The 56,514-nt window shown below is 61.0% G+C and carries 60 protein-coding genes, 1 tRNA gene and 1 other RNA gene (1 of these 62 only partly in view); 27 read left to right on the forward strand and 35 right to left on the reverse strand.

The features are described 5' to 3' along the window. Positions 1–13: 13 nt before the first annotated feature. Positions 14–904, reverse strand: coding sequence for a TauD/TfdA dioxygenase family protein (locus RG2_RS23700; RefSeq protein WP_033235036.1), 891 nt, complete (start codon positions 902–904; stop codon positions 14–16). A gap of 26 nt (positions 905–930) precedes the next feature. Continuing rightward, complete coding sequence (locus tag RG2_RS23705; protein WP_033235209.1) at positions 931–1,905, reverse strand: quinone oxidoreductase family protein; 975 nt, start codon at positions 1,903–1,905, stop codon at positions 931–933. A gap of 199 nt (positions 1,906–2,104) precedes the next feature. On the opposite strand from RG2_RS23705, the gene RG2_RS23710 reads away from it, so the two are divergent. Further along, positions 2,105–3,133 carry an AraC family transcriptional regulator gene (locus tag RG2_RS23710; protein WP_033235037.1) on the forward strand — a complete coding sequence of 343 codons (1,029 nt, stop codon included), beginning with the start codon at positions 2,105–2,107 and terminating at the stop codon, positions 3,131–3,133. 6 nt (positions 3,134–3,139) lie between these two features. On the opposite strand, the gene RG2_RS23715 is transcribed toward RG2_RS23710, so the two are convergent. After that, complete coding sequence (locus RG2_RS23715) at positions 3,140–4,192, reverse strand: YeiH family protein (RefSeq protein ID WP_033235038.1); 1,053 nt, start codon at positions 4,190–4,192, stop codon at positions 3,140–3,142. Positions 4,193–4,293: 101 nt separating this feature from the next. On the opposite strand from RG2_RS23715, the gene RG2_RS23720 reads away from it, so the two are divergent. After that, positions 4,294–5,202 (forward strand): LysR family transcriptional regulator, encoded by a 909-nt coding sequence (locus tag RG2_RS23720; RefSeq protein WP_033235039.1) that lies wholly within the window; start codon positions 4,294–4,296, stop codon positions 5,200–5,202. Here RG2_RS23720 and RG2_RS23725 read toward each other — a convergent pair whose 3' ends face one another. From RG2_RS23725 to ffs, 4 genes are all read right to left on the reverse strand, one after another. Continuing rightward, on the reverse strand, positions 5,203–5,778 hold the full coding sequence (locus RG2_RS23725; protein WP_033235040.1) for an HhH-GPD-type base excision DNA repair protein: 576 nt from the start codon (positions 5,776–5,778) through the stop codon (positions 5,203–5,205). Between the two features lie 18 nt (positions 5,779–5,796). Next, a complete protein-coding gene (locus RG2_RS23730) occupies positions 5,797–7,098 on the reverse strand; it encodes a glycosyltransferase 87 family protein (protein ID WP_116538814.1) in 1,302 nt (433 codons plus the stop codon). Positions 7,099–7,238: 140 nt separating this feature from the next. Further along, on the reverse strand, positions 7,239–8,531 hold the full coding sequence (locus RG2_RS23735) for an aspartate aminotransferase type Ic (protein ID WP_033235042.1): 1,293 nt from the start codon (positions 8,529–8,531) through the stop codon (positions 7,239–7,241). Positions 8,532–8,574: 43 nt separating this feature from the next. Next, positions 8,575–8,674, reverse strand: an RNA gene (gene ffs, locus RG2_RS23740) — signal recognition particle sRNA small type. Between the two features lie 135 nt (positions 8,675–8,809). Here ffs and RG2_RS23745 point away from each other — a divergent pair. Next, a tRNA-Ser gene (locus RG2_RS23745) sits at positions 8,810–8,897 on the forward strand. An 88-nt stretch (positions 8,898–8,985) separates the two neighbouring features. Here the strand turns inward: RG2_RS23745 and RG2_RS23750 are convergent. From RG2_RS23750 to RG2_RS23760, 3 genes are read right to left on the reverse strand one after another with little or no spacing between them, the layout of a single operon-like run. Beyond that, positions 8,986–9,618, reverse strand: coding sequence for a DUF8453 domain-containing protein (locus RG2_RS23750; protein ID WP_133637977.1), 633 nt, complete (start codon positions 9,616–9,618; stop codon positions 8,986–8,988). 1 nt (position 9,619) lies between these two features. Beyond that, positions 9,620–10,843 carry a tyrosine-type recombinase/integrase gene (locus tag RG2_RS23755; RefSeq protein ID WP_033235044.1) on the reverse strand — a complete coding sequence of 408 codons (1,224 nt, stop codon included), beginning with the start codon at positions 10,841–10,843 and terminating at the stop codon, positions 9,620–9,622. Beyond that, positions 10,830–11,405, reverse strand: coding sequence for a helix-turn-helix domain-containing protein (locus tag RG2_RS23760; protein ID WP_051730575.1), 576 nt, complete (start codon positions 11,403–11,405; stop codon positions 10,830–10,832). Before RG2_RS23760 ends, RG2_RS23755 begins: the two co-directional genes overlap by 14 nt. 132 nt (positions 11,406–11,537) lie before the next feature. Between RG2_RS23760 and RG2_RS23765 the strand changes: the two genes are divergently transcribed. The 10 genes from RG2_RS23765 to RG2_RS23810 all read left to right on the forward strand — a co-directional run bounded on the left by RG2_RS23765 (position 11,538) and on the right by RG2_RS23810 (position 17,679). Then, on the forward strand, positions 11,538–11,738 hold the full coding sequence (locus RG2_RS23765) for a MerR family transcriptional regulator (protein ID WP_051730576.1): 201 nt from the start codon (positions 11,538–11,540) through the stop codon (positions 11,736–11,738). A gap of 79 nt (positions 11,739–11,817) precedes the next feature. Further along, positions 11,818–12,108: a hypothetical protein gene (locus tag RG2_RS23770; RefSeq protein ID WP_033235046.1), complete on the forward strand. Its 291-nt coding sequence runs from the start codon at positions 11,818–11,820 to the stop codon at positions 12,106–12,108. Next, positions 12,105–12,284 (forward strand): hypothetical protein, encoded by a 180-nt coding sequence (locus tag RG2_RS23775; RefSeq protein ID WP_033235047.1) that lies wholly within the window; start codon positions 12,105–12,107, stop codon positions 12,282–12,284. Before RG2_RS23770 ends, RG2_RS23775 begins: the two co-directional genes overlap by 4 nt. A 364-nt stretch (positions 12,285–12,648) precedes the next feature. Then, positions 12,649–13,716: an AAA family ATPase gene (locus tag RG2_RS23780; protein WP_051730591.1), complete on the forward strand. Its 1,068-nt coding sequence runs from the start codon at positions 12,649–12,651 to the stop codon at positions 13,714–13,716. Then, positions 13,713–13,898 carry a hypothetical protein gene (locus RG2_RS23785; protein WP_033235048.1) on the forward strand — a complete coding sequence of 62 codons (186 nt, stop codon included), beginning with the start codon at positions 13,713–13,715 and terminating at the stop codon, positions 13,896–13,898. The genes RG2_RS23780 and RG2_RS23785 overlap by 4 nt, the downstream gene beginning before the upstream one ends. Then, on the forward strand, positions 13,895–14,083 hold the full coding sequence (locus RG2_RS23790; protein WP_033235049.1) for a hypothetical protein: 189 nt from the start codon (positions 13,895–13,897) through the stop codon (positions 14,081–14,083). Before RG2_RS23785 ends, RG2_RS23790 begins: the two co-directional genes overlap by 4 nt. After that, entirely contained in the window at positions 14,076–14,537 is a 462-nt protein-coding gene (locus RG2_RS23795; RefSeq protein WP_033235050.1) for a hypothetical protein, read from the forward strand. Before RG2_RS23790 ends, RG2_RS23795 begins: the two co-directional genes overlap by 8 nt. 282 nt (positions 14,538–14,819) lie before the next feature. Further along, positions 14,820–15,701, forward strand: coding sequence for a phage major capsid protein (locus tag RG2_RS23800; protein ID WP_033235051.1), 882 nt, complete (start codon positions 14,820–14,822; stop codon positions 15,699–15,701). 3 nt (positions 15,702–15,704) lie between these two features. Continuing rightward, positions 15,705–16,205: a P27 family phage terminase small subunit gene (locus RG2_RS23805; protein ID WP_230590188.1), complete on the forward strand. Its 501-nt coding sequence runs from the start codon at positions 15,705–15,707 to the stop codon at positions 16,203–16,205. Next, positions 16,192–17,679, forward strand: a complete 1,488-nt coding sequence (locus tag RG2_RS23810; RefSeq protein ID WP_072782698.1) for a terminase large subunit domain-containing protein — start codon at positions 16,192–16,194, stop codon at positions 17,677–17,679. Before RG2_RS23805 ends, RG2_RS23810 begins: the two co-directional genes overlap by 14 nt. 402 nt (positions 17,680–18,081) lie before the next feature. Here RG2_RS23810 and RG2_RS23815 read toward each other — a convergent pair whose 3' ends face one another. Genes RG2_RS23815 through RG2_RS23830 form a run of 4 tightly spaced genes read right to left on the reverse strand, consistent with a single transcriptional unit; the run spans position 18,082 to position 21,115 of the window. Then, on the reverse strand, positions 18,082–18,495 hold the full coding sequence (locus RG2_RS23815) for a YbaB/EbfC family nucleoid-associated protein (protein WP_033235052.1): 414 nt from the start codon (positions 18,493–18,495) through the stop codon (positions 18,082–18,084). Then, positions 18,492–19,061, reverse strand: coding sequence for a hypothetical protein (locus RG2_RS23820; protein WP_033235053.1), 570 nt, complete (start codon positions 19,059–19,061; stop codon positions 18,492–18,494). The genes RG2_RS23815 and RG2_RS23820 overlap by 4 nt, the downstream gene beginning before the upstream one ends. Further along, entirely contained in the window at positions 19,058–20,806 is a 1,749-nt protein-coding gene (locus RG2_RS23825; protein WP_051730577.1) for an alpha/beta hydrolase, read from the reverse strand. Before RG2_RS23825 ends, RG2_RS23820 begins: the two co-directional genes overlap by 4 nt. Then, the gene (locus RG2_RS23830) at positions 20,807–21,115 is read right to left on the reverse strand and encodes a hypothetical protein (protein WP_033235054.1); all 309 of its coding nucleotides are present in this window, start codon (positions 21,113–21,115) and stop codon (positions 20,807–20,809) included. 188 nt (positions 21,116–21,303) lie between these two features. On the opposite strand from RG2_RS23830, the gene RG2_RS23835 reads away from it, so the two are divergent. The 5 genes from RG2_RS23835 (at position 21,304) to RG2_RS23855 (ending at position 25,285) form a co-directional block, all read left to right on the forward strand. Then, a complete protein-coding gene (locus tag RG2_RS23835; protein WP_033235055.1) occupies positions 21,304–21,978 on the forward strand; it encodes a response regulator transcription factor in 675 nt (224 codons plus the stop codon). Positions 21,979–22,164: 186 nt separating this feature from the next. Continuing rightward, positions 22,165–22,725, forward strand: a complete 561-nt coding sequence (locus RG2_RS23840; protein ID WP_033235056.1) for a TIGR03086 family metal-binding protein — start codon at positions 22,165–22,167, stop codon at positions 22,723–22,725. A gap of 52 nt (positions 22,726–22,777) precedes the next feature. Continuing rightward, the gene (locus tag RG2_RS23845) at positions 22,778–23,383 is read left to right on the forward strand and encodes a TetR/AcrR family transcriptional regulator (RefSeq protein WP_033235057.1); all 606 of its coding nucleotides are present in this window, start codon (positions 22,778–22,780) and stop codon (positions 23,381–23,383) included. Between the two features lies 1 nt (position 23,384). After that, complete coding sequence (gluQRS, locus tag RG2_RS23850) at positions 23,385–24,308, forward strand: tRNA glutamyl-Q(34) synthetase GluQRS (protein WP_051730579.1); 924 nt, start codon at positions 23,385–23,387, stop codon at positions 24,306–24,308. Positions 24,309–24,493: 185 nt separating this feature from the next. After that, on the forward strand, positions 24,494–25,285 hold the full coding sequence (locus RG2_RS23855) for an EAL domain-containing protein (protein ID WP_045066463.1): 792 nt from the start codon (positions 24,494–24,496) through the stop codon (positions 25,283–25,285). Here the strand turns inward: RG2_RS23855 and RG2_RS23860 are convergent. Continuing rightward, complete coding sequence (locus tag RG2_RS23860; RefSeq protein ID WP_033235059.1) at positions 25,282–25,857, reverse strand: DUF4190 domain-containing protein; 576 nt, start codon at positions 25,855–25,857, stop codon at positions 25,282–25,284. The genes RG2_RS23855 and RG2_RS23860 overlap by 4 nt on opposite strands. A 156-nt stretch (positions 25,858–26,013) precedes the next feature. Between RG2_RS23860 and RG2_RS32640 the strand changes: the two genes are divergently transcribed. Then, positions 26,014–26,763, forward strand: a complete 750-nt coding sequence (locus RG2_RS32640; RefSeq protein ID WP_033235060.1) for an RDD family protein — start codon at positions 26,014–26,016, stop codon at positions 26,761–26,763. 122 nt (positions 26,764–26,885) lie between these two features. Continuing rightward, the gene (locus RG2_RS23870; protein ID WP_033235061.1) at positions 26,886–27,611 is read left to right on the forward strand and encodes a queuosine precursor transporter; all 726 of its coding nucleotides are present in this window, start codon (positions 26,886–26,888) and stop codon (positions 27,609–27,611) included. Here the strand turns inward: RG2_RS23870 and tgt are convergent. Next, positions 27,602–28,891 (reverse strand): tRNA guanosine(34) transglycosylase Tgt, encoded by a 1,290-nt coding sequence (gene tgt, locus RG2_RS23875; RefSeq protein WP_033235062.1) that lies wholly within the window; start codon positions 28,889–28,891, stop codon positions 27,602–27,604. The two genes, RG2_RS23870 and tgt, sit on opposite strands and share 10 nt — an antisense overlap. Before the next feature lie 197 nt (positions 28,892–29,088). Between tgt and RG2_RS23880 the strand changes: the two genes are divergently transcribed. From RG2_RS23880 to RG2_RS23900, 5 genes are all read left to right on the forward strand, one after another. Further along, the gene (locus tag RG2_RS23880; RefSeq protein WP_033235063.1) at positions 29,089–29,880 is read left to right on the forward strand and encodes an enoyl-CoA hydratase/isomerase family protein; all 792 of its coding nucleotides are present in this window, start codon (positions 29,089–29,091) and stop codon (positions 29,878–29,880) included. 27 nt (positions 29,881–29,907) lie between these two features. After that, positions 29,908–30,879: an ABC transporter substrate-binding protein gene (locus RG2_RS23885; protein ID WP_033235064.1), complete on the forward strand. Its 972-nt coding sequence runs from the start codon at positions 29,908–29,910 to the stop codon at positions 30,877–30,879. Positions 30,880–30,995: 116 nt separating this feature from the next. After that, a complete protein-coding gene (locus RG2_RS23890) occupies positions 30,996–33,335 on the forward strand; it encodes a CaiB/BaiF CoA-transferase family protein (protein WP_033235065.1) in 2,340 nt (779 codons plus the stop codon). A gap of 49 nt (positions 33,336–33,384) precedes the next feature. Next, entirely contained in the window at positions 33,385–34,332 is a 948-nt protein-coding gene (locus RG2_RS23895) for a quinone oxidoreductase family protein (RefSeq protein WP_033235066.1), read from the forward strand. Positions 34,333–34,379: 47 nt separating this feature from the next. After that, entirely contained in the window at positions 34,380–35,903 is a 1,524-nt protein-coding gene (locus RG2_RS23900) for a crotonobetainyl-CoA--carnitine CoA-transferase (RefSeq protein WP_033235067.1), read from the forward strand. Between the two features lie 3 nt (positions 35,904–35,906). On the opposite strand, the gene RG2_RS23905 is transcribed toward RG2_RS23900, so the two are convergent. The 15 genes from RG2_RS23905 to RG2_RS23975 all read right to left on the reverse strand — a co-directional run bounded on the left by RG2_RS23905 (position 35,907) and on the right by RG2_RS23975 (position 49,542). Further along, positions 35,907–36,809: an IclR family transcriptional regulator gene (locus tag RG2_RS23905; RefSeq protein ID WP_033235068.1), complete on the reverse strand. Its 903-nt coding sequence runs from the start codon at positions 36,807–36,809 to the stop codon at positions 35,907–35,909. 166 nt (positions 36,810–36,975) lie between these two features. Continuing rightward, positions 36,976–37,800, reverse strand: coding sequence for an alpha/beta fold hydrolase (locus RG2_RS23910; RefSeq protein WP_033235069.1), 825 nt, complete (start codon positions 37,798–37,800; stop codon positions 36,976–36,978). Then, entirely contained in the window at positions 37,800–38,120 is a 321-nt protein-coding gene (locus tag RG2_RS23915; RefSeq protein WP_033235070.1) for a DUF362 domain-containing protein, read from the reverse strand. Before RG2_RS23915 ends, RG2_RS23910 begins: the two co-directional genes overlap by 1 nt. 3 nt (positions 38,121–38,123) lie before the next feature. Then, a complete protein-coding gene (locus tag RG2_RS23920; RefSeq protein WP_033235071.1) occupies positions 38,124–39,134 on the reverse strand; it encodes an NAD(P)/FAD-dependent oxidoreductase in 1,011 nt (336 codons plus the stop codon). Positions 39,135–39,266: 132 nt separating this feature from the next. Further along, entirely contained in the window at positions 39,267–40,163 is an 897-nt protein-coding gene (locus RG2_RS23925) for a class II aldolase/adducin family protein (protein WP_255285238.1), read from the reverse strand. Beyond that, complete coding sequence (locus RG2_RS23930; RefSeq protein ID WP_230590189.1) at positions 40,066–40,854, reverse strand: ABC transporter permease; 789 nt, start codon at positions 40,852–40,854, stop codon at positions 40,066–40,068. Before RG2_RS23930 ends, RG2_RS23925 begins: the two co-directional genes overlap by 98 nt. A 44-nt stretch (positions 40,855–40,898) precedes the next feature. Beyond that, the gene (locus RG2_RS23935) at positions 40,899–41,738 is read right to left on the reverse strand and encodes an ABC transporter ATP-binding protein (RefSeq protein WP_051730580.1); all 840 of its coding nucleotides are present in this window, start codon (positions 41,736–41,738) and stop codon (positions 40,899–40,901) included. After that, a complete protein-coding gene (locus tag RG2_RS23940) occupies positions 41,735–42,718 on the reverse strand; it encodes an ABC transporter substrate-binding protein (RefSeq protein ID WP_033235074.1) in 984 nt (327 codons plus the stop codon). Before RG2_RS23940 ends, RG2_RS23935 begins: the two co-directional genes overlap by 4 nt. Before the next feature lie 187 nt (positions 42,719–42,905). After that, the gene (locus tag RG2_RS23945) at positions 42,906–43,862 is read right to left on the reverse strand and encodes an NAD(P)-dependent oxidoreductase (protein ID WP_033235075.1); all 957 of its coding nucleotides are present in this window, start codon (positions 43,860–43,862) and stop codon (positions 42,906–42,908) included. 102 nt (positions 43,863–43,964) lie between these two features. Next, on the reverse strand, positions 43,965–44,837 hold the full coding sequence (locus RG2_RS23950; RefSeq protein ID WP_033235076.1) for an alpha/beta fold hydrolase: 873 nt from the start codon (positions 44,835–44,837) through the stop codon (positions 43,965–43,967). Positions 44,838–44,868: 31 nt separating this feature from the next. Beyond that, the gene (locus tag RG2_RS23955; protein WP_033235077.1) at positions 44,869–45,825 is read right to left on the reverse strand and encodes a DODA-type extradiol aromatic ring-opening family dioxygenase; all 957 of its coding nucleotides are present in this window, start codon (positions 45,823–45,825) and stop codon (positions 44,869–44,871) included. Beyond that, on the reverse strand, positions 45,825–47,168 hold the full coding sequence (locus RG2_RS23960) for a M20 family metallopeptidase (RefSeq protein WP_033235078.1): 1,344 nt from the start codon (positions 47,166–47,168) through the stop codon (positions 45,825–45,827). The genes RG2_RS23955 and RG2_RS23960 overlap by 1 nt, the downstream gene beginning before the upstream one ends. A gap of 122 nt (positions 47,169–47,290) precedes the next feature. Then, positions 47,291–48,580: an aromatic ring-hydroxylating oxygenase subunit alpha gene (locus RG2_RS23965; RefSeq protein WP_033235079.1), complete on the reverse strand. Its 1,290-nt coding sequence runs from the start codon at positions 48,578–48,580 to the stop codon at positions 47,291–47,293. Positions 48,581–48,661: 81 nt separating this feature from the next. Continuing rightward, complete coding sequence (locus RG2_RS23970) at positions 48,662–49,060, reverse strand: hotdog family protein (protein ID WP_033235080.1); 399 nt, start codon at positions 49,058–49,060, stop codon at positions 48,662–48,664. Beyond that, the gene (locus tag RG2_RS23975; protein WP_033235081.1) at positions 49,057–49,542 is read right to left on the reverse strand and encodes an FAS1-like dehydratase domain-containing protein; all 486 of its coding nucleotides are present in this window, start codon (positions 49,540–49,542) and stop codon (positions 49,057–49,059) included. Before RG2_RS23975 ends, RG2_RS23970 begins: the two co-directional genes overlap by 4 nt. 101 nt (positions 49,543–49,643) lie before the next feature. Here RG2_RS23975 and RG2_RS23980 point away from each other — a divergent pair, with 101 nt between their 5' ends. Together RG2_RS23980 and RG2_RS23985 are read left to right on the forward strand one after the other, a co-directional pair. Next, positions 49,644–50,495 (forward strand): alpha/beta fold hydrolase, encoded by an 852-nt coding sequence (locus RG2_RS23980; RefSeq protein WP_051730581.1) that lies wholly within the window; start codon positions 49,644–49,646, stop codon positions 50,493–50,495. Next, positions 50,476–51,684, forward strand: a complete 1,209-nt coding sequence (locus tag RG2_RS23985; RefSeq protein WP_051730592.1) for a multidrug effflux MFS transporter — start codon at positions 50,476–50,478, stop codon at positions 51,682–51,684. The genes RG2_RS23980 and RG2_RS23985 overlap by 20 nt, the downstream gene beginning before the upstream one ends. Positions 51,685–51,690: 6 nt before the next feature. Here the strand turns inward: RG2_RS23985 and RG2_RS23990 are convergent, their stop codons facing one another. The 4 genes from RG2_RS23990 to RG2_RS24005 form a co-directional block, all read right to left on the reverse strand. Beyond that, positions 51,691–52,434 (reverse strand): IclR family transcriptional regulator, encoded by a 744-nt coding sequence (locus RG2_RS23990; protein ID WP_033235083.1) that lies wholly within the window; start codon positions 52,432–52,434, stop codon positions 51,691–51,693. Positions 52,435–52,504: 70 nt separating this feature from the next. Continuing rightward, complete coding sequence (locus RG2_RS23995; protein ID WP_033235084.1) at positions 52,505–54,436, reverse strand: ABC transporter ATP-binding protein; 1,932 nt, start codon at positions 54,434–54,436, stop codon at positions 52,505–52,507. Beyond that, positions 54,433–56,166, reverse strand: coding sequence for an ABC transporter ATP-binding protein (locus RG2_RS24000; protein WP_033235085.1), 1,734 nt, complete (start codon positions 56,164–56,166; stop codon positions 54,433–54,435). The genes RG2_RS23995 and RG2_RS24000 overlap by 4 nt, the downstream gene beginning before the upstream one ends. Before the next feature lie 135 nt (positions 56,167–56,301). Then, positions 56,302–56,514, reverse strand: partial view of an MMPL family transporter gene (locus tag RG2_RS24005; RefSeq protein WP_033235086.1) — the 3' end only. The gene runs 2,136 nt beyond the window's last position; 213 of the gene's 2,349 nt are visible here — the last part of the coding sequence; its start codon lies off the right edge, out of view — the gene reads right to left on this strand; it ends in the stop codon at positions 56,302–56,304.

The following is a 56,514-nucleotide window of genomic DNA, read 5'->3' on the forward strand; positions in this document are numbered from 1 at the left end:
GAAGGGGGGACGATCAGAACGGTGCGTCGCCGACTATTCCGGCGCGTTCCATCTTTCGAACTGCAGGCCAATAGTCCTGCACTGCATAGTGTTGCGTTGAACGGTTGTCCCAGATTGCGACGCTGTTCTCGGTCCAGCGCCACCGAACCTGGTACTCGGGAATCTGGGCCTGGCTTGCGAGGTAGTTGAGCAAGTTACTCGAGCCAGGAGCGAAGTCGATGCCGTATCGAATGTTCTCCGGTGTGTGGTAATTGACGAGGTGCGTCGCAAACGAATTGACAAAAAGAATCTTCTCGCCGGTCTCGGGATGCGTTCGCACAACGGGATGTTCGGCGTCCGGAAAGCGCTCCTTGAGCTGATGGCGCTGTTCGATCGGCATCCTGGCACCGAAGCTCGACTCGATACTGTGCCGAGCTTTGAGGTCCTTGATCTGGCCCTTGATGCCGGCAGGCAGATTGTCGTATGCCAGTGCCATGTTCACCCAGATGGTGTCACCTCCGACGGGTGGTGTTTCCACACAACGGAGTACGCATCCCATCGGTGGATTCACGCGCCACGTCGCGTCGCAGTGATAGGCATTCTCGAAATGCTCCGGCGGACTGTCGAGGTCTTTGTAGATGCGGACCAGCCCGGGATGGTCGGGATCGCTACCCAGCGCGGGATGATCCTCGAGGTCGCCGAAGCGTTGTGCCAGTTCTACGTGCTGCGCCCGGCTGAAGTCCTGGTCACGGAAGAACAGAACCTTGTGCTCGAGCAGGAGCGATTTGATTTCGGCGAACAAAGCGTCGTCGCGAGCGACAACGCCGAGGTCCACTCCGGACAGTTCGGCACCGATGGAGCAGGTCAGCTTCTCGACGGTGATCGACCTGGTGGCCGTATCAATCAGCGTTGCAGTGTTATTCATGACGATTCCCCTTTCGACGGATGGCGTCAGACGGTAAAGACGGAGGAACCGATACTGCGGCCGGATTCCAGATCGTGATGCGCACGCACCGCATCTTCGAGTGCGTACCGCTGATTGATTCCGATCTTGATCCGACCCTCTTCGACGTGTGAGAAGAGCTCGGCGGCCAATTCGGCGCGCTCCGCCGGATCGGCGATGTAGTCGGCCAAGGCCGGTCGAGTGACGAAAAGAGATCCCTTGACCGCCAACTGCATTGCGTTGATCGGCGGCGTCGGCCCTGACGCGGTTCCGAAGCACACCATCAGCCCTCGGCGTGCCAAGGAGTCGAGTGAGACCTCGAACGTGGACTGCCCGATGCTGTCGTAGACAACCGGCACACCGACACCACCGGTGATCTCCCTGACCCGCGCAACAACATCCTCGCGGGTGTAGATGATGACCTCGTCGCACCCGTGCGCCAGGGCAACAGCTGCCTTCTCGTCTGTGGAAACAGTCCCGATCACCTTGATGCCCAGCAGCTTTGCCCACTGAGTGAAGATCAAACCAACTCCACCTGCAGCAGCGTGCAGCAGAACGGTATCCCCTGCCTTCAGCGGGTAGATGCGGCGCAGAAGGTAAGCCGCCGTGAGGCCGCGCATGGTCATCGCTGCTGCCGTCTCGAAATCGATACCGTCGGGCAACGCGATCAGGTCGGCAGCCGGCATGATGCGCTCGGTGCTGTACGCCCCGAGCGGACTGCCGGTGTAGGTCACCCGATCCCCCACACTGAAATCGGCAACACCCGCACCGACCGCCTCGATAGTTCCGGCACCCTCGACGCCCATACCGGCAGGCAATTGCGCAGGGTAGAGGCCGCTTCTGAAGTACGTGTCGGCGAAGTTGAGTCCGACGGCGCCGTGGCGAATCCGGACCTCGCCAGCACCTGGCTGACCTACCTCGACCTCTTCCCAACGCATGACAGACGGGGTACCGATCTCGTGGAATCGAATGGCGTGTGCCACGATGCTCTCCAATTCTGTGGGCATACTCGACAAATTCGGTCGAGCTATGTTCGTACGCAACAACTTCCAGAAGCTACTTTCGACTCCGGGGTCGCGATCTGATGTGAACAACACTAGGTGAGATCCGGCTCACATGCTTAACTGTACGAGACACGCAGCACAACATTTCGGGACATTAAGTCAAGAACTAAGGAACCTCGTGAAGCCACTCGCCCGCTATGCGTCGCTCAACCGCTACGTCGACCTGTGTCGCTCGGTCCACATCGATGCCGTCGACCTGATGAGGAGCGTCGGCCTCGCTCCGACAAGCCTGGCCAACCCCGATCAGTGGGTGCCAGCAGCCTCGATTGCCGCGCTCCTCGAACTGTCCGCAACGGAATCCGGGCGCGAAGATTTCGGCCTCCTCCTCGCCGAACTCCGCAGGCTGTCCAATCTCGGGCCGCTCAGCCTGGTCATCAGGGAAGAACCCGACGTCAGGAGCGCACTGGACGTCCTGATCCGGTACGAGCACACCTACAACGAGGCGCTTCGCATCCGCCTGACCGAGGTCAGCGGCTTGGCAACCCTGCGGATCGGCCTGGAGGTCGGCGATCCTGCCACTACGCGGCCTTCCGCAGACTCGGTCGACACCAGGCAGACCGTCGAACTCGCCGTCGGCGCAACCGTGCAGATCCTGCGGAGCTTTCTCGGGCCTGCCTGGCATCCGGTGAGCGTCGGATTCACACACAGTGCTCCGCAGGACACCAGTACACATCGACGAATTCTCGGCAACGCGGTGGACTTCGATCACGAGTTCACCGGAATCGTGTTTTATGCGAGCGATCTAGATGCCCGCAACGAACTGGCCGATGAGTTACTTCGCCCATATGCACGAGCATTCCTCGACTCGCTTCCCGCCGCGGATTCATCCGATACCCTCAGCCGTACAAGGGAATTGATCGAAGTGCTGCTCCCCACCGGACGATGCTCCGTCGAACATGTGGCTCGGAGCCTCGGCTTCGATCGGCGAACCCTGCACCGCCATCTAGCAGAATCGGGTGATACCTTCACGGCTGTTCTCAATTCGGTACGCAGTAGCCTCGCGCAACGCTTGGTGTCGAACCCACGCTATTCGTTGACCGACGTTGCCGTGCACCTCGGATTTTCTACTCAAGGCAGTTTCTCGCGGTGGTTTCGCACGCAGTTTTCGATGAGCCCCAGCGAATGGAAAGCCCAGCGCCAAGGGTGAGAACGATCAGCTGACCAGCACAACACCGACCAAGGCGATCAGGGCCACCCAGACCGTCGACAATGCAGCCAAAACGAATGGGCGCACTCCGACGCCGCGGATCACACTCAGTCGCACACCGAGCCCGAGGGCAAACATCGCAGCCGCCAACAATGCGGTTTGCACCGTCTTCGCCACGCCGAGAACCTCTTCCGGGAGAAGCCCCGTTGAGCGCAGCCCCATGAATGCGATGAAGGCCAACGTGAACAGGGGCACCAGCGGTGGCCGCTTCACCTGGAGATTCGAATTGTCGGACATGGCACGTTGACGGATACTCAGGAACGCCATGACGGGCGCCAGCATCAGCACACGCGCAAGTTTCACAATGGTGGCAACACCCAATGCGGTAGCACCGAGAGCACTGCCGGCGGCAACAACCTGCGCAACCTCGTGAATCGACCCACCGGCCCACATGCCCGCGCTGACGTCATCGAGTCCGAAACTCCTCGCCAACAACGGAATTGTCGGAATCATCAACGTTCCGAAGATCACCACCAGCGCTACCGCAGTAAGTAACTCTTCTTCTTTTGCATTCACCACGCCATCCGCGGCGGCCACAGCCGCGGCGCCGCAGATCGAGAAGCCGCACGCAATCAGAATTCGCTGTGTCCACGACAGACCCAAAAGCTTTCCGGCATACATTGTTCCGGCGATGCCAAGAACAACGATCGCCACGACGACGGCGATCACACCCCAGCCGAGACCGACGATGTCGCTGAACATCAACTGCAGACCGAGCAATGCGATTCCGATTCGCAGCAGTCGTTTAGACGAAAATGTCAGTCCCGGCTGGAATTTCGCAGGCAGGGTGACAGTATTCGCCACGATCGCGCCGGCGAGGATGGCAATCAGCAGCGGACTGACAGCGGAAAAGAGCCGCCCGACCCCCAGCGCGATTGCCGCACCGACGGCGCACAGGGCCACTCCGGGCACGAGCGCAGTGATACTCGCCCACCGCCGCACAGGCGCCGGCGAGGCAACGGCCGGTTTGTCGACTACGGACTTCACATCGCTGTTCACTCGTCCAGAGTCCGTCAGAAATCATTGGTGCGGTAGCTCGATTTCTGCTATCACGGCATATCAATACGATATGTCCGGGTAATTGGGTATAGCCTGAACGCATGACCCGACGCTGGCCGGACCTCACCACATTCGAGCTACTGGTCGGCGTCGATGATCACGGAAGCCTCAGCGCTGCAAGCCGTCTCGCGCATATCGCGCAACCCAACGCCAGCCGTGCGATCAAAGCGCTGGAACGCCAACTCGGTATGCCTCTGATCCACCGAAAATCAACCGGGGCGACGCTAACGCCGCAAGGCACCGTCATCGTCCATTGGGCCCGGCGTGTCCTGGCCAATTCGACACAGCTACTCGACGTGGCCGAAGGAATGCGGACCGAGCGATCGGCAGAGTTGACGGTCTGCGCCAGCATGACTGTTGCCGAACATCTGATTCCGGCGTGGCTGGGCACTTTTCGTGGGTTACACCCCGACGTCACAGTGCATCTGCAGGTCTACAACTCGACGCGTGTCATCGAAGCGATCGACGTAGGAATGTGCGATCTCGGATTTGTCGAATCCCCGACTGTGCCGAGGCACCTACACAGCATCACCGTCGCCCGCGATTCACTCGTGGTCGTTGTCGATCCCGATCACGCGTGGGCGCGTCGGCGTAAACCTCTCACCATCGGCGAACTGGCCATGACGCCGTTGCTGGTCCGCGAGCCAGGATCTGGTACTCGGACCACTCTCGATGTTGCGCTTTCGGAGTACGAGCGCGCGACGCCCCTGCTCGAGCTCGGTAGCTCGGCCGCCATCCGCACCAGCGTCCTCGGCGGTGTCGGACCGGCAGTGCTGAGCACTCTTGCAGTCAGTGAACAGGTGAAATCGGGTGACCTTCGGGTTGTCCAGGTGGACGGCCTCGACCTCGCACGCACCTTGCGAGCCGTCTGGCGGCCGCCGCGACAACTCGAAGGGCCGGCAGGCGACTTGGTGAAGCTGGTGCGGGCGAGTAGTACGCAGTTCGGCTGACTATTTTGCCTTTGCTGCAGCCTTGGCGGCTTTCTTGAACTCGCGGACCTCGAGGAGCGTCTGCTCGTCGACCACGTCGGCTATGGACCGCCGTGACCCGTCGAGTCCGTAATCCCCAGCTGCTTCGCGCCAACCGTCAGGCTGGACCCCGATTTGTTTGCCCAGCAGCGCCAAGAAGATTCGGGCCTTCTGATCGCCGTAGCCGGGCAGCGCCTTGAGTCGTTTGAGCACTTCCTTGCCGTTCGGATCACCCGACGTCCAGATCGCAGCGGTGTCACCGTCGTACTTTTCGACGATGAACTGGCACACGGATTGGATGCGTTCGCCCATCGACTTCGGGAAACGATGGACTGCCGGCGTCTGCGCGCAAATCTCGATGAACGCGTCCGTGTCCATCTCCGCGATGCGACGGACGTCGAGACCGTCCATGCGATCCGCGAGCTTCTTCGGCCCCAGAAATGCCGTCTCCATCGGAACCTGCTGGTCGAGCAACATTCCGAGCAACAAGGCCAACGGGTCCTCGGAGAGGAGAGCATCCGCTTCGGGATCACCGACGAGATTCAGATGAAGTGCCATACATCCGATCCTGCCATGTCAGGCCGGTGTGTCCGCAGCTTCCAGATTCGGCACTGTCCATTTCTTCCAACCGAACACGATCAGCGTCATGGCAGCGGCCACGACAAACACCCACAGATAGACAGCCACCATGGCGATTCGCAGGTAGTCGGGCGAGGGCAACATAAACATTCCCATGCCGATAAAGCGGTCGGTGCCCTGCATATCCGCCGCGGGTATCGGCCACGTGTGCGACCAGTTCAGGACGGGTAGGAGGAACACGATCGGCACGACCCAAGCCCAGATATTCTTCGACGCCATCGCGTAGTGAGAAGCCAGGATCACCAGCGGAACAAACCACACCCAGTGGTGACCCCACGAGAAGGGGGACACGGTTGTGGCGGTGAGCCCGGTCATGGTCAGCCCGAGCAACTTCTGCCCCCTGCGGTGAGCCATCCACGCAGCTCCCAGTCCGAGACACACAGCCACCACGCTGCACCCGAGAACGAGCACCTTCGACGGCGTCGGCGTATGCGTCAACTGAGCGATCAAACCCGACACCGACTGATTACTCGGTGAGTCGGTACGTCCCACCCGATCGCTGTCGAAGAGCGTGCCGGTCCAGTAGGTCAACGCGTCGTTGTACATCACGATGAAACCCAAAGCCACCGTCGCGGCGAACGTGATCACCGCAGTCACCAAGGCGCGCCACTGCTTCGTGATGAACAGGTACGCCCAGAAGAACGCCGGAGTCAGTTTGACCCCCGCCGCGATCCCGGCGCCGATACCCCGAAGGCGACTTTTTTCGTCCCGGCCCAAATCCCACACGATCAACAGCAGCAGGAAAATGTTGATCTGCCCGAGCCACAGCGTCGTGCGTACCGGTTCCATGAACAGGAAAATGACCGTGGCCAACGCGCTCACTGCATACGTCTTGACGCCGAGGCGGTACCCGAGATATTTCCAGCACAGCACGACCACCGCAAAAAGCGCGACAACATTGAGAACCGTCCACACGACGATCGCCTGTTGAAACGTGAGCACCGCCCACACCGTGAACAGAATCCCCGCGAACGGGGTGTACGTGAACATCATTCCCTGGAGAACCGGACCGTCGTACAACGGCAGTCCCTGCACCACAAAACTGCCGCCGTGGCGGTAGACGTCAAGATCGAGGAAATTGTGGAAAATGCCCCAATAGATCACATCCATCGGAACACCGAACAGAACCATCAGGACTGAAGCAACAGCAAGCACCACGAGAACGACAAAGCCGATCACACCGACCCGCATTATTCGCTGCGGAGTCGCCTGTCGTAATTCAGATGCCCCTGAACTCATCTCCACCACAGCACTTTCCGAAGCATTGACTGCACCCGCCACGTACAACCTCCGGATATGCGCCAATGTCAGGAACTGGTGCACCGAACGCTACAAGAGATGACCGACGCTCACGACTTGGGCGCGCCGTCACAGGCGACTCAGCTTTCGGTGAGACGCGATTCTGTTGCCGCCAACAGGACACACGTCGCGACACCGTCCATGGCTACCTCGAGATCCCCGAGTGAAGGGAAACTCGGGGCCAGACGAATGTTCCGATCATCCGGATCCGTGCTGTACGGGAAGGCAGAACCGGCTGCAGTGAGCGCAATACCGGCATTCTTCGCGAGTTCGATGACGCGCTTTGCCGTGCCGTCGACAACGTCGAGGCTGATGAAGTAGCCGCCCTTCGGCTCGGTCCACGACGCGACCTTCGACGCACCCAACCGATCCTCGAGGATCTTCAGAACCAACTCGAACTTGGGCGCGAGCAATTCGCGATGCTTCTCCATATGTGCGCGAACGCCATCCGCATCACCGAAGAATCGCAAGTGGCGGAGCTGGTTGATCTTGTCCGGGCCGATACTCTTCTTACCGAGGTACTTCTGGTACCACGCAAGGTTCTCGGCAGAGGCACCGAAGAAACTGACGCCGGCACCGGCAAAGGTGATCTTGGACGTCGACGCGAACACCAGCGGACGGTTGGGATGTCCGGCTTCTGCAGCCATCGTCAGAACGTCGTAGGACGGTGCGATCTCACCGAACAGTGGGTGAACCGCGTACGCGTTGTCCCAGTACAAACGGAAATCAGGCGCCGCGGCCGGCATCGACGCCAGCTCGGAGACGATTTCTTTCGAATACACCGCACCGGTCGGGTTGGCGTACACCGGGACAACCCACATCCCCTTGATCTGCGGATCCGCGGCAACCAGTTCCGCGATCTTCGCGACGTCAGGACCGTCGTGGTTCATCGGGATCGCGATCATCTCGATGCCCAACGACTCGGTGATCGCAAAGTGGCGGTCGTAACCCGGAGCCGGGCAGAGGAACTTGATCTTCTCTTCGCGCGCCCACGGCTGCGCCGAGTCAGGAGTGCCGTGAAGAAGTGAGAACACCACGTTGTCGTGCATGATCTCGAGGCTCGCGTTGTTGCCGGCAAGAAGGTTGGCAACAGGAATGCCCAGCAGTTCACCGAAGATCGCACGCAGTTCCGGCAGCCCCGTCAGGCCACCGTAGTTGCGGCAGTCGGTGCCACTGCCGTCACGGAAATCACCGTCGCCCGGCAGCGCAAGCAACGCTGCGGAAAGGTCGAGTTGCTCAGGCGAAGGCTTACCGCGAGTCAGATCGAGGACGAGCTTCTGGGCCTGTAGCTGCGAGTACTTCGCGCTCTGACTCTCATGCTCGGAGGTGAGTTCTTCATGGCTCATCAACCCGATCTGGGTTTGGATAGGCATCCGGAGCGGCCTTTCACCGACGAGGCGGGGTCGGGATATGTGAAAAAAATAGAGGACCCCGCGCACCCGGCAGAGCCCGTTGACCCTTGCTGCCTTCCGGCCCTGGGGGAGTTCACAGGATGCGCGCCGCGCGGGATCCAATGAACAGTGTAGACGGCCTTCCGGAACCTTGGGACACCACCCGCCGCGTTTCGGCCGGGCGCCGAATTGCCGCCACATAGCCGCAGGTCAGATACCCGTTTAACGCTTCAGTCGTTCTCTTGGGTATGCTTCTCCACGGAGGATTCGCCTAGTGGCCTATGGCGCTCGCCTGGAACGCGGGTTGGGTTAACGCCCTCAGGGGTTCAAATCCCCTATCCTCCGCCAAAGGGAAACCCCCTGTGAACTGCTGAGAAGCAGTTCACAGGGGGTTCTTTTTTGCCCTCATGCAACAGGATATGCAATAGCGCTCAGATCATCCGTCGACTCGACCCTTCGCACTGTCCCGGGCATCGGTCCACGCGTTCCCTCGCTTCACCGTTCGGATTGGCCGTGCTGCTCCGTTGAACTCTCGCTCGTCAAGCGGGAACACATCGGTGTATGTGGTGCCCTCGTCATCGCTGTAGGTGATCGTCACTTCGACCAGGCGAGGTATCCCGTCGACACTGCGAGGGGAATCATCCGGGCTAGTGTCGTCGCGAAGCCAGTAGTAGTTCTCCATTTCTCGCCCTGGCACCCACACCGGTATCGGGAGCGCATACCGCCTGTTGATCAGCCAGCCGAAGTTGCCTTGTCCGTCGGAGGATTTTCTGTCGTTGGGCAGTGGTGGGTCAAACGCCACGAGCACATTTCTCGCGATACTGACTCCACTGTTCTTGACGATCAGATTGAGAGTGTCGTCATCGGCGATCTTCAGTTCGGCGCTCATCATCGGGCGCGACCTCGCTCGACTGTCCTTGCGGGTCTGGGCTAATGACCTGATCGCCGTTCGGGCCGAGAAGTAGCCGGCTGTCGCGGCCACGACTGCCACTGTGGCTGTCACGCGAGCCGTTGTCCACCAGGGGATGTTCACGAGCTGATACATCCAATTGCCTATGTCAGATAGCATTTCAGCTCCCTCCCATTAGTCCCGCGATACGGTCTACCGCGTCGCGTTGCATCGTGGGTGTTACATGGCTGTACACGTTCATCGTCGTCGCGATTGTCGAATGCCCTAGGCGTTCCTGCACCACCTTGGGGTGTACGCCGGCCTCCAGGAGCAGGGTGGCATGGGTGTGACGCAAGCCCTTCAGTGTCATAGCCGGCATGGCGTCCTCCCCTAACGCTGCCTGAGCCTTCACCACCCGCAACCGGAAGCGCCGCGAGATCTCGTTGGGGCTACGAGTGCCACCGTCGAGGTTCCCGAACATGAAACTGCGTGCACCTGTGAGTTGGAGGGACACGGCACCCCGCTGCACCCGCCAGGCTTTGAGCGCTGCGATCGTTTCGCCGTCCAGGTCGATTACCCGGGCACCGCCCGTTTTGGTGAGCTTCACGGCGTCTCGTGCGGTGGTGTCCAGTGCGCGCCGGATGCTGAGCCGGGAGTTCGCGAGGTCGAGGTCTGCCCACTGCAACGCGAGTGCTTCGGATCGTCGGACCCCGGTCATTGCCACTGTCTGCCACAGGGGGAACAGTTCGTCGTCGAGGATGCCCTTGTTCCATTTCAGGAATGCTGTCAGTTGCTCGGCTGTCCAGGTGGACTGTTCCGGGGCTTGAGCTTTGATCTGGCGGCCTGTGGGGGCTTTGACTACGCCTCGTTTGCGTGCTGGGTTGACTGCTATGTATCCGTCGTCTTTGGCGGCGTCGAGCATGGCTCCGAGGCAGACGTGCACTTTGTTGACGGAGTTGGCGGAGAGCGGCTTTCCTTTGTTCTTGCCGTCCTTGCGTCCGTTGTGAAGTAGGTGCTTGTAGTGGGCTGCGAGTCGGGTGGCGGTGAGCTTGTCGAGTGGCAGTTTCCCGAGTTCAGGTTTGATGTGGTTGTTGGCGATGCGTTTGTATCCGGCGATGGTGGATGCTTCGAGCTGTAGGCCGGTGATCCATTGGTCGATGAAAGTTGCGACTGTGGGTGCGGTGCGAACGAATTTGATTTGGTTTTTGAGCTGATTTTTGGCGTCGGTGAGTGCGTTGTCGGCGTCTTCGGCTGTTGCGAATCCTGCTTTGCCGGTTTGTCGTTCGCCGTCGTCGGGGCGTTCGGGGTCGATGGGTACCCATATTTGGTAGCGCCATCGGACGCCGGCGTTGGTTTTGTAGCTGGTGATGCTGCCTTTACCTGCTCGCCTGCTACGCCTCGCCATCGGAACCAACCTTTCCTGTGCTGTAGCCGAGCCCTTCGAGGGACTCCCTGGTCAACTGTGCAACTCGTTCGAGTTCAGCGATGCGCGATTCGCTTTGAGCTCGTTGAGCCTTCGGAATGGCGCCCACGGAGAGCGCAGCTCGTAGCTCCTCTAGCTCGCTCTCTCCTGCCGCCAACATGCGCATGAGCGTTAAATCTCGGTTGCGTGGTCCCGCCGCCAGAAGATCCAACGGTTTCGAGGTCTCCCCCGTAAAACGTTGGAGCGCTCGCCACGAAGTCTCAGTCTTGCCTGGCAGGTACTCACATTCGCCATTGACCAACTTAGGAAAGAGAAGCTGAACAGGCGGAATGTCCAATGCTTCGGCCAGTATGACGAGTTCGGCTACATCGAACTTCGCTCCTCGGTGACCGTTCTCTAGCTTCCCGATCGCTACGCGATGGATCGAATGCCCAAGTTTTTCGGTCTCTTCGGAGAGTCGCGCTGCGGTCCATCCGCGTGCAGTTCGATTCGACTTAACCGCCTGACCTATTCGGTCTGCCAGCGCCTTATCCCATTCCGCCATGCTTTCACCTTTCGATTCTTCCGATTCTCGACACAGCTTACACATGTAGTCGCAAATCAGATCATCGTGCTACGCTTCCGAACAACGACATACCAACTGAGGTTTGTTTCGTTTTAGAAGATTGGAGCAGGCGTGAGCGTCACTCTTAAGGAAATCCGGGAGTCGGATTCGCCGACTATCCCGGTCCAGACTGGTGCTGACTTGGCGTGCGTGGATGTGCGCACATTCCGCAAGGGCATCGAGGACGGAACGATCCCGGCAATTCGAATCGGCAAGCGAGTGCTCGTTTTACGCGAGCCATTCCTTGCTCTGCTTGGCGTCACAAATGACTGAAGGCCTCGTCGTAAGCCCAGCGGCTGCAACCGCTGGCGACGAGACCTTCACCCGAACAATCCCCCAACAGGAGACTCAGATGTCCACCAGTAAAGCATCCAGCGAAGAATTTCGCACCATCGTCAGCATTCCCAAACGGGGCGTCTTCGATGCGATCGCCGTTGCCGCGTACATCGAACGCGACGAGCACGGTGACGAAATTGACCGTGTGGTGATGTTGAACGAGATCACCATTCCGTGTGACGGCGTTGACGATCTGATTGTGGCGCTTGCGGAAGCCCGCGATTCTGTCGACGGTTTGCACCTCACAATTGACTCCCTCCAAGGGGTTGTGCGCGAGATGGCACGCCGGGCCGAGGGGGACGAATGACCATCATCACCGCAGAGTCGGTAGCAAGTCAGTTTGCAGCTCAACGCAACCTGACCTTCGACGAATCGGAAGTCGTGATTGGTTGGTCGATTGGCGTGTTTGGAGATGGCGAGATCAGTGCCGAAACGGCCGCGGATCTGCCACGGCTCCTCCTTACTAGCTTCGACTGGTCGTGACGCGTATGACTATCGTCTCCGAGTTGCGCCGTCGACGCGCTGCCTGCCACCGGATGGAACGGCTCACTTGCGGGTGTGTCGACACATGGACGTGCACATGCCACGAAAACCGAAGTGTAAATACCGATCCCGAGTTGGTGAAGGTCGTCGCCGAGCATCTGTTCGCCGCGACTGGTGGCCCGGGACTCGGTTTCAACGCAGAAGCAGGGCGCGCCCTGTGGAGACGTGGCGGCGCTGATGCCCGTCTCGCCGAACGAATCAACAGGTGCGGAGGCATCAACATATGAGAGTTATCAACTCACCCGCGGAGGTGATCGAAATCAGTCAACGGCATACAGAGCCTGAACCGCATGTTCTCGATGGGATGGTGGATGGTGCTTGGCTTGACGCGCAACACTTCCCACCGTTGCAGTGGAGTGTGCAGGGCATCGTCCCGGAGGGCTTCGGGTTGATCGTCGCACCACCGAAGGCCGGAAAGTCATGGTTCGTGGCCGGTATCGGCCTCGCTTGCGCCACAGGCGGTCTCGCACTGGGAAAGATATCGGTGTCACGGCGTCCGGTGCTGTACATGGCTTTGGAGGATGGACATCGGCGCTTGCAGGGCAGGTTCCGGCAGATACTCGGTGAGGGTGTACCGATTCCGAAAGATCTGCACGTCATCGTCAAGGCTCAACCGCTTGCTGTTGTGGCGATGATTTCCGAGTTCTTGGATCGACATTCCGATAAGGCTCCGTTGATCATTCTGGACACGCTCGGGAAGGTGAAGCCCCCCAAGCGTGCTGGGGAGGATGCGTACACCGCGGACTATGCGATCGGAACGAAGCTCAAAGACCTCGTGGATGCAGTGTCGGGTTCGAGCTTGTTGGTGGTGCACCACACGCGCAAAGCGGAGTCGTCGGACTTCGTTGACGCGGTGTCGGGTACGCAGGGCATCGCGGGGTCGGCTGACTTCATTCTTGTGTTGGCGCGCAAGCGTAAGTCCGATGATGCGGTGCTTGCTGTGACAGGTCGTGACGTGCCCGAGAACGAGTACGCCCTCACAACCTCTGATGGTCGGTGGTCACTCGATGGTATGGATCTGACGGATGCGGCTGCCACCGTTGAGAGCAGGCAGCAGAAAACGGCACTCGCTGATAGGTCCATGGAGATTCTTCGGTTCGTGTCCTCGCGCCCGGAGACCACAGCGAAGGATGTCGAAGCCGAGTTCACCGATATCAACAACAACGATGCCGGCACTTACCTTCGTCGCCTTCACGAGGCCGGTCACATCAGCAAGCCTCGACGCGGCACTTACTCACCTGTGTCTGAACCGTCTGAAGTGTCTGAACGGTATGAATCAGCAGGTCATACCGACCAGGGAGAACCTTCAGTTTCAGACGCTTCACACACTTCAGACACTTCTCTGTTCGCAGCCACGGAGGGAATCGCATGACGACACGCAAAGAATCCCTCTCCTCGACGCTCGACCTCATCTCTCTCATCGGGGAAGAGCGGTTCGAGGAAGTCCATACCGTTTTGACGTCGATGTCCGACGCCGAACGAACCGGAGTCCTACTCTCCGCCATCGCATTCGCTGCCACAGCGTTCAAACTCATCGAGGAGAACAACTCATGACCAACGAAATCCGCACCGGTGATCTGCTCGGTTTGGCACGCGTCCAGTCCCGCCGCCGACTGAAGTCACTTGCCAACATCGCAGTCAAATTCGAACCCGAACAGCTCACACTCTTGAACTCACTGCTCGACGAGTTCGCCCGCAAATCGTCCATCATCCGCGCACAGGAGAACCAGAATGTCTGAAAACTTCGCACCCGAAACCGTTGACGCCCTGCCCTCGTGGGCGCAGAAGATGATCGGTGACCTACGCACCGAAGCAGCCACCAACCGCAAAGCCGCCACCGACGCACAAACCGAACGCGACACCTACCGCGACGAGCTGACAGGTATCGCATCGAAGACCGCCCTCGACGGACTGACAGGCATCCTCGCCGATCCTGAAGACCTCGCCCGGTACGTCGACACCACCACCCTGCTCGGTGACGACGGTAAGCCCGATCCCGGCAAGTACACCGAAGCCGCGCAGACCCTCATCTCCGAACGCCCGCATCTCGGTATCCCCGCCCCGCGCACAGCAGGCAAGTCCGGCGTCGAGGTCACAGGTGGACGCACCCACGCCCCTCGTGCCGCCGACCCCGCCGCGCAGATCGCAGCCGGTACCGCCGACTTCGTGAGCCTGGTGCAAGGCGCAAGCTAGACAACAGATCCCGATACCCCCACCCGGTTCTAGATACCCGGTGGGGGTATCTGCTATTGTCACTGTGACGGATCGGCCTGGCGCTGAGATGTCACACCCCCGGTGTATGAGCGGGCAAGGTTTCCAATCGGGAACCTTTCTCGCCACCACCCCCGAGGTCCGGCACCTCAAACGTACGACTGCTAGAGCTTGACGCTCGCAGTCAATCCCCTTGGCGTACAACGCTATCCCTTTGCCGGGCACTCGCGCACGATCCCGGCCCTGACATACCAGGAGCCTCCCATGGCACTCTCCACCGCAACCGCCGGATCTGTCCTCTCCGCCGAGCAGATCACCAACATCATCACCGTCCCTTTGCAGAAGGCATCCGTCTTCCTCGCGGCCGGCCCCACCATCATCGACGCCCACGGACCCGTCCGAATCCCCACCTACACCGGCTCGACTTCCCCGTCCTGGCACGGCGAGAACGAACTCATCGATGAGGTTGAACCCACATTCTCCGAAGTGCTGCTGTTGGATCCGAAGATCGAGTCCATCAAGTCGCTGCATCGCTACTCCAACGAGCTTGCCCGTCAGTCCGTCACAGAGACCATCGGCGCAATCCAGTCCCGGATGATCACCGACGTTGCCGGCAAGATCGACGACACGTTCATTGCAGGCACCGGCGCAGGCGGCACCCAGCCGAAGGGCATCCTGTCGTACTCGGGTGTGCAGGACATGGCCGCGATCGGCGTTCCCGCACTCGATGATCTGCATGACGCCGAAGGCTTGGCACTCGGTGCGGAGGTCGACCCGACCCGCCTTCGGTGGATGATGCACTCCCGAGACTTCGTGGCAATCCGCAAGATCAAGGACACCGCAGGCCGCTACATCGTGCAGCCTGACGTCACCCAGTCCGGCGCGTACCAGCTTCTCGGGCACTCTGTCGTCGTCACCAACCGCATCCCCGTCAACGGCGGCACCGGCACCAACGAATCGTCCATCGTCCTCGCTGACATGTCGATGATCACCGTGGCCCGAGACATGGCCCCCACCGTCACCCTGCTTGACCAGACGTTTGGCGACTATGACCAGCAGGCCATCCGCGTTGTCTGCCGCTACGACGCCGCACCCGTCAACCCCAAGGGCATCGTGATCCTTCGCGGTGTGAAGCTCACGGCCTGACACATGGCAGGCGCACCCATCCGGCGCGCCCGCAAGAAAGCAGGCGTGGAGGTCACCCCCTTCACGCCTGCTTTCCCCGGGCAAGAGTTCGAAGGCCAACGCCCACCCTTCGAGAAAAACAACACCCTGTCGTTGAAGCACGGCGCGCACTCTGAACGCTCCCTCAAACCCATCGCCGAAGCATGGGTGAAAACTGCACTCGCCCAGTGTGCGTACCTCCGAGACCCGTCCTACGAACCGGCACTACTCGCATGGGCACGCTTTGAAGCCAAGTGCGATCTGCTGCACGACTGGATCGACGAGAACGGCCTAATCGACGACTACGGCCAAGCGACACCCGCCGCGAAACTGCTCCCCACCTACGAGGGCAGAGCCGCAGCACTCCGCGCAACCCTAGGTATGGACCCGATCAGTCGAGCGAAGCTCCAACGGGACGCCGCTGCAACACAAGTAGACCTAGCCGCACTCATGGCACAAGAGGACACCGAAGATGACCGCACTTGATCGCACACTAATCCGCGACGCCCGCAACGATATCGACGTATTCGCCCGCAAAATCGCCAAAGCACCACTGTGGCCGCACCAACTCGAACTCGCCAACAGTCCCGCAAAGATCCGTTGCGTCAACAGTGGAAGGCAGGCCGGCAAGAGTTTCACCCTCGCCATGCTCGCCCTCCACCAAGCGTTCAGCGTCCCCGGATCCAAAACACTCATCCTCTCCGCGGGTGAAGAGGCCGCCAAGGTACTGCTCGCATCCATCGGCGAACTGCTGTCCTCCCCACTGCTTGCCGGCGCCGCTATCGAAGAAAACAAGTCCCGCATCGTCCTGTCCACAGGCTCCGAAATTGTGTGCGTGCCCGCATCCACCCGCCAAGTTCGAGGCCGATCGATCGATCTTTTGATTTTGGACGAGGCGAACTTTATGGCCGAAGACCTCTGGACCGCAGCAAAGTTCACCATCATCGCCCGCCCAGGCTCACGCGTCGTCATGGCATCCTCACCCTGGACCCAAGACCACTTCTTCGCCCGCACCTGGCGAGAAGGCAACCTCAACCCCTCCCACCAACACGCCTCATTCCATTGGCCGTCCACCGTCTCACCCCTCGTCGACACCGAACTTCTCGCCACTTTCGAAGCCACCATGACGGCCCGCGACTACGCCCGAGAAGTCCTCGCACAATGGGTAGACGACCAAGGGGCTTACTTCACCACCACCGAACTCGACGCCGCAGTAGCCGACTACACCCTCACCCCACCAGACAAAGCCCACGGACAACTCGCAGTCGGAGGCGTCGACTGGGGATTCAACGACTCCAACGCCCTCGTACTGCTCGGCATCCTCGACGACCAAGAACTCAACCGCCACAAACACCAAGACGAACTCGTCTACTTCCTGCCCTGGCTCGAATCCCACGCCAAAATGCAGTACGCCGACTTCATCAACCGACTCACCGAAGTCGCACGCGGCTACAGCATCGTCCGCTACATCAGCGAAACCAACGGCGTCGGAGCCATGCCCACCCAAGTCCTCCGCAACGCCATGGACCGCGAACGCCACCTGCACCGCGGCCCGTACAGCCAAACCATGGTCACCCCCGTCACCACCGACAACCGCCGCAAAGTGTCCGGCTACGGAGCAATCAAACTCCTCCTCCAGCAAGGCCGCCTTGTACTCCCCAGAAACCCCGAACTGTTGAAGCAACTGCACTCACTGACCTACGAGATGACCCCCAGCGGAAACATCAAGATCGAAGTAGCAGCACATGCCGGCCACGACGACCTCGCCGACGCACTCATGCAAGTCGCATCCGCAGTCGAAGGCAACTACACCAGCTGGAGACCCGACAACCCACGCCCCACCAAATGCGACATCCTCACCACCGGCAACGGCACACGCATCCCCGAACAACCCCGATGCTGGAGCCTCCCCCACGCACTCCTCCGACACCGAGGATCCGACCACCACGACGGCTGGTAACAACACTGCCGCGCCTGCTCGTACCTCACAGCCTTGCCAACTCATAGCCCCAACCTATGAATATGCAGAGACATGAATAGATATGCAATCGAACGGGTGCCGGCCTGCCTCGTTGGGTCGGTTTGTTTGATAGTTCCCCGCACGCACACGAGGTCGATGCAACGGCTCATGCAACAGTCCATGCAATACCGCTATTGCATGAGCATGTATCCAGATGTTTGTTTGATGGGTCAGTGACGCGGCGAACAGCAGGTCAGAGGTTGTTTCCTGCCCTCGCTTGAACCAGGATGTTTGCGAGTGCTTAGGAGTTCAAATCCCCTATCCTCCGCCAAAGGAACCCCCTGTGAACTGCTGAGAAGCGGTTCACAGGGGGTTCTTTTTTGCGAGCGTTTTTGCCGGGTTTCAGGCACGTCGCATGAACGAACCGCCGCCGAAGGGCGGGTCGTCGTCGACCGGTGCCCGGCCAGCTCGTCGCAGCAGATGAGTCTCGGGTACGGCCGGCACCTGATTGAACGCCTCCATTGCCCTGGCGACGCGAGAGTCGCGAAGGAGAGGCGCGCGTAGTTCCTGCGCGGCCGCCGCTGCTGCCGCGCAGGCGGTTCGGTGGGACGCTGTGATCGCGGCGGAGAGTGCAGCGGCGCCGGCCCCGAGGCAACTTTCAGTCAGTTGCAGGTCGGTAATCGCACCGAACGCGTCGACCTCGACGCTGACGGCACCACCTCCGGCATCTGCGCGGGCGCGAACTTTCCCGACCTCGATGTCGACTTGGCGGGCAAGGACAGTCAACTCCGGAAACGAGGATGCGGGCCCGGTCATGGCTGATCGATCTGCACGGGCGCGTTCGGATGATCCGACGCTTCGGGTCGAGGGAAACACGGCGACGACCCGCTCAGGCCCGCTCCTCGTGGATGCTCGTCGAAGACCATCCGATATCCATCCGGCAAAATGGTTTCGGTGCTCGTCGTGTCCCCGGCGGAGTCGTACGTTCGAAACTTCCAGCCCCGCTCAGTCCACAGATTGCGGATCGTATCGCCGAAACCTGGAACGCTCGCAGCGTCAGAAGACTCGAGGAAATACGTCACGCCGTAGTCCACGGATGTGTCCTTCGACAGATTGCTGTCGTTGCACGGGACGGTGCCACCCGGGCTGAGGGTGACTTTTTCGTTCAGCTCGGAATACCGCGTCAGGTAGGCACCCGGCGGCAGTGCCGCGATCGTTTCGGTCAGGTACTCGATCACCTTGGCCTGGGCCTGCGGGCGGGTCAGATTCATGTCGGCTTCCATCACTTTTCCGTTCTCCGTCGTCGTACACGCCGACAGCAGCACTGCCACCGCGATACTGCTCGAGCCGAATGCTTTACGGCGTCGAGTTGCGTTGGTCATGGCGCTCCTAGTCCGGCGATCACATGGCCCATACCGGCAAGAGCCGGATTGTTGTTTTCCCAGTACTCACTGTGCGCGGCCGGGCTGGGGAGCTCACCCAGCAGACCGGCGTCGATCCCGGTCCCGGGTGCGGATTCGACAACGGTGGCACCGAATCCGATCAATGGAAGATCGTTCGCGGGATTCGCGCCATGCGAGAGACTGCCGAACACGTCCCCAATCATCGGAACCGGATCATTGGCCGCGGCGGTGGCGTATACGTGGCCGCCGACATGTCCGGGATCGATGCCCTCGAGGGAGAGTCCCTCGACCCGGTCCATCCCCACTCCGGGGCTACCCACGAAAAACAGATCGTTCGCGTCGATCGATCGTCCGCCCGAGGCCGCAGCGCCGATCACGGTCGATCCGTAACTGTGTCCGATAACCGTGTTGTGCGAAGGCGTGCCGTCGTGGGATGCACGGAGACCGTCTTGGAACCGGTCCAGCGATCCGGCCCCACCATCGGCATACCCGTCGAGCCCTGCTTGCGGGATCGTTTGCGGCGCATCGTATCCGTACCAGGTCACCACGGAGGTCGATCCCTCGAGCCCCGCGAACCGTCGCTGGTATTCCGTCGAGTCCAACATCATTTGGGAGCGGTCGATGTCGCCGCCGATGGTTCCCAGGTGGCTGCCGGTGCCAGGTACGAACGTTGCGACGTTCGTCGCGGTGTCGGGATTATTCAGTGCCACGATGGCCCGACCTTCGTCGTCGACACCGAGCAGATACTTCTCCGAATCACCCTCCTCGGCGAGAGTGGGGTCGATCTGGTCGGCGAGGACGCCGTAACCGTCGAGACGCTGCTGCAGGTCCGCGCGTTGCTGCTGCCACCGCTCGTAGTCGCGGCGCGCCTGCTGGTCCGCCTCGTCCACGCTGCCCGCATCCGACGGAATGTTGCGACCCTTGGCCCAATCGGGGTGCCTGCCGTCGAGGTCGGCGAGTTCGGTCGACGTCGACGACTGCAGGTTGCCGAGGTTGATCCGGTTGAAATGATCGCGATCTACGGCTGGCATCCCGTCTCTGTTCCCGATTCCCGGATCGAACGCCGCGAGAGCATCTTTGTCGTTGGGGGACAGCGATTCCCAGAATTCGTTGAACTCCCTCGCACCGACCGGGGGGAACGCGTTGCCGTCGAGAATCGCGGCCACCACCGCGCTCATCGTCTGCTGGGCGCTTGGGGACTGTGCGAGATCAGCGAGGTCTCCTGCTGCCTTCGACAAGGCCGCGGCAGCCCCCTCGTCGAGGCTTCCCGCCATGTGCAAGGCCGGAACCAGTCTCGCCTCGAAGCTGTGCGCCTTCTCGTCGAACGCAGCCTGCCCCAAGATGTCGAGTGCAGTGTTACCGCTTCCGTACCGAGGTGCGCTCACTCGACCGTCATCGGCGACAGCCATGCCCTCGGCGATCGCACTGTCCGCAATGTCGATCACCGCCGCCCGCGCCGGCCCCAACGCAGCAGCAGCTTCACTCAACGCGTCGGCTTCGGCGAATACTCCTGTGGTCAGATGTGTCGCGGCAATACTGTCAGCCAAGGCTCGCGCCGACGCTGCAGCCGAGGCTTCGCCTTTCCACTGATCGAGCGCGAAGTCGACCGCGCGATGCGCTGATTCCACAGCGTGCATGAAGTCCCGGTTCTTCTGCTCCAATGCCGTTGCAGCGGCGGCCAAACCAGTCGGATCCCAGGCGCGGACCTGGGAGATCGTCGCCATCTACACGGCCGCTTGGTAGGTGGCCAGCCGGTTCCGGAATGCGACCTCGACAGCGTCGTAGCTGCTCGCACTGGATTGGGCAGCGTCAGCCATCGACGTCAACATCTCCGAGGTAGCGCGGTATCCGGTGGTAATCGGGTCACCGGCCCTCGCGGCGGCCGGGCCGCTCGCCGAATCGGGCATCGCCGCTGCCGCGTCAGCGAGAATTCCCGACACGTCGATGCCGGCAATCACGGCTCCTTGGTTTCTCACCGCGTCGGCCAACGCCCGTAGCGACTCGGCGTCTGCTTGTAGTACTTCGTTCCCCACCTGAGCCCCCCGGCTACGTATCGACGTGCGAAAAGCAGCGTAGCAGCGCATTGCCTGAACCCTGGTCGTTCTTGTTTGTCAGCTCCCGCTCCTCGTGCCCGAAGTGGCCGGGCCGATAGTGATCTGCGACACTGGCCGAAGTCGGTATTGACGGGTTACCGAGACGAGCAGCAACAGGGCGGCACTACATGAGCGTGATTCTCGCGGCGACGGATCAGCCTGCGCTAGCGGAGACCTTCGGCGTCGAACTCGAGCGCGTCGGCCACACCGTTCATCTGTTCGCGTCCGGACGAAACAGCCTCGACGCACTCGGCACCGACAGCTTCGACGTTGCCGTTCTCGATCTTTCACTCCCGGACATCGACGGCTTCGAGGTCGCCCGCCAAATCCGTCTCCGCAGCGAGATTCCGATCATCATGATCGTCGAGTCCCCCGAAGACATCGACGATGCACCACCACAAGTCGCGTCGGATTTCGCCATCAACCCACTCGACGCTCGCAGCCTCGATTCTCGGATAACGAGCCTCCTCCGCAGTACGCCCACCCCACAGACGGACAAGCGAGAGCGCCACGGCGAGTTGACGATCGACCGCCGATCCATGACCGCCACCATCCGCCGTCGACGCCTCGACCTCACTCGAACCGAATTGCGCCTGCTCCTCGAAATGTCGATGCACCCCGGCCACGTCTACTCCCGAACCCAGCTCCTCGCAAAGGTGTGGGGTGAAACGAATTCAACCAAGACTCGCGCCGTCGACGCCAATATTCAGAGCTTGCGGTCGAAAATCGAATCCGACCCGGCCAATCCCAAGTACATCAAGACCGTGCGCGGATTCGGATACAGGTTCGGTCCGATCGACTGACAAGAATCATCGGAAAACCACGGTGTCGGTAGCTCTGGCTAGGTTCGCGAAATGAGCTGGTATCTGCGAGAACTACTGCGTAGTGAAGCTCCCGACTGGCACGGCCCCGGGGACCGTGGTCACGTTCTCGGCAAGTGTCCGAAATAACCAATCGCCGCCCCTGCCCCATCCTGAAGAATCAGTGGCATGACTACAGCCGATATCTCCCCCGCAGATCGCTACCGTGACCTCGCCGCCGGCTTCACCCAGCGGATCGACGCAGTACCTGAGGACCGGTGGGACAACAACTCTCCGTGCGAAGGGTGGACGGCTCGCGATGTGGTCCGGCACGTGATCGACAGCGAACGCGACATGGTCAAGGTCGTCGGCCTCGAATTGGCGCCGGGACCGTCCGTCGACGACAACCCGTCCGCCGCCTGGGCAGCAGTGCGCGATTCGATGCAGGCGATTCTCGACGATCCGGAAAGGTCGACCCTCGAATACGACGGACATTTCGGCCGCACCAACCTGGGAGCCACCGTCGACGGTTTTCTGTGCTTCGATCTGGTCATTCACGGCTGGGACCTTGCAGCCGCTACGGGCACCGACACCTCGATTCCGGAAAAGGACGTCGATTGGGTGTCACAGATTGCTGCCGGCCTCGGTGATTCCATTCGTATGGCAGGGGTATGCGGCCCCGAGATCCCGGTTGCCGATGATGCCGACAAGGCAACCAAACTCCTCGCATATCTCGGCAGGGCCGTCTGAAAAACCACCCCTGACGTGCGGATTGCTTCGATACGCGGGTAATGTCCGTCGCATGCCTGAACGTCGGAAATCAGCCACCAACCCGGACTTGCTGGCCACGGCGCTTTTCGATGTTGCCGCCGAATCAGGACTCGACAATGCGAGTGTGCGCGAGGTGGCAAAGCGCGCCGACGTCTCGATCGGCGCCGTGCAGCACCACTTCTCGACCAAGGACGAGATGCTCACATTTGCTCTGCGCACTCTGGCAGAGCGAATGCTGAGCCGTCTCACCCAATCCCCAGCCGGAACCGACCCGCACGTTGCGCTGTTCCAGGCTTTGTCACAACTGCTTCCCCTCGACGAGCAGCGCACGCGCGAAGCACACGTCCTTGCCGCATTTGCCATCCGGGCTGTCACCAGCGAATCGTTGGCGGAAATTCGGCGGACGATGCTGTTCACTATTCGCACCGGCATCTGCGCAGTTCTGATCGGAATCAGATTGCCTGAAGCTGAAACCCGCGCAGCGCTGCTCCTCGCAACCGTCGACGGACTCGCACTCGACGCGATAGGCAATCCCGGCATGTATCCGCCGCACTATCTCGAATACGCCCTGGAGAGTCAGATAAAGCTCACCCTCCACGACATGGAAATTCCCGACGCTCTTGTATCCAGGGGCTGACGTGCCGGGATCAGGACGATTTGCACCGAGCCCATCCGGCGATCTACATCTGGGAAACCTTCGCACTGCCCTCCTTGCCTGGCTGTTTGCCCGGACCTCCGGTCGCGACTTTCTCATTCGCGTCGAAGATCTGGATCGTGTGCGGCCAGGCGCCATGGAACGCCAACTGAGTGACCTGCGAGCGCTGGGCCTCGACTGGGACGGCGACGTCGTCAAACAGTCCGACCGACTGCCGCGGTACGCGGACGCGATCACGTCGCTGACCGATCGCGGGCTGACGTACCCGTGCTTCTGCACCCGCAAGGAAATTCAGCAGGCACCCTCCGCGCCACACGCCCCGGACGGCGCCTACCCCGGAACGTGCCGGAATCTCACTCCTTCCGAGCAAGCCGTCAAGCTGGCCTCCGGCCGTAAACCCGCACTGCGCCTGCGTGCCGAGACGACGTCATTCACCGTGCGAGATATGTTGCACGGCAACATATCCGGAATGGTCGACGATGTGGTACTACTCCGCGGAGACGGGGTTCCCGCATACAATTTGGCAGTTGTGGTCGACGACGGCTCCCAGAACGTCGATCAGGTTGTCCGCGGCGACGACCTCCTGACATCAGCACCGCGCCAGGCCTACCTGGCAACACTCCTGGCCATTACACCGCCGATCTACGCCCATGTCCCCCTCGCACTCAATTCCGAAGGCAAGCGTCTGGCCAAACGGGACGGGGCGGTCACGCTCTCCGATCAACGCGACCTCGGCCGCACCCCAGCCGAAGTTCTGACTCTGATTGCGTCGAGCATCGGATTGGCCGAACCTGGTGAAGTAGTTTCGCCGACGGAATTGGCTGATCGCTTCGATCCACAGAAGGTTCCGGGTGACCCCTGGATCTTCACATCTGTCGATCCCCTGGATCCCGTCAAGGAATCTTAGACAATAGTTAATCATTGGCAATTGCCGCTGAGTGAAGTACCGTTTCGGCTTAGGTGAAGGGAACCAGGACGAGGAGCCCTGGGCAGGTTACAAGCGGGGCTTGCCCTCGACATGACCAAAGCACCCGCTGGAGGGCAACCGCGCGGCAGTGCGTTAGGGCGGGAACAGAACGAAAAGGAATCCGCATGGTTCGCGAGCTTCGCGAGGCACTCGACGACCATCAATTCGAAGTGCTGTACCAACCCCAGGTACACCTGGAAACCTCGACTGTTACCGGCTACGAAGCACTCCTACGCTGGCGCCATCCCCTTCGTGGAGTCATCGAACCACAAGATTTCATGCGATCTGCTGAATTGTCCGGCTTGATCATTCCCATCGGATTGCAAACCCTCGACTTGATCTGCGCACACATCTCCCACTGGGATGATCAGTTGAATATCGCGGTGAATTTCTCGCCACGCCAGCTGTCGACCGACAATGCTGCCCGAGAAATAATCGACACCCTTGACCGCTCCGGCACCCCGCACAACAAAGTCATCGTAGAAGTCACCGAACTCGGCGTCGTCGGCCAGAATGCCGCCGCCACGCTGGCGACGCTGCACAAAGAAGGCATCCGGATAGCGCTCGACGATTTCGGAGCCGGCTTTGCGTCCTTTGCGGCTCTGTCGGAACTGCCACTCGATATCCTGAAGATCGACCAGAGCCTCACCTGGGCTCTCAGCGACGCGCAGCACTCGTCCGAGCGGGCATTCATCGTGATGGAGTCCATCGCCGCGATCGCCGACAAACTGGGAATGGAGTCCATCGCCGAAGGCGTCGAGACTGCCGAACAAGCAGCAGCCGTCACTCGCGCAGGGTGTACCACAGGCCAGGGTTACTATTTCGGCAAACCCCTCCCCGCCGACGCTCACACCACCGCAATTCAGGAACCGCCGCTCGCAGTCGCATCACCTGCGCAGCATCGACGCTGGCGTTAGACGGAACCCACCGCCGCTATAAAAATCACGAATATCACCCACATGGCGATAACCGAGGCACCGACGGCAATACCCGCAATCGCGAGCCCACGCCCCTGCTGGCCTGTTTGTTTAATCTGATTGAGCGCGACGACGCCCAGAATTATCGCGACAATCGCGCCGAGTCCGTAAAAGCAACCGCCGACTATCGCCGTCACCAATGACGCGATCGCAAGGCCGTTCGTTCCCACCGGTTGCACGTACCCACCGAACTGGCTGGGAGGTCCGTACTGCGGTGGCTGCTGGTACTGCTGGTACTGCGGCGGCTGTTGGTACTGCTGGTACTGCGGTGGTTGTTGGTATTGCGGTTGTTGATACTGCGCTTGTGGCTCTGGGGTCGGGGTGTACGACGGCGGTGGATAACCCGGGTACTGCTCGATTGGCGATGGTGTCGCCGGAATCTCCCAATACGACTCCTGCTGTCCCGCAGATTCTCCGTAACCTTCCTGCGGGAGGCTGGGAACCTCGCCATATCCGGGTTCAGGCACGTATTTATCGGGAGATATCTCGCCGTTCTCCCCGGAACTCGTCATGAAACGCAGCCTAAACCACAGGTGACATCAACACACGAGGGCGTAAGTGACACCAACATCTATCGCTTATGGCGGTTAAGGTCGTAATCACTGTCACACTCGAATGCTGTGTCCGGCTTGAACGCTTCGACGCGCATTCACGACTGAGGGGAAACAATGACAACCGGCGGTTACGACCCCAACAAGAATCCGAACGACGGAAACCAATCACCACAAGATCCGTACAGCCAGCCGCAATCACCGCCGCCCGGTAGCTACCCACCTCCCGTCACACCTCCCGGTGGCGGCTACCAGCCGACGGGAGGCTCTCCTGCCGGGCCGCCCCCGGGGAATTACCCGCCTCCCGGTGGATACCCGCCCCCGCAGGGGAACTACCCACCGCCCGGTGGATACCCGCCGCCGCCTCAGGGCGGGAACTTTCCCCCGCCGCCGCAGTTCAATGATCAGGGCGCTTACGGCGGATCGACACGACTGCCTTCCGGCGCTCAGCCGGGTGACCTGTGGTTGCGTCTCGCTGCGCGAATCATCGACGGCATCATCGTCGGCATCGTCGCGGCAATTCTCGCAGTCCTGGTCAGTGACGCGGACAGCTTGATTCTGATCTCCGGACTGTTCTCGGGAATCCTGACCTTCGCGTACTTCGTGGGGATGGAAGTAACCCAGGGTTGGACGCTGGGCAAGAAGATGCTCGGCCTTTCCGTGCATGGACCTGCCGGCGCTCCCAAGCCCACACCGCAGCAGTCCGCGATCCGAAATGCGTTCACACTGCTGTCGATCATTCCGATCATCGGCGGTCTCCTCGCGTTTATCGCGTACATCGTCATCGCGGTGACCATCAACAACAGCCCCACCAAACAGGGCAAGCACGACCAACTGGCCGGTGGCACCCAGGTAGTCAAGGGATAACTCAGAGCCCTCGCGAAAGCCCGGCAGTTCCTCGAGGAATTGCCGGGTTTTCTGCTGTGTTCTGGGCAACTGGACGGTCGCCAACTCGCTTGGAGACACCCTGAGGTGCTTGGATTGCGGACGTGACAGCTCAGGATCAGCAAGACTCATCGACTCAAGAGACCAAATTTGCGCACGTCAGCCTCGGTTATTATCCGACGATCGTCGCGCTGTTCACCGCAACGCTGCTGATCTCGAATGTGGCGGCGACCAAGGGGGTCGCCTTCTTCGCGGATTCCGAGTTGTCCCTCGGGCCCTTGCAGATCCTGCCCGTCATCACCGACGGTGGCTTCTTCCTCTTCCCACTCGCGTACGTCCTCGGTGACGTTCTCAGTGAGGTCTACGGCTTCAAAGCCACCCGGCGCGCGATCTACCTCGGATTCGGCGCACTGATTCTTGCTGCCGCATGTTTCTGGATCGCTGTGCAACTGCCGTCGGCGGCCTTCTACGAGAACCAGGCCGCCCTCGAAACCGTCGTCGGTGTCATTCCCCGACTCCTGGTCGCCGGCCTGGCCGCCTACCTCGTCGGACAGCTTCTGAACTCCCTGGTCCTGGTCATGATGAAGAAGCGCATGCAGGAGAAGCACCTGTGGGCACGTCTCATCGGCTCGACCGTCGTCGGTGAATTCGCCGACACCCTCATCTTCTGCTCCATCGCGGCCGGCGTCATCGGCATCAGCACATGGGAAGACTTCATCAACTACGTGTTGGTCGGCTTCCTGTGGAAAACCCTTGTCGAGATTCTGGTCATGCCGATCACCTACCGCGTCATCGCCTACGTGAAGAAGCGCGAACCGACTTACGCCTGAGTCTGCGGGGCCTTCGGGCCGTAGAACTTTCCGAGCATGTCCGCCTTGAAGTCGTGGAAGTACCCGCCTTCGATGCTGGCTCGGATGTCGTCGACCAGCTTCACGGTGAATCGCTCGTTGTGGATGGTGCAGAGCGTCGACGCGAGCATTTCTTTCGCTTTGAAGAGGTGATGGATGTACGCGCGGGTGTAGTTGGCGCAGGTGTAGCAGTCACACTCGTCGTCGATAGGTGTGAAATCACGGCGGAATCGGCTGGTGTTGATGTTGAACCGGCCGGAGCGCACGTAGATCGCGGCATTGCGCGCAACACGGGACGGATTGACGCAGTCGAAGGTGTCTGCACCGTTCTCGATTGCGACGAAAAAATCGTCCGGTTCGCTGATTCCGAGCATGTGACGCGGCTTGTGCTCAGGCAGTTCCTCGTTGCACCAACGCACAATTGTGCCGAGGTTCTGCTTCTCGAGGGCGCCGCCGATGCCGTAGCCGTCGAACCCGTACCCGTTCTCGCCTTCGATCGACTCGAGGCCACGGCACGCTTGACGACGCAGATCCTCGTACTGCGCGCCTTGGATCACGCCGAAGAGAGCCTGATAGGGCTTGTCGGCGCGTTCGGCGGTGAGCTTCTCGTGCTCGTTGATGCAGCGAATCGCCCACGCCTGCGTGCGCTCGACCGATCGCTCCTGGTAACCGCGCGTATTGAGCAGCGTGGTGAGTTCGTCGAACGCGAACATGATGTCGGCGCCGAGCTGATGCTGTATCTGCATCGACACCTCGGGGGTGAACCGATGCTTGCTGCCGTCGAGGTGCGATTTGAACGTGACGCCCTCGTCATCGACCGTCGCAAGACGCTCTTTGCCCTTCGCGATCACGTCGTCGGACTGCACGCCGACGGCTTCCATCGCGAGTACTTTCTTGAACCCCACGCCAAGCGACATCACCTGGAAGCCGCCGCTGTCCGTGAAGGTGGGTCCGTCCCAATTCATGAATTTGCCCAGGCCACCAGCCTCGTCGATGATGTCGGCACCCGGCTGCAAATACAGGTGGTACGCATTTGCGAGAACCGATTGCGTGCCCAATTCCTTGATCGACTCGGGGAGCACAGCCTTGACCGTCGCCTTGGTCCCGACCACCACGAACGACGGCGTCGCGATATCGCCGTGCGGTGTGTGGATGGTGCCGGTTCGTCCGAGCCGGTCCTCGAGTCTGGTTCCCATCGTGAAAATCGACTCGGGGCGCTTGTCGACAGCGGGCTCGGGCTGGGTCGGCACTACAGAAGTCACGGACTCAATCCTGTCACAGGACTAAAAATCGCCGTGATCACGGCAGAACGCGCAGCAACAGCATCGATCTTCGATCCGGCCCTGGTCTACTGACCGAACCCGAGATGTATCGCCGCGCAAGAGTCCCACTCCATACTTCCGGGTGAGTAATCGCCGTTTCGACCGGCGTAAACCTCCAACCCGATACAGGAGCAGACTTGACGACTCATACCGGGCAGTCATACAGGTTCGTCACCGTCGACGTCACAGACTCGATCGCCACCGTGACCATCGACAAACCTCCCGCCAACGCGTTCAATCCCAGCCTGATCGCCGAACTTCTGGAACTACTGCCGGTACTCGCGTCGGACCAGAGCATCCGCGCCATCGTCATGACGGGCACTGGCCGGTTCTTCGTCGCCGGCGCCGACATCACCGTGATGCGCGAGCTGACCGAAGAGACTCAGCGGGCGATGCGCCCGTGGGTCGAGGTACAGCGGATCCTGGAGACGGCTCCCAAACCCGTTATCGCGAAGATCAACGGGCACGCACTCGGTGGCGGCGCCGAACTGACGTTGGCCTGCGACTTCCGCGTTATGGCACAGTCGGCGACCATCGGTTTTCCCGAGATAGGCCTCGGACTGTTTCCGGGTGCGGGTGGCAGCCAACGGCTTCCGCGCCTCATCGGCGCACACCGAGCCAAAGTGCTCATGATCGAAGGCAATCGACTGAGCGCCGAGCGCGCACACGACATCGGCCTGGTCGATGCTGTCGTTGCAGACGACGACCTAGATGCACACTGCGCTGACCTTGCGCGTGAGCTCGCATCGAAACCCACTGCCACCATCGGGATGATCAAACGCATTGTTGACGAGGGAATGTCGTTGCCGCTCGATCAAGCGCTGGACCTCGAATTCGACGCAGTGCTCGAACTGATCAAGACGAACGACGCTGCCGAGGGACTTCAGTCATTCCTCGACAAGCGCTCCCCCATCTTCACCGGACGCTGAAAGCTCCCCCTTTACCGAGAGGCCATCATGCTCAACAGATTTCAAAAGAAATGGGTGGGCGCGATCGCTACTCTCGCCGCCCTGTCGATCGCCGTCAGCGGATGCACCCGTCCCGCTACCGACAACTCCGCGGAAAGTGGTGGCCTGGTACGCATCGCTGTTGGTGTGGACCCGTCGTACGCTCCGATCTTCTTAGCTGACCACGAGGGCATGTTCGAGGCCGCTGGTCTCGACGTCCAGGTCATCCAGACGGAAGGCGGAGCAGCGGGTGCTCAGAACGTTGTAGCCGGAACTTCGGAGCTATCCGGCAATGCCGACTCGACAGCGCTGTCCGTCATGGCTGCCAACCCGAGCCTGCGGGCTCTTGGTGTCTTCCAGGAATCCGACCGGTACTTCCAGGTTGTGCTGCGCAATGGCCTCGAACCGAAGTCGATCAAGACCATGGGCGTCTTCCCCGGTATCGGTCTCTACTTCACGAACCAGTACCTCGCCAGCCTCGGCATCGACCCCGCGACCGTCACACTCGTGAGCACCAGTCCGCCCGAGCAGCCCGCGTTACTGGCGCGTGGCGATATCGACGGCTTCCTGTCCTTCGACCCGTGGGTGACACAGAGTTTGAATACCGGTGGACGCGTAGTTGCCACGACCGGTGATTTCGGCGCCAAGTACGCGCAGTGGATCATCGCGTCGGATAACTGGTTGTCCGCGAACGAAGAAACCGCAGGCAAGGTGTTCAAGGTGATCTCGGAAGCGTCGGCAATCGTGAACTCGGATCCAGATCGGGCGGCAACCGCAATTGCCTCGGCTATCCAGATGGACCCGGCCGAGGCTGCCGACCGGGTGGCCCAAATCGATTTCGGCGGGCGCGGATTCACCGATGACGATGTGGAGCGGGCAAACGAACTGGTTGCGTTCTTCCGCGAGCAGGGCAAGATCTCCGCAGACATCGATCCGTCGGCTGTACTTCTCTCGGGATGGGTCGAGCAGAACGCAGCCTGAGCGGCGTGTGAGAACGGGTCCGGTGGGCAGACCGGAATCATGTCGCCCACCGGACCCGAGAACTACGTTCGACACCAGTCGGTTCGGCGATATCTTTCGATTGAAACGGAGTAGTTGTGGTGCATCCCCCGGTACGGGTCGTAGAGATTTCCAGTCCGTTTGCGCGATTCGCCGGGCGCATCCTGGTCGGGCTGGGTTTCGAGGTCATTCTGGTAGAACCACCCACCGGTGACCCGAGTCGCGCCGAGTCCCAGGGTGATTCGTACCTGCATTGGCATGCGGGAAAGAAGTCGGTGGTTCTCGATCTGGGCGACAGCAACGACCGCGCCGAATTCGACACACTACTTCGCAGCGCGGATGTCCTGCTCGACGGCAGCGCGACCGGCGTTCCGCTAGAGCGCCGAGGCTCCCTCGTGCATGTCCGGGTGACGCCATTCGGCACATCGGGTCCCCGAAGTGAGTGGCAGGCAACCAACCTGACCGTAGCAGCGCTCGGCGGAATGATGGCTCAGGTCGGTGATCCCGAACACCCTCCACTCCTGCTCCCCGAACTCCAGGCTGAGCAGCTCGCCGGAATCAACGCCGCAATCGGCGTGCTGCTCGGACTGCGTTCGCGGTCCACGGGCCAGAACCCGTTGCTGGAGATCAGTGCTCAGGAATGTGTTGCCGCCGCGCTGGAAGCGGGCACTCTTGCCTACATTCACGAGGACCGTGTCCCGCCGCGTCCTGGCCGCGTACATCCACTCGTTCCGCACGGACTGTTCCAGGCCGCCGACGGTTATGTCGGTGGCGGCCTCGGCGGTAGCCCCCGTATGTGGGACGGCATGCTGGCCTGGCTGATCGACAACGACGCCCAGGACGATCTCGACCAACCCGAGTGGTCCGACGCGGTCTACCGAAAGACACACCAGGAACACATCTTCGACGTTCTGTCAGCCTTCATCTCAAAGTGGCCGAAGGAAGAATTTGCAGTCAGCGCCCAGTCTCGCAAGTTGCCGTGGGCAGCGGTCGACCGGCCCGAAGAACTCCTGCGCAACCCACAACTCAACGACCGTGACTTCTTCACTGACGTGACCGGGGATCACGGCACCTACCGCGATCTCGGGTTCGGCTTCGCTTTCCCCGAAGGCCACCGCATCGGAACGCTCGAGGCCGCCCGGTTGGGTCAGCATCAGGAACTCTTGTCCACCAACACGACTGTGGCAGTGCATGAAACTCAGGAGTTCAGTGACACGGGCGCGCTCAGCCTCGACGGTGTCCGCGTGCTGGATCTCACCTGGGTGCTGGCCGGCCCGTACGGCACCCGAATCCTCGCCGACCATGGAGCCGAAGTCATCAAGGTCGAATCGATCGGACGCCCGGACCCAACTCGCTTCGCACCGTTCATGCATCTGTCGCGCGGGCCTCATGACAATCCGAACACCAGCGGGTACTTCAACGACGTCAACCGAAACAAGCGCAGCATCACGCTCGATACCCGATCCGCCGAGGGTCTTTCGGTCCTACGCGACCTGATCAGGAAATCCGACGTCGTGGTCGAGAATTTCAGCTCGTCGGTCATGGACAAGATGGGGCTCGGCTACGAACAACTGCGGGAACTCAACCCGGACATCATCTACGTGTCTATGTCCGGGATGGGTCACACCGGCCCTCGCAAGGACTGGGTATCGTACGCCGACATCGTATCTGCAAGTACCGGATTGACCTCGCTGACCGGTTGGAACGCCGACGATGTTGTCGGAGTCATCTACGGCCACGGTGACATAGTTGCCGGACTGCAAGCAGCAGTCGCGGCGCTGGCAGCTCTCGACTACCGCGACCGGACAGGGCGAGGCCAGCACGTAGACCTGTCACAACTCGAAGCCATGGCAGCGCACATGGGCACCAGTGTTCTCCGAGCGGCTCGCTCACAGTCCCCCGATCCGATCGGCAACAGCCACTGCGAACTGGCGCCGCACGGCGTGTACCCGTGCCACGGCGCAGACCGGTGGTGCTCGATTGCCATCCGCGGCATGACGGAATGGAATACGTTGTGCCGCATCATCGGAGCGGAGCACTGGATCGACAATCCCGATTTCAGGAGCGTGGAGGGTCGCCGAGCCAACCTCGAACGAATCGACGACGCGATCGCCGACTGGACCCGGACTCTGCCACCCGAAACCGTCATGGAGCGCCTGCAATCGGCGGGAATCGCGGCAGGCGCCATCCAGGACGGACGTGACCTGGTCGACGGTGATCCGCATCTGCGGGCACGCAATTTCTATTCCGTACAGGAACACCCCCTCGCGGGAACATTCCTCCACGAGGGCATCCCTGTTCGCCGCAACTCCGAACCCGGTTCGATTCGGCGCGCTGCACCGGTGCTGGGCGCGGACACCGACGACGTCCTGAAGTCGGTCCTCGGCTACAGCGACAAACGGATCACCGGACTTCGCGACCAGTCGATCCTGTCCTGACCGCACTCATATTCGTACAACCATTCACAGATCGCTACAAGGAGACACAATGCGCGCGGCCCGACTCCATCAGTTCGGCACCTCACCGGTAATCGACGACATCGACATTCCCACGCGTGAATCCGGCCAGACCCTGGTGCGGATCGACGCTGCTGCGCTCGGCCATCTCGACATCACCGTCGCGAGCGGAAACTTCGGAGTCAAGCCGAATCTCCCGCACATCGGTGGAACCGACGGAGCCGCGACGGTAGTCGAATCCGACACGTACGAGCCGGGCACTCGCCTTCTGGTCCGAGGCGGTGGCGTCGGCCTGTTCAAGAACGGTTGCTGGGCCGAGTATCTGGTGGCAGCAGACAAGGCCTTCACACCGTTTGATCCCGCACTGTCGCCGGCCGTTGCCGCAACGTTCTTTCTGCCAAGCACAACTGGCTACGTGGCCGTGAATGACGTTGCGGCCGTTGCAGCCGGCGAACGTGTGGTCGTCGCCGGAGCGTCGGGTGCTGTCGGATCGATGGCAGCGCAGTTCGCTTTGCTCGCAGGAGCGTCCGAGGTGCTCGGTGTTGTACCGCGCGAAGATCAAGCTGCCCTGATCCCGGAAGGTGTGCGTCCCGTCGTCGGGCAAGGTGACGAACTGGCCGGTGTGCTGGGATCCGAGCCTACCGTCGACGCATTGATCGACACGCTGGGCGGTGACGGCTTGCCCCATCTGCTGGCAAGTGTTGTCCCCGGCGGCCGGGCGGCCCTGATCGGATACACGTTGGGTAAGAGTCTCACGCTGGACTTGCCGAACTGGTTGCTCAGCGACGTCCGGATCCTGCCCGTCAACATGATTCGCAAGACTGCCCGCCAAGCTGAACTGGCACCCGAGATGATCCGACTGCTCATCGAAGGCAAGATTTCCGTTGCAGTGCAGGAATTTCCGTTGGATGACATCGCAAGTGCACTGCAGTTGATGGGTGAGGGCAAGGTTGCCGGTCGGGCGGTCGTCGTACCCTGAGAGGGATACAATTACGCACCCTACGAGCCATCGGCAAGGAGTCGTTCATGCCCTGCGACACACATGCCATTCCGCGCTCGCTTCCGGATTTGATCCGGAGGCGAGCTTTGGAGCGTCCGGAGCACCCGGCCCTTGTCGTCGGCGGGATCACGGTCACCTACCGCAAACTGCTCGAACGCGCTGCGTCGATGGGGTCTGCTCTCCGCAGCGCGGGTGTCGGCCGCGGGGAACGTGTGGCGGCACTGTCCGGCAACAGGATCGAACTGGCAGACCTTGTTCTCGGATGCGCGTGGATCGGCGCGGTGGCCGTTCCGCTCAATACTGCTCTTCGCGCCGACAGTATTGTCAGCGCACTCGAACAAGCTGAAGTGCAACGCATCCTGGTTTCACCCGAATGCGCAAACGTTGTATCCGGATTCGATGGCACCGTGTGGGTCATGGGCGAACCACACGTCCCCACGGCCGGTTTGAATCCGGGTTGTGAACCCGAAGCAGTGGATCCCCTCGACATGGCCGCGATACTCTTCACTTCCGGCACCACCGGTATACCCCGGGGTGTGCGATGCCCGCATGCGCAGTTCCTGCAGTGGGGCAAAAGCGTTGGCGCCTCGTTGGGACTCACTCGCGATGATGTGCTGTACAACTGTCTGCCCCTGTTTCACACCAATGCTCTCAATGCCTTTGTTCAGTCCGTCTGGGCCGGGTCTACTTTTGTCTTGGGACAACGGTTTTCGGTCCGTAATCATTGGAGTGAGGTTCGTGAGATCGGGGCGACTGTCGACTATCTGCTAGGTGCGATGGTTGCGATGCTGATCAACGCGGACCCCGCACTACACGACCGGCAGCACAACATCCGGATTGCCTTGGCGCCCGCAACCCCTGCGCATCTGATCGAACCGTTTGCCAAGAGATTCGGTGTGGAACTCGTGGACGGATTCGGAAGTACCGAAACCAATCTTGTGATCGGCACGCTTCCCGGAAATCGACGGGCCGGATACATGGGCACCGTGATGAGCGGCTACGACGCTGCGGTGATCAACGACGGTAGCGCCGTACCCGACGGAGTGCCTGGCGAACTGGTTGTCCGCACCACGGTTGCCGGCTCGTGCTCACAGGGCTATCTGGGCGACCCGATTCCGGAGCCAGGCAGTTGGATCCACACCGGCGACAGGGTGATTCGTGATGCAGACGGCTGGTTCCGATTTGTCGATCGCATCAAAGACGTGATTCGAAGGCGAGGTGAGAATATTTCCGGAGCCGAGGTGGAAACAGTTCTCGCGCTGCATCCGTCGATCAGTCAGGTTGCCGTCTTCCCGGTGCCGTCGGAGCTGGCCGAGGACGACGTCATGGCGACTGTAATACTCCGTCCCGGTGCCGATTTCGATCCCATCTCGATTCTGGATTCTGCCCAGCAACAGTTGCCGTACTTTGCCCTCCCGCGGTACATCGACATCGTGGATTCGTTGCCACTCACCGAAACCGGGAAGGTGCAGAAAGCACCGCTGCGCGAGCGGGGCGTTGGCCAACACACCTGGGACAGCGAGAAGAGCAAGTTCAGCGCACGGCGGTAGAGCCTACTTGCCACAGCCGTTGAACGAACACATCACCGGACTGCAAATCGTACGCAGTGCGAGCGGGTCACTCGGTGAATGCGTGCACTTCATGGCATGAAGTTTGCGGGTGATCCCGACGCCTGCTGTGCGCAGGGCCCCGGTGATGCGACTGACGTTGAGCCGAGCCGTCGGCGCTGTCACGGACAACGCACCGGCAAGAGTGCGCGGGCCGCTGAACACCGGTACCGCGACGCTCATGTAACCGAGCCGCGTCTCCTCGACCTCCACCGCGAGCTGTTCCTTACGCATCCGCTCGAGTTGCTGTCGCAGCACACCGACTGACATCGTCGTCCGACTGGTCAAGGCGGTGAAACCCTGCTCGACCACCTCGTCGAAGACCGATTGCGGCGAGAAGGCAAGGATGATCTTGCCGGTGGCGGTGCAGTACAGCGGGAGCCGGCCGGCCACCCGCGACTGCTGATTGAGGCCGCGGTGTCCGATGATCTTCTCGATGTACAGGACGTCGATGCCGTCCCGCACCGCAAAGTGAACCGTCTCCTGTGTCGCCAGCAGCAGGTCCTCCATGTAGGGCAAAGCGGCGTCCCGCAGAATCCGCTGACGGGGCACCAACTGGCCAAGCTCGAACAATCGCAGGCCGAGCCGATACTTTGTGCCCGCGCGCTCGAGCAGTCCCCACTCGACCAGCTCGCCGGCCAACCTGTGAACCGTGGCTTTCGCGACCCCACTGCGCCGAGTGAGTTCCGTCAGAGACAAGTCACTGTGGTCGGTGTCGAAAGCGTCCAAGATCATTCGAGCCTTGCCCAGGACCGAGGACAGCTCTCCTGCGGGCTGCAACGGCGCAGCAGCACTTGGCGCGATGGGCAGTACTGATCCGAACCCGACGGATTGTTGTGGAGCGGCCATGAGTGTCCTCCTGAACGATCTGTGACAGCCTGCCGAGCCCGATTGCCACGGGACCGAATCAGTCGGGGTGCTCGTTGGGTGCAGGTGCTTTCGGAACCGACACTATGGTGACCATACGATGAGACGCACGCCACACGGTCCGCTCAGTGAACCCGTCCCGCAGAGTTTACACGGGGCGCCTACCTGCGTAATTCTCCAGAAACATGCGGACGGCGGATGAAATCTGCGGGGCGTGCTCTTCGATGAGCGCTACGGTCCCGGATTCGACGATCTCTGTTTCCACCACTGCCGCACTCGTCAGATGTGCACGCAGCGGGGCGACATTAGGCATCGAAAAGGGATCTCTCCGCGCGCCGATCAGCAAAACCGGCGCGGTCACCGAACCGATTCTTTCCTCCATGACGTAGCGAGCACAGGCTTTGTGGCCCTCCGCCGGATCAACCCGGTAGGCAAGCGCGTCCCGGATGAACCTGTCGAGCAGCGCGGTGCCGGGTTCCGGGTAGTACGGCCGTCGCATCTCCCACAGACTGGTGAGATGGCTGCCGTCTGCAGCTCGGTCAACGCAGTCGATCCCACCGGGTCCCGAGTGCCCCTCGCGGTAGTTGCGGTCGGCCCACGGGCACGACGAGAGCACGGCGGCGGCTACCCGCTCGGGGCGCGATGCCGCCATCTCGAGCGCCACTGCCGCTCCGGTGTGGTGGCCGAGAACCGTGACTCGGTCGACGCCAAGCCCGTCGAGCAATTCCCACGCACCTCGCGCATAGGTCTCGATGGTCTGCGGCCCGGGCACCGGAGCACTGTTGCCGTACCCCGGCATGTCCATCGCGACCACGTGGAAGTCGGCGGCAAGAAGTGGGATGAGCTCGCGGAACTCGTCCGACGAACGGGGTGCCTGATGAAGCAGGAGAATCGTCTCACCCGAACCTTGCTGCGCGTAATGCAATTGCCCGAAGGACGAATCCACGTATCCGAATCGCGTGCCGCTTCCCATCAGAACGCCGCAACCATCGGAGTGTCGACGCCGACAATATCGATCTTTGCCGAACCACCCGGATTTCCGACGGGTTCACCGCGGGTGGGCAAGATGTCGAGGAAGAAGCGCTTGTTGTCTTCCTTGAAGTCCGGGTCTGCCTTGCGGTCGACGGTGATCGCCTCTACCGGGCACGCCAATTCACAAGCGCCACAGTCGATGCATTCATTCGGGTTGATGTAGAGCTTGCGATCACCTTCGTAGATGCAATCCACGGGGCATTCTTCCATGCATGATCGGTCCGTGTAGTCGATGCATGCTTCACCGATGACAAATGCCATTGCCTAACCCTCCTGTTCCGTAGAGTGTCCGGGAAAGATCTCCGCTTCCGGATCCAGCACGGCCGCAGCGTTGTTCACAGCAGTCGCGGCTTCGCCGAAGCCGACGGCAATCAATCGGACCTTCCCGGGATAATCCGTGATGTCCCCGGCTGCGTACACGCGCGGAACATTGGTTTCCATCCGCGTGTTGACGGCGATATGGCGATTGTCGATCTCCATCCCCCAGTCCATCATCGGGCCCAGGTCAGCGGTGAATCCCAGTGCTGCGATGACAGATTGAGCCGGCAACGTGGACGTGCTCTTGTCCAGTTTGTGGGTGATGTCGACCTCGCCGATCCACCCGTTTCCACGTACCTCCGAGACATCCGCGTTCACAAGAACCTGGACACTGCTGTCCTGAACTTTGGCAACTGTGGATTTGTGCGCGCGGAATCGATCTCGTCGGTGAACCAGAGTGACGGACTTGGCAATCGGTTCGAGGTGGACAGCCCAGTCGAATGCGCTGTCGCCGCCGCCGACGATGACAACGTCTTTCCCCGTGTGCGCCGACAGATCCGGGACGAAGTAGCTCAATCCCCGATTCATGAACTCCGAACCCTTCGTCAACGGACGGGGCGTGAAAGTTCCGATGCCGCCGGTGATGACAACCGCGCCGGCGACCACCACCTGGCCTGTACTGGTGGTGATTCGCACCCGGCCGGCGTCATCATGCGACAACTCACGAGCCTGCATACCCAGCAAGTACACCGGATCGAATGGGGCAGCCTGGGCAATCAAGCCCTCGATGAGATTGCGTCCCTTGACCGAAGGGAATCCCGCAATGTCGAGGATTGCCTTCTCCGGGTACATCGCACTGACCTGTCCCCCCGGTTCCGCAAGGGCATCGATCACGGCAACGGAGAGGCCGCGGAAGCCTGCGTAGTACGCGCCGTACAGCCCGGCGGGGCCGGCACCAATGATCAGAATATCGACGCCGATCTCGTTGTCGGCCGCCGTGGAAGACGTTGTGTTCACACCCGATACGGTATTGCGCCGACGGATCCTCGCAAATGAAACCGGTCCGCTCAACAGACCTCGGTAACGTTTGCGGGACAACATGAAAAGAGCCCGCCGACCTTTCGGTCGACGGGCCCGTACTCACGAAATTCAGCGCGCGAACACCTCGGGTTCGTCTGCCGCAATCTTCTGGATGATGGTCGAGTAGGCAAACCACCCCACCTTCTCGGTGCCCACAGCCTCGTAGGTCTGCGCAGCGATCTTCTCGTGCAGGACAACCGGATCACCGGCGGCTCGCGCCGCCAATTCTGCCTGCATCGAACGCTCCATCGACACGTACCACCACACTGCGCTCTCGACAGAGGTTCCGACAGTCAAATGGCCGTGATTGGTCAGGATCACCGCTTTGTTCGATCCGAGGGCCGTCGCAATGCGAATCCCCTCCTCTTCATCGAGCGCCACCCCGTGATACTCCTCGTAGATCGAGTGGTCCTCGTGAAAGGCGCACGCGTCCTGAGTGATCGGAGCGAGGCGGCAGTGCAGCGAAGAGAACGCCTTGCCGTTCAGACCATGTGCATGAACAGCTCCGATCACATCGGGACGGGCCTCGTGAACCTTGCTGTGGATGACAAATGCTGCGCGGTTCAGCGGTCCGTCGCCGGAAATCACCGTGCCGTCCGATGCCACGTGCAGTAGTTCTTCGGGCTGGACCTGGGAGAAGTGCCGACCGAACGGCGCCGTCCAGAACGTTTCAGATTCTTCGGGATCTCGGGCCGTGATGTGTCCCGAGATTCCTTCGTCCAAACCGAATTTCGACAGTATCCGATATCCGCCGATGACGGCGGTCTTACGTCGACGTCGTTCGCTCTCGACGTCGGAGAACTCGGGCGGGCCAGGAATTCCGGCCTGCTCTGCAATGCTCAGCGGTTTACTCATGCTGCGCTCCTGACTATTTGACGCCGTAGCGGGCGAGGTACCGCGAGGACAGAATTCGGAGAATCCGGTCGAAGATGAAGCCCATGATGCCGAGGACGATGATGCCGACAAACGTCCAGTCGATTCGACCGTAGTTTCGGGCCTGCCAGATCATCGAGCCGATACCCTGGTCGGCGGCGACGATCTCCGCCGACACGATGGTGAGAAAGCTGTTACCCATGGCCAGGCGAGCACCGGTGACGATACCCGGGATCGAAGACGGCAGGACCACCGTTTTCATGATCTGCAGCTTGCCCGCACCAAGATTGGCTGCGGCCTGCAATTTGTTCTCGCTGATCGCAACAGTCGCGGCGATCGTGCTGACCGTGACGATGAACACCGAGGTGTAGAAGATCAGAACAACCTTCGACGTCTCACCGATGCCGAACCAGACGACGGCAAGAGTGACAAATGCGATCGGCGGAATGAACCGGAAGAACTCGATGTACGGATCGAGGAGCTGTCGTACGATGGCGATGCGGCCCATCAGAATTCCGACGGGAGCGCCGATCACGACGCCCAGAAACCAACCGATCAGAATTCGCTGACCTGACGCAGTGATCGACGACCACAGAACGCCGCTTTCCCACAGTTCCTGTGCCGCAGACCAGACCTCGGCCGGTGATGCAATCGTGGTCGGTCCGTACCACCACGCCAGGAACGACCAGATACCCAGACCGATTGCCGCTGAAGCGGCATACATCAGTGTCGCCTTGACAATCTTGGATCGCCGCGCCGACGAACGCTTTTGCGTCTGTGTCACCTTTACTGTTCTCACACCGGCTGAACCACCGGTCACTACAGCCGTCACAGCTCGTCCTCCTCAATGCCTTGGTTCCGCAGCGACGCAACCACTTCTGCCCGAATGTCGTCGCGCAGCTTCTCGTAGAGTTCGATCACCTCGGGATCGTTACGGTCCCTGGGACGAGCCGCATTGACCTCGTAGACGCTCTTGATCCGAGCCCGCGGGCCGGCCGACATCACAACCACACGGTCAGCCAATGTCAGCGCCTCGTCGATATCGTGAGTCACGAACACCACGGTGCATCGAGTGTGCCGCCAGATACGGTCGAGTTCGGTCTGCAGAACCTGACGAGTCTGAGCGTCCAACGCACCGAACGGCTCGTCCATGAGAACCAGCGACGGTTGGTTGGCCAGAACTCGTGCGATCTGAACACGTTGCCGCATACCGCCGGAGAGCTGCGAGGGGAACTTTGCCCCGGCGTGGGGCAAGCCGACCATCGCAAGGTACTCGGCGGCGATACTGGCCTGCTCGCTGCGGTTCGCTCCGCGCATCCGGGGTCCGTACGCCACGTTCTGGCTTACGGTCATCCATTCGAATAGCGCTTCGGAACTCTGAAACACCATGCCTGCGTGGCGGTTACTGCCGTCGACGACGTCTCCGTCGCACACAATCTCCCCGGCACTGGGTTCCACGAAACCGGCCATGGACGACAGCAGCGTCGACTTACCGCAGCCACTCGGCCCGAGCAGACATACGAATTCACCGGGCTGCACGTGCATATCGATTCCGGCGACGATCTCCGCCGCGCCGAAACTGATCCCGAGGTCGACCACGTCGATGGCCACACCCGTGTTCTTTTTACCGGGGCCGGTCGTGCCCGTACTACTTGTTGCGATACTCACTGTGCACCATCCTTGTACCAATCCAGAAGCATTGCCGATTCGAGATCCGGCTGGTCACTGAGAACACCGATCGACTTGTAGAAGTCGACGATCGACTGTGCCGACTCGATATCCGCAGCTTCGAGATTCACGACGGAGAAGTCGATCTCGTCGACCGCGGCAATAGTCTGATCCTCACTGACGTTCACAGCGGTCTTGGTCGCGGACGCTGCAGCTGCAGGATCCGACTCGACCTTGCGCGTTGCTTCGTCGAGCACCTTCGCAACGGTCCGCGCGGTCTCTTCGTTGGCCGACAGCCAGGGAGCCGTCGTGATCGCCCAGTGATGGTAGAACCAGCCGTAGTCTCCGGTGACTGCCACTACGTGGCCGGTGCCCTGATCCAGGGCTGTTGCCGGCCACGGCTCCCACAGAACAAACCCGTCGATGTCGCCGCGGCTGAGCAGCGCGGGCATGTCCGTCGGGGTTGCCGAGATCATTTCCACCGAGCCGGGGGCAATCGAATTGGCCGCGAGATACTTGTCCGTCGAAATCTGGCTCAGACCCGGGACGATGCCCATCTTCTTGATCGCAGCCGGTGAGTCGACGCCGTTGCGCAGCACAACCTTGATGTAGTCGCCCGACGCCTCGTACGAATACATCGCGCGCAACGACGGATTCTGACGCAACTGGGCGATGGTTGTCGTATCGGAGCTACCGGCGATCTGGACCTGCCCGGTCGAGAGTGCGTCGACGGCCTCGCCACCACGACCGAATTGGACAAGTTCGACGTCCAGACCTGCGGCGTCGAACATACCTTCCTGATCCGCCACGAAGAACGGAGCATAGGAAGCGTCGATTCCGACTGCGATACGCAGTGGTCCACTTCCGGCGGAATCAGCTGTGCTTTGCGTCGCCGGGCGGCTGCATGCGCCGGTTGCAACGGTCAGCAGCAGCGCAGCCGAAACAAGAGCAGTCCTTCCAAACTTTGACAGCGAGGCCATCTACTCACACCTTTGTTTGTGATCTGTGCCGCAGTTGCGGGTTGTGGAGAGCAAACCTAGCCGTGCCTACCTATGACCGAGAACCAACCGGGTCCACCGTGCGGACCGGGGACAGGAACTTACCTGGGCGAAACACCGCACCTGGAGGAACGTGCGAACCGAAATACTGCGGTAACACGGCCTTCGGTCACAATGTCCACCGAATTGTCTGCTTGCGCAGCGCGCCTGCGACATTCTGCGCCGTCATCGAGTAGATCGACGCACGCGCTCCGGCGCTGCCCCCTGCGACGTGAGGACTCAAGAGCGTCGAATCGAATCCGCGAAGGGGGCTCGAAATCGGCAGTGGTTCAACGTCGAACACATCGAGGGCCGCGCCGCCGATATGCTTCGAACGCAGAGCTCGTGCCAATGCAACGTCCTCGACAACAGCGCCGCGTGCCACATTGACGACGATCGCGCCGTTGGGCAACTGCGAAATTCGATCGGAATTGATCAGTCCCCGAGTTGATTCCGTGAGCGGGACGGCGAGCACCAGGACGTCGGAGAGAGGCAACAGTTCCTCGAGCGATACAAAGGTCGCATTCATAGGCTCGCGCGGTCTCGAACGCGCGGTGACGTAGACATCACAACCAAAGGCCCCGAACAACTCTGCACACCGACGGCCGATCGAACCGACCCCTACTACGCCGACCCGGCGCTGCGCCAAGTCGCGACAATCTCGCGTCAAGATGGATTCCTGTGGCCAGGACCCGCCGGTGACCTCGTTGTGCGCCCAGAACATGGAGCGGCACAACGCACCTGCCGCCAGCACTGCCCATTCCGCAACCGATTCCGCGTTGGCGCCGGGTGTATTCGCGACCGGAACCCCGAAGGCGCGCCACGCATCCACGTCGATGAAATTGGTTCCGGCACCTGGCTGTTGGACAAGGAGTAGTTGCCGTCCGAGTTCGGCTTCCTGCTTGCCGAGCGGCAGATCACCACTCCAGTCACCCACCACGACATCACACATCGGCAACAGTGCATGTAGTGCTTCCGTAGTGCGCTCGGGCAAGCGAACTACCTCGGCCTCACTTCCCACGGCGTCACGGATCGCGCTGCCAAGTCCGTTGTCGGCGTCTGCCGTCAGTAGAAGTACTTTCTTCACGAGAACTCCTCAGGGTGAGACGATGACTGTACCTTCGGAAAACGCCAGAGCCGGCCTCCTGATCGAGAGGCCGGCTCTGTTACGCAGCAGTCTGTTTGGTTCTCAGATGGCTGCCTTCGCGCTTGCTGACGCCTTGGCCAGAAACTCGAGGCTCAGCGGGTTGTACTTCGCTGCCTGCTCGTGCTGCGGCCAGTGACCGCACTCCGCGTAGAGCTCGAGCTGAGCACCCGGGATATCCTCGGCCATCTTCTTCGCCTCAGGAACGTCGCCGAACGGATTTTCCTGTCCCCAGACCACCAGGGTAGGCGCCTTGATGAGTGCCATCCGATCCGGGCGCAACAGATTCCGCTGGCGAACCTCCATCTCCTGCAAGGAAAGAAGGTTGTGGATGTTGGCCACGAAGTCGGGCTGGTGGTAGATCCGGTGACGCGCCTGAACCAATTCCTCCGTTGCATTGGCCGGATCGTGCATGAGCAACTGCATGCGGGCGCGGGTCAATTCGATGTCGTCGCTCTGAACGGCCTTCGCTGTCGAGGTCTTGATACGCTCCATCACCGTCGGATTCGCGACGGTACCGCCAGCCGCGAGCAACTGCAACGAGAGGACACGTTCGGGCTGCTCGCTGGCCAGGTAGGCGGCGACCCAACCACCGAGGCTCTCGCCCACCAGGTGCACACGATCCAGCCCGACCGCGTCGAGGTAATTCACCAAATGCTCTACGTAACGCGGAATCTCGTACGGGTAATCAGGCTTACCGGTGTAGCCGTGACCCAGCATGTCGATCGCATGAACCCGGTAGGACTCGGCGTGCGGCGCGATATTGCGTGCAAATGCCTCGAGGTGTCCACTGGTGCCGTGCAGGAAGATCACGGCCTCGTCGCCGGATCCGGCCTGCAGAGAGCGCGTGGGGACACCGCCCGCGTCGACGGTCGTCAACTCGAAATCGAGTCCGGCAAGTTCGTTCCAGATTGTCATGAGAGAAACTTCCTTTGCTGAAGGTGGCAGATTATGTTGTTACGCTGGCTGTTCCAGCTGGATCGAGAACCGCGACGCCCATACCGGTGAGCCACTCGGGAATCGCTTCGTAGGCAAGGCGTTCTCCCGGAATGTAGTCGAGCATGGCCGCCATCATGAGCCATGTCCGTAGCTCCTGCGCACCATTGCCCGCCTCGTCCTCGATCTGCTCCGTCGTGAACTCGGCAAGCTCACTTGCCTTGCCACTGGCAAACAGATCAAGAATTCGGTCATCGAACTCCGGGGTGATCGCGGCATCGGCGGCACGGATGATCTGACGCCGTCGGACGTCGTAGTCGGACCAATTCTCCCGACCGTCCAGCCAGGCTTGAACCATGAAATCCTCGTCCTCACCGTGCGGGTCACGCCAGTCAGGCCAGGGCAGCCGATGGGATAAACCGCCGGAGGCGATCACCACCACGCGGGTATCCGCAGGGTACGACGCAATGGCGTCCCGCAGAGCCTTCGCCACTTCCTCGCATCGCTTGAAAGTCGGCAGCGGCGGCGCGAATACGTTGACCACCAACGGAACTATCGGAACATCGATTCCGTCGAGAAGATACTGAATCGCGTGGGACTGACCGTGATCGATCTGCAATCGAGCCGAGTAGGCAAGATCGAACCGGCCACCTTCGATCAGCTCGTTTGCAAGGTGCCTCGCGAAGTCCACGTCCACCTGCTGCGGGCCCTTGGGTGTACCGGACTCGCCACTGGAAATACACTCGCCGACGCCGAGCGTGAAAGCCGGAATCAGATCCAGCCAGAAACCACGAAAGTGGTTGGAGCCGAGTATCAATACAACATCGGGATTCGCTTCCGCGATTTTCTCCCGGGTCAGATGCAGCGCGTCCCGGAAGCGTTCGGCCTCCGCCTTGTGCGTCGTCTCTTCCCAATGGGTGTTCATCAATGTGCTGTGGGAAGCACCGACACCCAGAACTATCTTCGCCATCAGTCGATTCCTACTTCCTCGAGCGAGCGGGTGACGGTATCGAGGGCCACTCGGATCAGATACTTCGTAAATCTTTCTGCTGCAGCCAGATCGACTGTGTTCATCCCCATCGCGAAGTCCACCTCGAACGGAGCGTCGACCACCTTCGGCATACCCACCCGGATCGTCGGGATGCCGCGGCTGCGCAAGATGTTTGCGTCGGTTGCACCACTGGCGTCGAAGAAGTCCTGATGAGGCTTCCCCTCAGCGGCTTCCCACGCGTCGACGGCCGAGTGCCGCAACCACATCCGCGGATCCGAACCCTCCCCCGGTATTGCCAGCACCTGTTCGACCTCGATCTGTAGATCCAGCGATTGTGCGATGTCCGCAACCACGGCAGTGAGTTCACGTTTGGCGGCGGTGGGCGTCGTCCGTGGACTCAGCCGTAGATCAACGGTCAGGCGCACCTGCTCAGGGGTGAACGACGCTGTTCTCTCCCACCCGCCACGAATATTGGCCACAATTCCTTGCGGCGCAACCAATCCGTCCTGATGCGCCGCTGAGTACTTCGGGAACCATTCCTCCAGTTTCGCGACAACCTCACCGGCCGCGGTAATCGCGTTGCGATACGGCAGCCGGTGGCGAGAACCGACGTAGGTGTGCAGCCCGTGCACCGTGATCTCGAACCAAGCCAGCCCCACTTCTTCCCAGGAGACCGTCCAGCCCGGCTTGGCGATCAGCGCACAGTCCGCCCACACTCCCTGTTCCAGGAGGAACGAGCAGCCGGCGCCCTGACCGGTATTGCGCCGGGGGTTTCCGACACCGGGGCGGGCATTGGTCGGCATACCACCGGCACCGAATCCGAGCACCAGGTCACCGCGGAGTGGAATACCGGCTGCGGCAATTGCTTCGGCCGCTGCGATGATGCAGGCGGCATGGCCTTTCGGATTCGACGCACCTAACCCGATGACGTAGTTCTCGTCGACCTGGGCGTGCGGCGTCAGGTCGGCTCGCAACTCGTTTCCCACCCACGGGAGATCTTCTGCCGGATCACCTGTCGTGACGGTGTCGATCGGCGCATACAGCAACAGATCCGGCCCGGACCCGTCACCGCGCAATCGTCCCCACGAGTTCGCCTGCCGGTCATCGAGATCCATCGTATGGGCCTCGATGCCCGACGCCGTCAAGACCGCCGTGATGTGGCGGGCCAGCGGTGCTTCGTCGCCGGTGGGGCTGGGGATGTCCACAACCCCGGTGGTGAGATCTCGCAATCTCGCGCGATCGACGTTGGCCCAGGCCTGCTCGACCCATTCCCGGCGCGTGTCGTCGAGGCCTGCGAGAGCGTCGGCCCTCGCAGTGGTCATGGATTGACCTGATGTACCTGGGTATTGCTGCGTTCGCCCGCCAACTGCCATAGTTTGGGAACTGCCACGGCAACAGCGGCACCGATAGCGACTGCTGTCAGAATCTTGAACATGCGTTTCTCCTATTCGCTGGTGCCGGTGGGGATCTGGGCGTCGGTGACCGGAGCCGGGCGCGGGGCAGCCGTCCGACGCTCGCGGGTGGGCCGAACCGGCGCCTTGGGGGTGTGTTCGGCCGCGGCGGCGATCTTCTCGGCGTACTCTTCCTCTGCCAGATTTCGCCACGTTGTCAGCGATACGTCGGGTCGGTACAGCTTCTCCGGCGGCGCGTCGGTGACCTCGACCATCCACGCATCCTGCCCGGAAAACTGACCGTGGAACAGCCAGCGGATCGCGCCGAGGTACTTGGCGTAGAACCCCAATTTTGCTGCACCGGAGACGAAGTTGACCATGAGGCCGACATATTTGTGGTTGTCCTCGTCCACCGGCACGTAGAACTCGTAGTGAATGAACTTGGGGTACGCGATGCGCAGGACGCCGGGCATCGACAGCGAAGCAAAACCGGGAAAGTTCTGTGCTGCGATCACAGGATTGACATCCAGACCGGCACCGACGTTTCCGATCTGCGAAATCTGGGTCTCGTCGGGCTTCTTCTTCCACCACCGCTTATTGGTCCAGGTTCCCACGCCCGGGAAGTCGGCCTCCCAGTACACCTCTTCCTGTACCCGGTAAATCCAGCGACCCTCCGGGATGATGCTCGTGATGTTCCACGTAGGCATCGGCTTGAACAAGCGCCACAATGCGGTGCGGTGCAGGTACTTCGCATGTCCCTCGTCGAAACCGTTCTCACATGCGAAGCGCCAGTTACCTTCTCGCGGCTGAATGCGACCGCCGACGATGCCCTTGTTCTCCACGAGTTCACGCGGCAACTGGTCGTCGATGGACGGCGCCGGCTCGTTGGCGATCGGTATGTACACCCACACCAGACCGAGTCGCTCCTCGACCGCATAGGTCTGGACGTTCAGCTTGCCGCAGATCTTGGAATCCGGACCGTCGGTGATGACCGCAGCCAGTTTTCCGTCGGTGAGACGGTACGTCCAGCCGTGGTACGGGCAACTGACGGTGCCCGGGAACTGCTGATCACCCTCGGACAGTGGAACGCCGCGGTGCGGGCACCGATCATGCAGGGCGTACGCCTTACCGGCGTCGCGGATGATCGCCAGCTTTTCACCACAAATCGTGTAGCTCTTGGGATTTTTGGTGATGTGGTTCGACCACGTGACCGGGTACCAGTAACCGCGGTATCCGCTGCCGGCTGCGTTGTAACCCGGCCATGCCGTCCAATCCTGCCGACCGGCCGCTCGCGGCCGCTCGGGCAGCGCGAACGTGGCTTCCGACGCCTCGACACCAGTCATGTGAAGTCCTCTCGACACTGAACGTTTGAATGAAACAGATCTTGGGCGACATCGCGTTCTACGCCAACGGATTCGGTTCGCTCAGCAGACCCGGACCACCACAGCGGTTCCGACAGCACACAGGACACCGTCATCGGAGTGCTCTAGTAGAGTCAAAGTTTTTTTCTCACCATGTATCTCAGTGACTTCACCCGAGACTTCCAGTGTGGTTCCGACAGGAGCAGGCGCACGGTTCTGCCACGACACGGAGACAACGCCTTCATATCCACCGGCAAACTGTGCGGCAGCACGGTGGAAGAGCGTGCCCTGCAACTGAGCCATGACAACCGGCGCGGACAGCTTTTCCGTCGCAGCATAGGAGGCGTCGTAGTGAATACGGTGCGAATTGTGCGTCGACGCCCCGAATCGAAGGACTCGGACCGGATCGCATACCAAAGCGACCGACTCGATCGGTGTGCCGACGACTACGGTTTCGGTCATCGGACGATGAACTTCTCGACGACCTCGGCAAATGCGCCGGACTGCGCACCCCGATAGGTCTTGGTGACCGAAAGCAGCAGAAACTCGTCAGGAGCCCGACCTTTGATCGCCACGGTATCGAGTACCCGCGCTACGGTGACCGGCTCGCCGAACGGGGCTGGTTGCAGGAACGTCACACTCTGCCCGCCTGCCATCAAGCGAACATCGATGCCGTCTGTGCCCGGGACTTCGTCACGAAACATGCCGTCTGATCGGTACTCTCGATCGGATCCGCCCTGCGGACCACGCAAAAGCGAAGGCAGATACATCGGGTGGAGCGCAAATGCCGGGTGCTCCGGGTCCAGAAACCGGGGGTCGGTCTCGGCGGCGGCAACCGCAAAAGCAATCGACTCCGCCGGGCGCACCGTTCCCAGCTCTCGTGTTTCCCGCGTTCCGATCATCGCCTCTGCGCGATCACGCGCGTGCTCGAGTTCTGTTCTCATGCCAGCACGCTAGGCATTCGGAAGTGTCGCAGCCACGAACCGGGTTCGCCTGCCGGACCGCAATACTTCCCATTGCTGTCACCTCGAGGTCAGGTATAGCCATGGCTGATCAACCGAAGAGCTTGTACGCCAAAGCTGATGGCGTCACATTCCACTACTACGACCTCGGCGAGGGCGACCCCACGATTTTCCTGCACGGAGGTGGACCCGGCTGCACCGCGTGGTCCGACTTCGGGCCGGTGGCCCCTCTCTTCGCCTCGGATCGACGGGCGATTCTCGTTGATCTCCTGCAATACGGTCGGTCCGACAAGTGCACCATCACCGGCCCCATGTGGGACTTCCACGCCGCCAAGATGGTTGCTCTGCTCGACGAACTCGGCATCGAACGCGCCGACTTCGTCTGCAACTCGTGGGGCGGCACCATAGCGCTCAATCTCGCGGCAAAGTACCCGGAACGCGTTCGCTCCCTGGTGATCACGGGCAGTATGCCCGTCTTCTACGGCCCGCTCGCGCCCCTCCCCGAAGATGGCCGTCGCGGCCGCAACGCCCGCGACGTCTACTACGGCGGCACCGGCCCCACCCTCGAAAAACTCCGCACCTTGATCACCAGCCTAGAATGGTTCGACGGATCGAAGTTGCCCGCCGAAACCCTCCAGATGCGATACGAGCAAAGCCTCGACCCCGAGGAAATGGCCTTGGCTGCCTCGGCAGACTCCCCTCGTGGCGATTGGCAGGACCTCACAGCCGAACTCGGCCAGATCCAGGCACCGACGCTCTTCGCCTGGGGAATGCATGACGCGTTCCTCACCCCGGACTACCCGCTCATGCTGGCGCGGATGATCCCGCATGGCCACCTCTACATCATGGACCAGGCGTCGCATCATCTTCAGGAAGAGCGGCCATACGACTACTACAGTGTTGTTTCGGGTTTCCTTGACCAACAGCACAACTGAACGAACGGTAATCGCCCCGACGGGCGGTGCACGGATCCGATTGGTACTGCTTCTCGGAATCCTCACCGCCCTCGGGCCGTTCACCGTCGACATGTATCTTCCTGCGCTGCCGCAGATCACGCAGGAATTCGGCACGTCGGAGACAATGGTTCAGCTGACCCTGACCGGGACGCTTCTCGGTCTTGCGTTCGGTCAGTTGATCATCGGCCCACTTTCCGACATCTACGGGCGTCGACGCCCCTTGCTCGTGGGCACAGTGATTCACGTCGGCGCATCGTTGGCGTGCTTCTTTGCGCCGTCCATCGAAGTCCTCACGACGCTGCGAACCCTTCAAGGTTTTGGCGCCGCGGCCACCGGTGTGATCGCGATGGCGATCGTTCGTGATCTCTTCACCGGACACGATGCGGCGGTGGTACTTTCGCGACTGATGTTGGTCATGGGCGTAGCGCCCATCCTGGCTCCGTCCATCGGCGGGGCACTGATGTCCGTAACACAATGGCGCGGAGTCTTTCTCGCTCTCTTCCTCCTGGGTATCGCCATGATTGCACTCGCCGCAGCGTCACTCCCGGAAACACTTCCACCCGAGAATCGGTCAGGCAAGGGCATCGGCGCGATAGCGCGAAGCTACATTGCACTCGGTCGTGATGCTCACTTCATGGTGTTGGTTCTCGTGTGCGGTCTCGGCCGTGGTGTGCTGTGGTCGTACATCGCGGCGTCGTCCTACGTAATGCAGGAACAGTTCGGTCTGAGCGCCACAGCGTACGGGTTTGCCTTCGCCGGCGGGGCCGTAGTGCTGATCGGCTCGTCTCAACTCAACGTCGTGCTGCTCGGACGGTGGTCGCCGAATTCCATCACGATCTGGGCAATGTGGGGCAGTAGCGTCGTCGGCGCTGCATTTGTTGCCGTTGCTGCCACCGACTCGTTGGGCTTCGTCGGGTTTGCCGTCCCCATCCTGCTGATGCTGTGCGCAACGGGTTTTGTCATGCCCAACGCACCGGCGGTTGCCCTGTCGCGTCACGGAGAAGCCGCGGGCTCAGCGGCCGCGCTGATCGGATTTGCGCAGTTCGGCGCTGCCGCAGTGGTTGCACCGATCGTCGGCCTGCTGGGTAATACCAGTCTTGCAGTGGCCATCTCCATGACCGGGGCTTCGGTTCTCGGAGTGATAGCACTGCTGTGGGTGCGTCGATAGGAACGCTTACGCAGAGCGTTCGAGAACCGACACCTTCCGGCTGATTCCGGCAGCTGCCGCGCGCAACGGCTCGGCAAAGCGCTCGGTATCCATTCGATACCGCGGACTCGAGACGCCGATCGCGGCAACCGCTTCCCCGTGTCCTCCGAAGATCGGTGCGGCGATACTCGACGTCCCCAGCCGAACCTCTTCGCTCTCCACCGCCAATTGCTCCGAGCGAACGGCATCGAGTTGCCTACGTAACCCGTCCTCCGAGTTCACCGTCCGGTCGGTGAACTCGACAAATCCGTTGGAAACCACCGCTCGAAATACGGAATCCGGCGAGTACGCGAGTATCGCCTTGCCGGTGGCCGTCGCATACATCGGCAGCCGGCCGGCCACCCGCGACGGCAGGTCCACACCGTGATGACCGGAGATCTTGTCGATGTACAGAACCTCGAGACCGTCACGAATCACGAGGTGAACCGTCTCCCTGGTTGCCGCATGAAGATCCTGCACATACGTAAGCGACGCCTCACGCAGAATCCGTTGACGAGGCACCAACTGGCCAAGTTCGAAAAGCCGTAACCCCAATCCGTACTTGGTCCCGACTCGTTCCAGCAGGCCCAGTGACACCAGTTCACCGGCTATTCGATGCACCGTCGCCTTCGCAACGCCGCTTCGGTTCGCAAGCTCGGTCAGCGAAAGCGCGCCCGAATCCGCGTCGAAGGAATCGAGTATCAGGCGCGCCTTCCCCAGCAACGAATGCACCGCCGAGCGCCTCCAGTACACAGATTGTGGTCCACCCAGCGGACCAAGTCTGCTTCAGTGTACTTAGGCCTTAGATCTCCGCGCCCACGAACTGACTGTTGTAGAGCCGGTAGTACGCACCCCGCGAGAGCAGCAGCTCCTCGTGGCTTCCCTGTTCCACGATGCGCCCGGCCTCCATCACCACAATCAAGTTCGCATCACGAATCGTCGAAAGCCGGTGAGCGATGACAAAGCTTGTACGGTCGCTGCGCAGAACCGCGGTAGCACTCTGAACCAGCAGTTCAGTGCGCGTGTCGACAGAACTGGTGGCCTCGTCGAGAATCAGAATGGACGGCTGCGCGATGAACGCTCGAGCAATGGTGATCAGCTGTTTTTCACCGGCACTGATGTTGTTGCCCTCTTCGTCGATGACGGTGTCGTATCCCTCGGGCAGGGAGTGCACGAACTTGTCGACGTAGCTCATCTTGGCGGCCCGCTGAATCTCCTCTTCGGTGGCGCCCGGCTTGCCGTACGCGATGTTCTCCCGGATCGTCCCGCCGAACAGCCAGGCATCCTGCAGAACCATGCCGATGCGCGACCGCAGATCGTCACGCGTCATCTTCGCGATATCGATACCGTCGAGAGTGATGCGACCCGAATTGAGCTCGTAGAACCGCAGAATCAGGTTGACCAGGGTGGTCTTGCCGGCACCGGTGGGGCCGACGATGGCAACCATCTGACCGGGCTCGGCCACCAACGACAGATCCTCGATGAGGGGCTGCTCCGGCTTGTAACTGAACGCGACGTCCTCGAATGCCACCCGGCCCTTGGACACGGCCGGGGACTGCGCGTCGGCGGGATCGACGGACTGCTCTTCCTGGTCGAGGAGCGCAAACACCCGCTCAGCGGAGGCAACACCGGACTGCAGCAGATTGGTCATCGACGCGATCTGCGTGAGCGGTTGCGTGAACTGGCGTGAGTACTGGATGAACGCCTGCACATCACCGAGCGTCATCGTGCCGGAGGCCACCCGCATACCGCCGACAACTGCGATGGCGACGTAATTCAGATTGCCGAGGAACATGACAGCAGGCATAACCAGACCGGAAATGAACTGCGCTTTGAAGCTCGACTGGTAGAGCTTCTCGTTCTGCGTGCGGAAACGCTCCTCGACCTCGTTCTGCCGGCCGAACACCTTGACCAACTCGTGTCCGGTGAATGCTTCTTCAACCTGCGCGTTGATGCCGCCGGTGCTCTTCCACTGTGCGACAAAGTGTTTCTGCGAGCGCTTGGCGATGACAGCCGTGACGATGATCGACAGCGGAACCGTCGCGATGGCGATCAAAGCCAGAATCGGCGAGATGACCAGCATCATCACGAGGATCGCGATCACCGTCATCACCGACGTCACCAGCTGACTCAGCGTCTGCTGCAGGCTCTGCGCAACATTGTCGATGTCATTGGTCACGCGCGAGAGAACATCGCCTCGCGCATGAGTGTCGAAGTACCGCAGCGGAAGTCGATGAATCTTCTGCTCGACGTCCTCGCGTAGGCGTCGAACCGTGCGCTGCACGACAATATTGAGCAGGTACGCCTGTAACCAACTGAACAGCGACGCGCAGACGAACAGCAGCAGCACGATCATCAGCACTCGGCCGACCTCGGCAAAATCGATCCCGGTACCGGGGACCACGTTCATGCCGGACACCATGTCCGCGAACTGGTTCTGGCCCTGCTCGCGCAGACCCGCCACTGCTTGGTCCTTGGTAATTCCGGCGGGAAGCTGTTTACCGACAATGCCGTCGAAGATGAGGTTGGTTGCATTACCCAGGATCTTCGGGGCGATCGAAGACAGCACCACACTGACCGTGACCAGAACAAAAATCAGGATGACAGCGGGCTTGTCGGGGCTGAGCCGAGAAAGAAGACGCTTCAGCGAAGGCCCGAAATTCATGGCCTTCTTGGTGGGATCACCACCGCCGGGAGGTCCGATCGGAGGTGAGGAACTCGGCCGATTGCTCATGATGCGTCCTGTACGGCTAGCTGAGAGGCGACAATTTCGCCGTAAGTGGGACAACTGACTTGCAGTTCGTCGTGGGTACCGACACCGACGATGGCACCGTCATCGAGCACGATGATCTGATCGGCTTCGACGATGGTGGAAATACGTTGCGCGACAACGATGATGCAGGCGTCCCGGGTAACGGGCTGCAGCGCCGCTCTCAGTCTCGCGTCTGTCGTGAGGTCCAGGGCCGAGAACGAATCGTCGAACAAATAGATCTGCGGCTTGCGCACCAGTGCCCGCGCAATGGCCAGACGCTGACGCTGACCACCGGAAACCGTCGTACCGCCTTGCGACACCGGGGTGTCCAGGCCTTCCGGCATCGCGCGGACGAAGTCTGCGGCCTGAGCGACCTCGAGGCATTCCCACAGCCACTCGTCGGTGGCGTCGGGGTTGCCGTAGCGAAGGTTGGTTGCGACGGTTCCCGAGAACAGGTACGGCTTCTGCGGAACAAGTCCGATAACGGAACACAGCAGGTCGGTGTCGATGTCGCGGACGTCGACACCACCGACGGATACCGACCCGGATGTGGCGTCGATGAGTCGCGGAATCAGGTTGAGCAGCGTTGTCTTACCGGATCCGGTGCCGCCGATGATCGCGGTGGTTTTGCCTGGTTCGGCCCGGAAAGTGATGTCGCGCAACACCGGTTCCTCGGCGCCGGGGAACTGGAACTGAGCGCCGCGAAGTTCGACGACGCCCGGGTTCTTCAGTTCTCGAATCGGGTTCTCGGGCGGAATGACCGACGACGCTGTATCGAGCACCTCGGAGATACGTTCTGCGCAGACCGATGCACGCGGCAGCATGACGGCCATGAAAGTAGCCATCATGACGGCCATCAGGATCTGCATGATGTAGCTGAGCATCGCGGTGAGCGAGCCGATCTCCATGGCTCCACTGTCGATCTGATGCCCACCGAACCAGATGACCGCGACACTGGTGACGTTGCTGATCAGCATCACCAGCGGGAACATCACCGCCATCAGTTTTCCGACACCGAGCGCCGTTTCGGTCAGTTCGTCATTGGCTACACCAAAGCGCTTCACCTCGGAAGGCTCGCGAACAAACGCGCGGACAACCCGGATACCGGTGATCTGTTCGCGTAGAACACGGTTGACCGCGTCGAGACGACCCTGCATGAGCCGGAAGCCGGGAACCATCCGCGCGATCAAAAAACCCATCGAAATCGCCAGCAACGGCACGCTGATACCCAGAATCCAGGACAGATTCAGATCCTGACGCAGCGCCATGATGATGCCGCCGACGCACATGATCGGAGCCATCACGAGGATGGTGCAACTCATCACGACCATCATCTGCACTTGCTGGACGTCGTTGGTATTTCTGGTGATCAGGGACGGCGCACCGAAATAGCCGACCTCGCGGGCCGAGAAAGTACCGACCTGATGCAACACCGACGCCCGTAGATCGCGTCCGATGCCCATGGCAACACGAGCACCGAAGTACACCGCACCCACGGAGCACAGGATCTGCGTCAACGTCACAAGGAGCATCACCCCACCCGTTGACAGGATGTAGCCCGTATCCCCCTTTGTCACACCGTTGTCGATGATGTCGGCATTGAGACTGGGAAGGTAAAGGGCAGCCATAGTCGAAATAAACTGCAGGACGACAACGCCCGTCAGTTCGCCACGATAGGGCTCTAGGTAAGTGCGCAGCAGCCTGATCAGCATAGTGAGCGAAGGTTACCAATCTCTGCCGACAAGTGCCGCAAGGTTTTTTCGGCCACCGGGAACTCCGACAAAAACACACGTGCCGCAACCGACTTGGAGTCGATTGCGGTACGTGTGTGGGACCCTGCTGTGCAGTTAGGCAGATGTTGCAGCCAATTCCGCTTCCCTGTCGGCGCGGAGTTGCTGGCTCAGCTTCTCACCCTCGATGTCGACGTTGGGCAGAATCTTGTCGAGCCACTTGGGCAGCCACCACGCCTTGTCGCCGAGCAACGCCATGACCGACGGAATGATCACCATACGAACGATGAAGGCGTCGAAGAAGACTGCGGCAGCGAGCGCAAACCCGAT

The organism is Rhodococcus globerulus NBRC 14531 (genome assembly GCF_001894805.1).
Lineage (GTDB): Bacteria > Actinomycetota > Actinomycetes > Mycobacteriales > Mycobacteriaceae > Rhodococcus_F > Rhodococcus_F globerula.

Excerpts from the sequence above, each read along its gene's own strand:
- RG2_RS23980 (WP_051730581.1), top strand. The coding sequence starts at position 49,644 with ATGGCTGATCAACCGAAGAGCTTGTACGCCAAAGCTGATGGCGTCACA.
- RG2_RS32640 (WP_033235060.1), top strand. The coding sequence starts at position 26,014 with ATGACAACCGGCGGTTACGACCCCAACAAGAATCCGAACGACGGAAAC.
- RG2_RS23905 (WP_033235068.1), bottom strand. The coding sequence starts at position 36,809 with ATGGCCGCTCCACAACAATCCGTCGGGTTCGGATCAGTACTGCCCATC.
- RG2_RS23730 (WP_116538814.1), bottom strand. The coding sequence starts at position 7,098 with ATGAGTTCAGGGGCATCTGAATTACGACAGGCGACTCCGCAGCGAATA.
- RG2_RS23840 (WP_033235056.1), top strand. The coding sequence starts at position 22,165 with ATGACTACAGCCGATATCTCCCCCGCAGATCGCTACCGTGACCTCGCC.
- RG2_RS23810 (WP_072782698.1), top strand. The coding sequence starts at position 16,192 with ATGACCGCACTTGATCGCACACTAATCCGCGACGCCCGCAACGATATC.
- RG2_RS23910 (WP_033235069.1), bottom strand. The coding sequence starts at position 37,800 with ATGGGAAGCGGCACGCGATTCGGATACGTGGATTCGTCCTTCGGGCAA.
- RG2_RS23795 (WP_033235050.1), top strand. The coding sequence starts at position 14,076 with ATGTCTGAAAACTTCGCACCCGAAACCGTTGACGCCCTGCCCTCGTGG.
- RG2_RS23975 (WP_033235081.1), bottom strand. The coding sequence starts at position 49,542 with ATGAGAACAGAACTCGAGCACGCGCGTGATCGCGCAGAGGCGATGATC.
- RG2_RS23735 (WP_033235042.1), bottom strand. The coding sequence starts at position 8,531 with ATGCCTATCCAAACCCAGATCGGGTTGATGAGCCATGAAGAACTCACC.
- RG2_RS23700 (WP_033235036.1), bottom strand. The coding sequence starts at position 904 with ATGAATAACACTGCAACGCTGATTGATACGGCCACCAGGTCGATCACC.
- RG2_RS23825 (WP_051730577.1), bottom strand. The coding sequence starts at position 20,806 with ATGGCGACGATCTCCCAGGTCCGCGCCTGGGATCCGACTGGTTTGGCC.
- RG2_RS23940 (WP_033235074.1), bottom strand. The coding sequence starts at position 42,718 with ATGGCCTCGCTGTCAAAGTTTGGAAGGACTGCTCTTGTTTCGGCTGCG.
- RG2_RS23770 (WP_033235046.1), top strand. The coding sequence starts at position 11,818 with ATGTCCACCAGTAAAGCATCCAGCGAAGAATTTCGCACCATCGTCAGC.
- RG2_RS23750 (WP_133637977.1), bottom strand. The coding sequence starts at position 9,618 with ATGCTATCTGACATAGGCAATTGGATGTATCAGCTCGTGAACATCCCC.
- RG2_RS23720 (WP_033235039.1), top strand. The coding sequence starts at position 4,294 with ATGACCCGACGCTGGCCGGACCTCACCACATTCGAGCTACTGGTCGGC.
- RG2_RS23760 (WP_051730575.1), bottom strand. The coding sequence starts at position 11,405 with ATGGCGGAATGGGATAAGGCGCTGGCAGACCGAATAGGTCAGGCGGTT.
- RG2_RS23855 (WP_045066463.1), top strand. The coding sequence starts at position 24,494 with ATGGTTCGCGAGCTTCGCGAGGCACTCGACGACCATCAATTCGAAGTG.
- RG2_RS23995 (WP_033235084.1), bottom strand. The coding sequence starts at position 54,436 with ATGAGCAATCGGCCGAGTTCCTCACCTCCGATCGGACCTCCCGGCGGT.
- RG2_RS24000 (WP_033235085.1), bottom strand. The coding sequence starts at position 56,166 with ATGCTGATCAGGCTGCTGCGCACTTACCTAGAGCCCTATCGTGGCGAA.
- RG2_RS23950 (WP_033235076.1), bottom strand. The coding sequence starts at position 44,837 with ATGACAATCTGGAACGAACTTGCCGGACTCGATTTCGAGTTGACGACC.
- RG2_RS23960 (WP_033235078.1), bottom strand. The coding sequence starts at position 47,168 with ATGACCACTGCGAGGGCCGACGCTCTCGCAGGCCTCGACGACACGCGC.
- RG2_RS23725 (WP_033235040.1), bottom strand. The coding sequence starts at position 5,778 with ATGGCACTTCATCTGAATCTCGTCGGTGATCCCGAAGCGGATGCTCTC.
- RG2_RS23845 (WP_033235057.1), top strand. The coding sequence starts at position 22,778 with ATGCCTGAACGTCGGAAATCAGCCACCAACCCGGACTTGCTGGCCACG.
- RG2_RS23820 (WP_033235053.1), bottom strand. The coding sequence starts at position 19,061 with ATGACCAACGCAACTCGACGCCGTAAAGCATTCGGCTCGAGCAGTATC.
- RG2_RS23785 (WP_033235048.1), top strand. The coding sequence starts at position 13,713 with ATGACGACACGCAAAGAATCCCTCTCCTCGACGCTCGACCTCATCTCT.
- RG2_RS23860 (WP_033235059.1), bottom strand. The coding sequence starts at position 25,857 with ATGACGAGTTCCGGGGAGAACGGCGAGATATCTCCCGATAAATACGTG.
- RG2_RS23895 (WP_033235066.1), top strand. The coding sequence starts at position 33,385 with ATGCGCGCGGCCCGACTCCATCAGTTCGGCACCTCACCGGTAATCGAC.
- RG2_RS23755 (WP_033235044.1), bottom strand. The coding sequence starts at position 10,843 with ATGGCGAGGCGTAGCAGGCGAGCAGGTAAAGGCAGCATCACCAGCTAC.
- RG2_RS23900 (WP_033235067.1), top strand. The coding sequence starts at position 34,380 with ATGCCCTGCGACACACATGCCATTCCGCGCTCGCTTCCGGATTTGATC.
- RG2_RS23835 (WP_033235055.1), top strand. The coding sequence starts at position 21,304 with ATGAGCGTGATTCTCGCGGCGACGGATCAGCCTGCGCTAGCGGAGACC.
- RG2_RS23885 (WP_033235064.1), top strand. The coding sequence starts at position 29,908 with ATGCTCAACAGATTTCAAAAGAAATGGGTGGGCGCGATCGCTACTCTC.
- RG2_RS23915 (WP_033235070.1), bottom strand. The coding sequence starts at position 38,120 with ATGGCATTTGTCATCGGTGAAGCATGCATCGACTACACGGACCGATCA.
- RG2_RS23805 (WP_230590188.1), top strand. The coding sequence starts at position 15,705 with ATGGCAGGCGCACCCATCCGGCGCGCCCGCAAGAAAGCAGGCGTGGAG.
- RG2_RS23775 (WP_033235047.1), top strand. The coding sequence starts at position 12,105 with ATGACCATCATCACCGCAGAGTCGGTAGCAAGTCAGTTTGCAGCTCAA.
- RG2_RS23815 (WP_033235052.1), bottom strand. The coding sequence starts at position 18,495 with ATGACCGGGCCCGCATCCTCGTTTCCGGAGTTGACTGTCCTTGCCCGC.
- RG2_RS23970 (WP_033235080.1), bottom strand. The coding sequence starts at position 49,060 with ATGACCGAAACCGTAGTCGTCGGCACACCGATCGAGTCGGTCGCTTTG.
- RG2_RS23780 (WP_051730591.1), top strand. The coding sequence starts at position 12,649 with ATGGTGGATGGTGCTTGGCTTGACGCGCAACACTTCCCACCGTTGCAG.
- RG2_RS23790 (WP_033235049.1), top strand. The coding sequence starts at position 13,895 with ATGACCAACGAAATCCGCACCGGTGATCTGCTCGGTTTGGCACGCGTC.
- RG2_RS23955 (WP_033235077.1), bottom strand. The coding sequence starts at position 45,825 with ATGGCGAAGATAGTTCTGGGTGTCGGTGCTTCCCACAGCACATTGATG.
- RG2_RS23800 (WP_033235051.1), top strand. The coding sequence starts at position 14,820 with ATGGCACTCTCCACCGCAACCGCCGGATCTGTCCTCTCCGCCGAGCAG.
- RG2_RS23965 (WP_033235079.1), bottom strand. The coding sequence starts at position 48,580 with ATGACTGGTGTCGAGGCGTCGGAAGCCACGTTCGCGCTGCCCGAGCGG.